Origin of the sequence: Aurantimonas sp. Leaf443, assembly GCF_001425575.1 — a bacterium.
Lineage (GTDB): Bacteria > Pseudomonadota > Alphaproteobacteria > Rhizobiales > Rhizobiaceae > Leaf443.
On sequence record NZ_LMRD01000006.1, the window covers coordinates 725734 to 776881 of the forward strand.

A 51148-nucleotide genomic window follows, 5' to 3' on the forward strand; every position below is an offset into this window, starting at 1 on the left:
ATCCAACAAGAAAAAGCCAAAATCAATTCCTGACGGGAAGGTAACCTTATGAACTTGAAGCTTCTGACCGCCGCCCTTGGGCTGTCGATCGCGGCCGGCGCCGTATCCACGGCCTCGGCGCAATCGACGCTCGACACGGTCAAGCAGCGCGGCACGCTGCGCTGCGGCGTCAACACGGGTCTACCGGGCTTTGCCTCGCAGAACGACCAGGGTGCCTGGCAGGGCCTCGACGTCGACTACTGCAAGGCCGTCGCGGCCGCCGTGTTCGGCGACGGGACCAAGGTTCAGTACGTGCCGCTCTCGGCCGTGCAGCGCTTCCCGGCCCTGCAGAACAACGAGATCGACCTCCTGGCCCGCAACACGACCTGGACGATGGACCGCGACACCACGCTCGGCCTCGATTTCAGCGTCGTGAACTACTACGACGGCCAGGGCTTCATGGTGAAGAAGGAGCTCAACGTGAACTCCGCCATGCAGCTGTCCGGCGCGACCGTCTGCGTGCAGAGCGGCACCACGACGGAGCTGAATCTGGCGGACTTCTTCCGGTCGAACAACCTGGAATACAACCCGGTCGTCATCGAATCGCAGTCGGACGTCAACACGGCCTATGACAGCGGCCGCTGCGACGTGCTGACCACCGACGCCTCGGGCCTCGCCGCCTCGCGCCTCGAGATGGGCCAGGCCGACGATCACGTGATCCTGCCCGAGATCATCTCCAAGGAGCCGCTCGGACCGGCCGTGCGCCAGGGCGATTCCGGCTGGGCCGACGTCGTGAAATGGACCCACTACCTCCTCCTCAACGCCGAGGAGGCCGGCATCACCCAGGCCAATGTCGAGGAGATGACCAAGTCCGAGAATCCGGACATCCGCCGCATGCTCGGCCAGGACGGCAAGTTCGGCGCCTCGCTCGGCCTGCCCGACACCTGGGCCGTGAACGTGATCAAGGCCGTCGGCAATTACGGCGAGATCTACGACCGCAATGTCGGTCCCTCGACCCCGCTCGCGCTGGCGCGCGGCCAGAACGCGCTGTGGACCAAGGGCGGCCTGCAGTACGGCATGCCCATCCGCTAAGCCGGCTCTTCGCGGCGCCATCCGGGAGGAGGCGCCGCGATCGCTTCGATCACGGCCCGTCGCGATCCTGCGGCGGGCCTCTCCGGAGACAGGCCGCAGGATATGACCGCGCAAACCCAACCGATTCCCCGTCCCTCCCGTGCCGGTTCGATGCTGAACGACCCCAAGGTCCGCGGCATCGTCGTGCAGGTCCTCATCGTGGCGCTGCTCGCCGGGTTCACCTGGTGGATCGTCGGCAACACTGCCCGGAACCTCCAGCAGGCCAATATCGCCTCCGGCTTCGGCTTTCTCGAGTCGCGCTCGGGCTTCGACATCGCCCAGACGGCGATCCCCTATTCCAGCAACGACACCTATGGGCGCGCGATCCTCGTCGGCATCGTGAACACGCTCATCATCGCCGGCTGCGGCGTGGTCGTGGCGACGATCGTCGGTTTCCTCGTCGGCATCGGCCGCCTGTCGCGCAATTTCCTCGTTCGCTCGCTGGCCACGCTCTACGTCGAGACGTTCCGCAACATCCCGCCGCTCCTGGTCATCCTGTTCTGGTATTTCGGCGTCCTGTCGGTCCTGTCCGGCCCGCGCGGGGTCGAGCCGAACCCGCTCGGCGTCTATCTCACCAATCGCGGCCTGCAGATCCCCGGCCTGATCTTCGACCCGATCGCCTGGACGACGCTCGCCGCCTTCGCCGTGGGCATCGTGGCGACGCTCGTCGTGGCGCGGCGCAACCGGGCGAGCCAGCTGAAGACCGGCGAGCGCAAGCCGCTCCTGTGGACGGCGCTCGGCCTTATCCTCGGCCTTCCCATCCTGGTCTTTCTCGTCACCGGAGTGCCGGCCACGCTGGAGTTTCCGGCGGCGACGCGCTTCAACCTCGTCGGCGGCCTGCAGATCAAGCCCGAATTCCTGGCGCTGCTCCTGGCGCTCGCGGTCTATACCGCGGCCTTCATTGCCGAGATCGTGCGCGCCGGCATCCTGTCGGTCTCCAAGGGACAGACCGAGGCGGCGTCCGCCGTCGGCCTCACGCGCAACCAGACGCTGCGCCTCGTCGTCGTGCCGCAGGCCTTCCGGGTCATCATCCCGCCACTGACGAGCCAGTATCTCAACCTGACCAAGAACTCCTCGCTGGGCCTTGCCATCGGCTATCCCGACCTCGTCGCCGTCGGCTCGACGGTGCTCAACCAGTCCGGCCAGTCCGTCGAGGTCGTGGCCATCTGGATGATCGTCTATCTCACCATCAGTCTCAGCGTCTCCATCCTGATGAACTGGTTCAATTCCAAGATGGCGCTGGTCGAGCGCTGAGGGGGACGCCGTCATGGAAGAACAAGTCGCACTCTACGTCGCCCGAGACCAGAAGCAGCCGCTGCCGCCGCCGCCCGGGGAGACGGGCCTCGTCGGACGCATGCGCCGCAATCTCTTCGCCACCCCGCTCGACACCGTCCTGACCATCGCGCTCGGCGCCGTTCTCGTCTGGGGCATCTGGAACCTCTTCCAGTGGGCGGTCGTCGACGCCGTCTTCGAAGGGTCCGACCGCACCGCCTGTCTCGTGGAAGGCGGCGGCCATGGCGGCGCCTGCTGGGCCTTCGTGAAGGCTAAGTTCGGGCAGTTCATCTACGGCATCTATCCGCTGGAGGAGCGCTGGCGCATCGATCTCGTGTTCCTTCTGCTGGCGGCCCTGGTCATCCCCATCGCCATGCCGACGGTGCCGGGCAAGAAGCTGAACGCCGTGCTTCTCTTCCTCGTCTTCCCGGTCGTCACGCTCGTCCTGCTCACGGGCGGCGAGTTCTCCGTGACCGGCGGCGAGGTCGCGATCCTGATCGTCTTCGCGGCGGGCCTCACCGTCAGCCGCGTCGCCTCGCGCCCCGACGTGTCGTCGCGCACGCCGCTTCTGAAGGCCGCCTACGCGCTGATGGCCGTCGCGGTCCTCGCGCTGATCTTCTCGGGCATCGTGACCGCGGCCCGCGTCGAGTTCCTCGACGTCCGCTTCACGCCGCTGACGCTTCTCGCCTTCGCCGCCGCGCTTGGCGCGACGGCGCTGTCCGTCTTCGCCGCCCTCGCGGCACGGTCGGGCGCCAGTGCCGTCCAGCTCCTGTCGCCGATCGTCGGCGCGGTGCTGTTCCTCTTCGTGGTCAGCCACGATTTCGGCCTCGAGCCGGTGCCGACGAACTTCTGGGGCGGCCTGATGCTGACGCTCGTCGTGGCGCTCACGGGCATCACGGCCTCGCTGCCGCTCGGGATCCTGCTGGCGCTGGGGCGGCGTTCGGACATGCCGGCGATCAAGCTGCTCTCGGTGATCTTCATCGAGTTCTGGCGCGGCGTGCCGCTCATCACCGTCCTGTTCATGGCCAATTTCATGCTGCCGCTCTTCGTGCCGGACGGCGTGACCTTCAACCAGCTGCTGCGCGCCCTCGTCGGCGTGGCGCTGTTCTCGGCGGCCTACATGGCCGAGGTCATCCGCGGCGGCCTGCAGGCCATTCCGAAGGGCCAGTACGAGGGCGCCGACGCGATGGCGCTGACCTACTGGCAGAAGATGCGGCTCGTGGTTCTGCCGCAGGCGCTCAAGCTCGTCATCCCCGGCATCGTGAACACGTTCATCGGCCTCTTCAAGGATACGAGCCTCGTCTACATCATCGGTCTCGCCGACCTTCTGGGCACGGTGCGGCGCGGCTTCGCCGACCCGGCCTGGATCACGCCCTCGACGCCGGCGACGGGTCTCGTCTTTGCCGGATTCCTCTTCTGGCTCTTCTGCTTCTCGATGTCGCGCTACTCCGTCTTCATGGAACGGCGTCTCGACACGGGCCACAAACGCTAAAGGATCGATTCGATGGCTTTCGAAACCGCCAATCCCTCCGCCGCGCCGGCCCATGCCGCCGTTTCCACCGCGCAGAACGCCGTCGAGCTCATCGGCGTCAACAAATGGTACGGCGAGTTCCATGTCCTGCGGGACGTCGACCTCAAGGTCCGCCGCGGCGAGAAGATCGTCATCTGCGGGCCGTCCGGCTCCGGCAAGTCCACGATGATCCGCTGCATCAACCGGCTGGAGGAGCACCAGAAGGGCACGATCATCGTCGACGGCATCGAGCTCACCAACGATCTCAAGAAGATCGACGAGGTGCGGCGCGAGGTCGGCATGGTGTTCCAGCACTTCAACCTCTTCCCGCATCTGACGATCCTGGAGAACTGCACGCTGGCGCCGATCTGGGTGCGCAAGATGCCGAAGAAGCAGGCGGACGAGCTCGCCATGCATTTCCTCACCCGCGTGCGCATTCCCGATCAGGCGCACAAGTATCCGGGCCAGCTGTCCGGCGGCCAGCAGCAGCGTGTGGCCATCGCCCGCTCGCTCTGCATGAAACCCAAGATCATGCTCTTCGACGAGCCGACCTCGGCGCTCGACCCGGAAATGGTCAAGGAAGTGCTGGACGTGATGGTGACGCTCGCCGAGGAGGGGATGACGATGCTCTGCGTCACCCACGAGATGGGCTTCGCGCGCCAGGTCGCCGACCGCGTCATCTTCATGGATGCCGGCCAGATCGTCGAGCAGAACGAGCCGAACGCCTTCTTCTCGAACCCCCAGCACGAGCGCACCAAGCTCTTCCTGTCGCAGATCCTGCATTGAGGCGGCGGGCGCCGACCCGGCGCCCGATCCAGGCCGGAGAATGCGAAAAGCCGGCGATCTCGCGATCGCCGGCTTTTCCATGCGGGGTTCGGCTTGCGGCCGGACCCTCAGGCGGTCAGTTCGCCTGCGAGGTCTCCACCGGCTTCACCAGCGGCGTGATGCGCCGCACGGTGACGCGGCGGTTGTCGCGGTTCTCGCCGCCCGTATCGACCTTGAGATATTGCTCGCCGTAGCCCTGGGTGACGAGATTCTCCGGCGGCACGTCGAAATACTCGCTGAGCGCGGAGGCGACCGACGCGGCGCGACGGTCCGACAAGGCGAGATTGGCCAGATCGCTGCCGACGGCGTCCGTATGGCCCTCGATCAGGAAGGTCTCGTCCGGATTCTGCTCGATCACCCGCGCGATCGCCTGGGCGAGCGCCTCGAGATTGCCGACCTGATCCTGCGGGATCTGGTCCGAGCCGAAGTCGAAGTTGATCGTGGCCAGGTCGATGCGGCGCACCTTGTCGCGGATGCGCTTGGAGCGCCGCACCTCGTCCACCGAATAGATCCGCTCGACGGTCTCGACGGGCGGCGCGACGATGGTGCGGTAGTAGAGCTCCTCGTCGGGCCGGTCGATGTCGACGACATATTCGTCCTCGGGGATGGCGAGCTGCAGCGGGGGCAGGTCGGCGCCCGCGTCGTAGTAGTAGTTGGCCTCCTCGGCGTCCCGCTCGTAGGGGTCGTAGAAGAGCACCGATTCCGGGCGGCCCGGCACGATGCGCGAGCGCTGGATCACGTCGCCGTAGCGGTTGGTGATCGTCACGATCTGCACCCCGTCGGGGCGCACGATCGTCTCGCGGATGCGCCCGCCCGAAAGCCGTTCGGCATAGCGCTCGCGCGCGTCGACGGCGATGCGCGCCTCGTCGTTCGGCCGGATGAAGTAGGCCGCCGCGCCGCCGACCACTGCCCCGGCGACACCGGCGCCGACGATCGACAGGATGTCGCGATTGCCGACGCGCTCGACGACTTCCACCCCGCGCGGCAGTTCCGGCTGCACGAACTGCTGCACGGTCGTGTTGTTGACCGTCGTGTTGTTCACGGTGGTGTTGTTGATCACCGTGTCGCCGCGCGCTGGCAGTTCGATGCGTTCGCCCTGTTCGGCCGTGACGGAGCGGATCTGCACCGGCTCCTGCAGGCGCTGCACGCGGGCGTCGCTGGCGTCGAGCCCGCCTTCGGGCACGGCCTGCGTCTGGATGTCGACCGGCACGGGCTGCGGGGCCTCGACCGGACGCCGACGCTCCCGGCGGGCATTGGCATCGCCCCCGCCACGATTGGCGCCGACCGAATTGGCGTCCGGCTCCGGAGCCGCACGGGCCGCGTCGGCCGGCGCGGCCGGCTGGGGCGCCGCACCCGGTGCAGGTGCCGCCGGGGGCTCGGATGCAGCGCCGCCCACGGCCGGAGCGGGATCGCCGGGCGTGCCGGCACGGGCCGGAGCGTCCGCGCCCGGCGCGCGCTCGCGGCCCGGCTGGTCTGCGTCACGCCGCTCGCCGCGCGGGCGCTCGCCGGCCGGGGGCGTTCCGCCCTCGAGAACCGTATCGTCGGCCGGCGCTTCGGGTGCTGCGGCCGGGGCCGCACGGTCGCGTCGCGGCGCATCGGCCGGCCGTTCCGCTGCGGGCTCGCTCGGCTGCTCGCGATTCTCCTCGCGCTGGCGACGCTGCGGGCGTTCCGCCGGCGCCTCGGCGCCGGGGGCTGCCCGTTCGGGCGCCGCGTCTGGCGCTGCGGGCGCGTCCGGCGCGGCAGGCGCAGGCGCCGCACGCTCCGCGGCCGGCTCACGGCGCTCCTCGGTCTCGCGGCGCTGCGGACGCTCCGCCGGTGCCTCCGGGGCAGGCCTTTCGGCGGCCGGCTGTTCGGCCGCGGGCTCCTCGCGCTGGCGACGCTGCGGGCGCTCGGCGGGCTGCTCTGCCGCAGGCCTCTCGGCAGCCGGCTCCTCGCGCTGTCGACGCTGGGGCCGCTCGGCGGGCGCCTCGGGGGCAGGGCGTTCGGCGGCCGGCCGCTCGGCGGCGGGTTCTTCGCGCTGACGGCGCTGCGGACGCTCGGCAGGGGCCTCGGCCTCGGGCGCGCGCTGCTCCTCGCGCTGTCGGCGCTGAGGCCGTTCGGCCGGCGCCTCCGGGGCGGGGCGTTCGGCGGCCGGCCGCTCGGCGGCGGGCTCCTCTCGCTGGCGGCGCTGCGGGCGCTCGGCGGGGGCCTCGCGGGCCGGCTGCGCATCGGGCGCGGGACGCTCCTCGCGCTGGCGCTTCGGCCGCTCCTCTTCCGGACCGCCCTTGCCCTGCGCCAGGACCGTCTCCGGTGCGGCGGGCGCTTCGCTGCGCTGGGGCTCGGGCGGCGTCTCCACGGGCTGCGGCGTCTCGACCGGCGGGGCCTCGACGGGCTGGGGCTCGGCCGGTGCGTCCGAGGCAGCGGGCGCCATCAGTTCGGCCGCGCCGTCGCCCGCCTGCGCGAGGCGCTGCGGAATGGGCTGCGCGTAGCTCGGCAATGTGCCGGTGAGCGCCGTCGAGGTGGCGAGCATTGCGACGCCGATGGCTCGGCCGGTCTTCCTGAAGTTCGGCATGAAAGTCCTTGGGTTCGACCTGTCCCTTACAGATCTGCTCTTTCGTCCCGCCTGCCTCGTGTCGCAGCACGGCAGAACAAAAGTCGGGCAGGACTTAGCGCCACAATGGAGGCGGCCCGGAGACGGTTCCCTGGCAGGATCGCGACAGGGCGAATCCAGTCTGGCACCCCATCAGCGGAGCGGCGGCGCCCAGTCGTAGAGCCAGGCGAGATCGGCCGCGAGAGAGGCCGGCGCACGCAGCGCGAGCGCGGCGTCGCGGGCGAGCGAAAGCGGCGCCGGCAGGTGATAGACCCGGCGGTGGAAGGCGACGCGCCGGCGAACGGCGTCGATGCGCGGGCGGCGGGCCGCCTCGTAGCGCGCGAGCGCTTCGGCCGGCGAAGCTTCGGAAACGAGGCAGTCCGCCAGCACCGCGGCATCCTCCAGCGCGAGCGCCGCGCCCTGCGCGGCGAAGGGCGCCATGGCATGGCCAGCGTCGCCGATCAGCACGGCACGGTCCTCGCACAGGCGATAGGGTCGCTGCGCGGGCGTTTGCAGGATGGGCCAGGGCGTCCAGCCATCCGCACGCGCGAGGAGGTCGGCCAGCCGCGGCGCCGTCTTCGACTTCGGAAATGCCGGGCCGCCGGATCGGTCCTCCCGCGCCGCCGAGGGCAGGATCGCCACGACATTCGTGCGCATCCCGCCCGAGACGGGATAGGCGACGACATGCCGATTGGCCGCGAGCCAGGCCGTGATGCCCGGCGCGCCGTCGCCCTGCGAGCGCGCCTCGACCATCGCGCGCCAGGCGGTGCGGCCCGTCGGTGCCGCATCTTGGAGGCCGGCGGCCGAGGCGAGGGCGGAATGGACGCCGTCCGCGCCCACCGCGAGGCCCGCCTCGACCGTCACGCGCGCATCGGTGCCGCAGGAAAAGGTGAGGGCGATGCCGTCCGGTCGCGGCCGCACGGCCTCCAGGCGATGGCCGAGATGAAGGTCGATCCGCGGCCGCCGTTCCACGGCGCGAAGGAGGACTCGCTGGAGATCGGCCCGGTGCAGCGAGAGATAGGGCGTGCCGTCGGTCGAGATCACGGGCACGCGCGCAATGGCGCGGTCGTCCGAGGCGCGGCGCAGCGTGACGGCGTGCGCCCGGCTCGCGAGCGCCTCGAGTTCGGGAAGGAGGCCGAGCGCGTCGACGACGCGCAGGGCGTTGGGCGAGAGCTGGAGCCCGGCGCCGAGGGCGGAGAGGGCGGGCGCTGCCTCGAACAGGCGCACCGCCCGGCCGCGCTTCTCGAGCGCGAGGGCGAGCGCGAGGCCCGCGATTCCCGCGCCGACGACGGCGATCGGCGTCTCGGGCGTCACCGCCCGGCGCGCCGCGTCAGGCCGCTTCGTAGAGGCAGCCGGCCGGGCGCGTCTCGTTGCTCTTCAGCGCGCCGTTGTAGCGGTAGAGCGTCGAACAGTAGCTGCAGACCTTCTCGTTCTCGTCGCCGAGATCGATGTAGATATGCGGGTGATCGTGCGGCGGGTTCGCCCCGACGCACATGAACTCGCGCGCCCCGATCTCGATCTGCTCGTGGCCCTCGTCGTTCTGGAAATGCGGAATCGTATGGCCGGCCATGTCGAGCGCCTCGTCTTTTCCTGTCGTGTGAAGCCGCGCGGACCATAGTCGCGCCGTTCGGGAAAGAACAGGGCTGGTCTGCGGCCGCCGGTCGTCCTACTGCGAGGCGAGACCGCACCCCTTTTCGCGGCCCGCGCGAGCGCGGCCGCCTTCGACAGCCACGAGGATCGCGATGCCGCGCTTCGCCAACGACGGATACGAGCTTGCCTATCTCGACGAGGGCGACCGGCAGGGCGCGCCGGTCCTTCTCGTCCACGGCTTCGCCTCCTCGATGCGGGTGAACTGGATCGATCCGGGCTGGGTGGAGACGCTGACGAAGGCCGGCTATCGCGTCATCGCCTACGATCACCGGGGCCATGGCGAGAGCGACAAGCCGCGCGAGGGTGCCGCCTACACGCCGCAGGCGATGGGCGGCGACGGGTTCGCGCTGCTCGATTCGCTGGGGCTTACGAGCGCGGTCTGGTTCGGCTACTCGATGGGCGCGCGCGTCAGCGCCTTCGCCGCGCTCGCCCGGCCGGACCGTGTGACGAGACTCGTCCTCGGCGGCCTCGGCCTCGGTCTCGTCGAAGGCGTCGGCGACTGGGACCCCATCGCCGCGGCGCTGCGCGCGCCTTCTCTCGACGACGTGATCCACGCGCGCGGGCGGATGTTCCGCGCCTTCGCCGACCGCACCCGCAGCGACCGCGCGGCGCTGGCCGCCTGCATCGAGACGTCGCGGGCGGAACTGGCGATGGACGAGGTGCGGCGCATCGCGCAGCCGACGCTCGTCGGCGTGGGCACCGAAGACGACATCGCCGGTTCGGCACAGGCGCTCGCCGATCTCCTGCCGAACGGGCGCGCCTTCGCCATCGAGCGGCGCGACCACATGCTGGCGGTGGGCGACCGCACCTTCAAGGCGGCGGTGCTGGATTTCCTGAAGGCCTGAGGCCGCAAGGCATCGTCTTCTTTCCTTCTTGTCATCGGCGCATTATCTCACTCTTCCGACGCCAGCGATGGACGTCCCGCCGAGGAGAAGGCCATGAGCGCCAGCAGTCGTCTGCCGCAGGAGCGGCTGTCCGCCGTGGATCCCATCTGGGCCCGGGTGCGCGACGAGGCCCAGGAGGCGGCGACGCGCGAGCCGGTCCTGTCCGGCTTCATCTTCTCCACCGTCCTCAACCATTCGACGCTGGAATCGGCGCTGATCCAGCGCGTCTCGCAGCGGCTCGACCATGCGGACGTGCCGGCCATCGTCATCGCGCAGACCTTCCACGAGATGGTGGCCGCGCAGGAAGGGTTCTGCGAGAGCCTGCGCAGCGACCTGCAGGCGGTGTTCGACCGCGATCCGGCCTGCGAGCGCTACCTGGAGCCGCTGCTCTACTTCAAGGGGTTCCACGCCATCCAGACCCATCGCCTGGCGCACTGGCTCCTCAACCGGGGCCGGCGCGACTTCGCCTTGTATCTGCAGTCGCGCTCCTCCGCCGTCTTCCAGACCGACATCAACCCCGCCGCCCGCATCGGGCGCGGCATCTTCTTCGACCACGCGACGGGCATCGTGATCGGCGAGACGGCGGAACTCGCCGACAATGTGTCGATCCTCCAGAACGTGACGCTCGGCGGCACGGGCAAGGAGCATGGCGACCGCCATCCCAAGATCGGGCGCGGCGTCCTCATCGGGGCCGGCGCCAAGGTGCTCGGCAATATCCGTGTGGGCGACTGCTCGAAGGTCGCCTCGGGATCGGTCGTCCTGAAGGAAGTGCCGCCGATGACGACGGTCGCCGGCGTGCCCGCCCGCGTGATCGGCTCGACGGGTGGATGCGACGAACCGGCCCGCGCGATGGACCAGTGTTTCGAGCGGGACGACTGAGCTTCGAGGATTGAATTCGTCGGCCCGATGCTAGCTATGGGCCGGAACAGTTCAGGAGACGAGCGTGAAACCCGACGAGATTCGCAAGCTGCAGGCCTATCTGAAGAAGACGCTGAAAGGGGCCGACGTCGAAGTGCGCGCCATGCCGCGCAAGAAGGATTCGGCCGAAGTCTACCTGAACGACGAATTCGTCGGCCTCATCGCCAAGGACGAGGACGAGGGCGAACTCTCCTACCACCTGACCATGACGATCCTGGAGATGGATCTCGACTAGGATCGCCTGTCGCGCCGAGACGGTGAACCATGCGAAAGGCCGGCCCCTGGGGAGCCGGCCTTTCGCATGTGTGGAATCGGGGCGCCGTCGAGAGGGGTTCGCGCCCTCAGCGCACCGAGCCGACCAGCAGGTCGCGATCGTCCGCGATCGCCACCCATTTGCCGGCATTGCCGACCGACTGGCGCTTGAGAAACTGGTAGGGCGTGTCCGTCCACAGGCGGACGGCGTCGTCCAGATTGTCGAGAACGAACTCGCCCCGGTCCGTCCGCACGGTGAGGACGGCGTGGCCGTCGCCGTTCGGCTGGCGCACGACGGTGATGAGAAGCGCCGAGGCCGGCACGCCGCCGCGCTCCAGCATATACTGCTTGAGGAGCACGAAGTCCTCGCAGTCGCCCTGGGTGGTCGGGTAGGACCAGACTTCCGGGACGCCGTACATCTCCTCGTCGGTGCGCGGGAAGATGCTCGCGTTGACGGCGTTGTTCACCTCGACCAGGCGATCCCAGAGCGTGACGTCGAGCTTCACGCCGGCGCCCGATGCATTGGCGCCGCACATGGCGGCATAGCGCTTGCAGAACTCGTAATGGCCGACCGGCTGCGACGTCGCGCCGGAGACCGGCATGTCGAATCCGCGCGGCGCGGCCTCGCCGGCATCCGCAAGGCAAAGGCCGGCAAGGGCGATGGCCGCGATCAGGAAGGATTTCATGGGGACTGCCTCTCCGTCTGTGGCGGGAGAGTGGCAGCGGCGCTTTACCTCGCGCCCAAACCGGAAGGCGCAAATTGCTTCAAATCGTCCGCGTTCCGTTGACGTGTCCGGCGCCGGATTCGCAAAGCGGAACGCGACGTTTCGAGCGGTCGCGGCAAGGTCGCGTCAAGCTTTGCCGGCCGCTCGGACGAAGCCGCGCGTTTGGGAGGGTCGAGTTGAAGTGGCGTCGTCGCAGAGTGCCGGGCCTGTCGGCCTCCGGGATGCACCGCGCTTCCATGTCGTCGGCCGGAGGGCCTGCGGTCTCGGATGCGACGGCGACAGGCAGGCGCGATGCGAAGCTTAACGGACGGACGGTCGAGGCAGTCCCGGCGTTAAGATTTGCGCCCGTCCCGACCCGGTTCCTCCTGAAATCTTGGGATCGGCGCGGGCACGGCTCGCCCGGGATGGTGAACGAAGCCTGTCCTGCCGTTCTCCGTCCGACAGCGGCGCGGCGTTCCGCCGGCGCTAGATGAACTCACGCTCGATCGTATCGAGGGACTGTACCTTCGAGAACTCGATGGCGAAGCCTTCCTCGAGATGGCGCACGATGCGGCCCTGCATCGTGCCGAGCGTGACGCGCTCGCCGATGGCGGGGCGGACGCCGGATTTCACGGCGGCGCCCGAAAGGGACAGGTCCATGATGCGCACCTGATAGCGGCGGCCGTCCTCGAGGACGATCTCGACGGCCTGCTTCTTCGGCTGGAGACGGGCGTGGCGCCGGTCCTCCGGCAGGTCGAGCTCGTGCCGGTTGGCGAGCCAGGTGAGCTGGGCGGCGAGCTTCTCGCGCTTGCGGTCCGTCGCCACGACGAGGGAGGCGAATCCGCCGTCGAACAGGCGCTGCACGGTGCCCTCGAGGCGCCCGACGTGATCGACATAGAGGACGACGCGCTCGCCCTGGCGCGGGGTGACAGGGGTCAGCACGGCGACACCGCCGGGCGACATATCTTCCACCCGGCACGGATATTCCGACTGATCCTCGAGCATGAAGCGGCCGAGAAGGTCGACCTTGACGCGCGCGAACCGGCGACGCTCGGCGAAGCGAGCGTTGGCGGCGGGGTCCTCCTCGGTCATCGCATGGGCCGTCATGGAAATCGCCGCTCGCGTCTCGTGGTTTCCCATTTCTTACCGCACGAAACTTAACGATCGATGGAAGCGGGCAAGCGACTGAAAGCAAGCGGGAAACGTCGGAAACGCTATGTTTTGCTTAGTGTTAACTCTCCTCCGCGAGGGGGATTGAAGCGCGGCCCGCCTCCGTTCTAGTGTCGCGCCACGACCGCAGGATCGTCCGCTTCGGACCGGATCTGCGGCGTCGCCTTGATCTCCAGTCGAGGGGCGACACCACCTTGGGCCGTTTCGCCTCGACCGCGGAACGGCCCTTTCTTTTACCGACCGATCGTCCAAGCTTTTGCCGGGCACCGCGCTAGGTAGCGCGTGAGTTTGCCGTGCGCGCGAGGACGTTCCGATGAGTTTTGCCGAAGACCGCGGGATCGCCCCGCCCAAGCGGCCCCCGGCCTTCAACGTGCCGACGATCGTGCTCGTCTCGATCGCCGCCTTCGCCATGGCGCATGCGCTGCGCACCATGATCCTCGGGCCGCTCGACGCCACCTGGATCCTGCTGAACTTCGCCTTCATTCCCGGCTGCTACACGATCGTCGACGAGGTCTGCGCCCTCCGCGAGCCCGGGGCGCTCCTCTGGTCGCCTTTCTCCCACGCGTTCCTGCACGGCGACTGGATGCATTTCGGCGCCAACGCCCTCTGGCTTCTCGCCTTCGGAACGCCGGTGGCGCGCAGGATCGGCAACGGGCGCTTCCTCCTGTTCTGCGCCGTGGGGGCCGCGGCGGGGGCGCTCGCCTTCCTCGTGATGAATCCCGACCTGATCGAGCCGGTCGTCGGTGCCTCGGGCGTCGTCTCCGCGCTGATGGGCGGCGCCTGCCGCTTCGCCTTTTCCGGGCCGCAGGGCCGGCCCTTCTCGGCCAACGGCGCCTGGCGCCCGCTCACCTCGGTGGGAGCGGCGCTCGCAGACCGAACGGTCCTCTTCTTCATCCTCGTCTTCTTCGCCACCAATCTCATCGTGGGAACCGGGCTCGGCGCGGCCTTCGCGGGCGGCCCCATCGCCTGGGAAGCCCATCTCGGCGGCTTCGTCTTCGGCTTTCTCGGTTTCCAGCTCTTCGACCGCCGGCGTCCCTGAGGCGCGAAGCCCGGCACCCTTGCGGTCCCGGCCCAAGTGTCGCACCATCCCGCTCAAAAAAGCAGTCACGAACGGGATGGAGATTACGACAATGACAGTGCGTCATATCCTCGACACCAAGGGTCGCGACGTCCTCACCGCGACGCAGACCGCCACCGTGCACGATGTGGCCCGCACGCTCGCCGAGAAGAAGGTCGGCGCGCTCGTGCTGCTCGGCCCGGACGGGCGGCTCGCCGGAATCGTCTCGGAACGCGACGTCGTGCGCGTCATCGCCCGGTCCGGCGTCGATTCCCTGTCTCAGACGATCGACGAGGTGATGACCCTGAAGGTCACGACCTGCACGCAGGACACCACGGTCGACGAGGCGATGGAACTGATGACCAACGGTCGCTTCCGCCATCTTCCCGTGATCGAGAACGAGCGGGTCGTGGGTGTCGTGTCGATCGGCGACGTCGTCAAGCAGCGCATCGAGACGGTGGAGCGCGAGGCGAGCGAGATGCGGGACTATATCTCCGCCGGCTGACGGCGGACCGCGCGGGCGGGTCTGCGTCTCACAGCGGCAGGGCGAGCTGCGACAGCGGCGCATCGTCAAGCCGCTCCAGAGCCGAGATCGTCACGCCCAGAAGGCGAACGCCCTTCTTCACCGGCAGCAGCGGTTCGAGAAGCGAGTGGACGACCGTCTCGACCGCGTCGGCTTCGACCAGCCTGCCGGGACAGGTGCGGCTGCGCGTGGCGATGCGGAAATCGGAGAACTTGACCTTCAGCGTCGCCGCGCGGCCCGCGATGCCCTGCGCCGCGCATTGGAGCGTCACCTTCTCGATCAGCGGACGCAGCGCCGCGCGCATCTCGTCGCCCTCGTGGAGGTCGGCGTTGAAGGTCGTCTCTGCGCCGAGCGACTTTCGGATGCGGTTGGCGCGCACGGGCCGCTCGTCGATGCCCCGGGCGATGCCGTAGTAATAGGCTCCGGCCTTGCCGAAGCGCTGGGTGAGCGCCTCCAGCGACAGCGCCCTCAGATCGCGGCCCCGGAAGATGCCGTGCTCGTTCATCCGCCGTTCCGTGGCGGGGCCGACGCCGTGGAATTTCCCGACGCCGAGATCCTCCACGAAGGTCGGGCCGAAGGAGGGGGCGATGACGAAGAGCCCGTCCGGCTTCTTCTGCTCGCAGGCGAGCTTGGCGAGGAACTTGTTGTAGGAGACGCCCGCCGAGGCGGTCAGCTCGGTCTCGGCCCGGATGTCGGCGCGGATCATCGCTGCGATCTCGGTGGCGGACGTGCAGCCGAGCTTGTTTTCGGTGACGTCGAGATAGGCCTCGTCGAGCGACAGGGGCTCGATGAGATCGGTATAGCGCGCGAAGATGCTGCGGATGTGCCGGGAGATCGCCTTGTAGACCTCAAAGCGCGGCTTGACGAAGACGAGGTCGGGGCAGCGGCGGCGGGCCGTGGAGGAGGGCATGGCGGAGCGGACCCCGAAGCGGCGCGCCTCGTAGCTCGCCGCGGCGACGACGCCCCGCTCGCTCGACCCGCCGACGGCAACGGGCACGCCGCGAAGGCTCGGATCGTCGCGCTGCTCCACCGAGGCGTAATAGGCGTCCATGTCGACATGGATGATCTTGCGCGGCGCGGCACTCATCCCGGCGACCTTTCGGCGCGCCGACGCATTCCGTGCAGGCCAGGCAGGGTTTCACGGCAGTCGGCCTGCGACACTCTCACGGCTCGGCTCGGCGATTCATCGGAACGGAGCGCGAACATAGAGCATGCGCGCAAGCCGGCCAAGCCGTTCGGCGCGCCGGCGGTCATGGGCGGCATCACGATCGCGTCGCCGCCCGACCGGCGGGCCGCCCTCCGTCAGACGGGCGCCGCCTCGGCCTCGCCCTCGGTGGCGATCGGGCGCGGCTTTCGGTCGGCGTCGATGGCGACGAAGGTGAAGAGCCCCCGCGTCACCTGCTCGGTCTCCTCGCTCTCGCGCGACCGCCGCCAGGCTTCCACCGCGATGCGCATGGAACTGCGGCCGACGGAGACGATCTCGGTATAGAGGCTGACCTCGTCGCCGACATAGACCGGGCGCAGGAACTGCATCGCGTCGATGGCGACCGTCGCGCAGCGGCCCTTGGCGCGGCGCGCGGCGGCCGCCCCGGCCGCGAAATCCATCTGCGCCAGAAGCCAGCCGCCGAATATGTCCCCGGCCGGGTTTGTGTCGGCCGGCATCGCGATCGTTCGGATCGTGGGTCCGGCGCCCTTGCGCCGGTCGAGATCCATCGCCTGTTCCATGCCCATCCCTCTCCGTTCGGCGCGCGGCCCGCCGTCGCGCCCATCCGTTCGTGCATGCGGCAGTTTCGGCCCCTGCGGGCGATCGGCCCACAGGGCGGCGCGCCAGATCCGTTGTCGTCGGCGCGCCTGCGGTCCCCCCTCAGGCGACGGCGAGCCGCTCGCGGATCAGCGCTTCGGCCTCGTCCCAGTCCGCCGCGGCGAGGGCGCCGGGCGGCAGGGGCGGAAGGTGAGGGCGGAACACGGTATTGGCCATGAGATGCACGAGATGGACCTCCGGCACCGAGCGGCGCACGGCTTCGAGATTGGGCGGCAGGTCGTCCACGAAGACGACGGGCCCGCCCCAGAGCGCGGCCAGTTCCGCCACGACGCCGCCCTTGGAGCGTTCGGTGGCGATCATCGGGTGCGTGAGGCCCAGCCCGTCGAGAAGGGTCCGGCGCCGGGCGTGATAGGAGGGCGTCATCGCGGTGAGGAAGACGATGTCGGCCAGGGACGAAAGGCTCTCCAGCGCTTTCAGGACGCCCGGCACGGCCGGCTGGCGTTCGATCTGCTCTTCGTAGAGACGCGCGGTGATGCCGTCGAGCTCGTGGCCGGTCAGCGCCGTGCCGGTTGAGATCGAGCGCACATTGCCCGTCAGCCGGAACCCGTCGACATGGAGGCGCGCGCCCATCTCCTCCAGAAGCCGTTCGAAGGGCGCGATGAACTCCAGCACGACCTCGTCGATGTCGAGGACGAGTAGGCCGGGCTTCGTGGGCTTCAGCGTTCCGATCGCCGGCCCTTCCGTATGACGCTCGCGGCTCAAAGGGCGTGCCCCGTCTGCGCCAGCCTGGCATGGGCGGCCGCCACGCGCGCGGGATCGGCGCCTTCGGCACTGCAGAAGGCGAGCAGCGTCGGCTCGTGCGAGAGAAGGAAGGCGAGGATTCCCGCCAGAAAGCCCGGCTCCGCGGCGGCCCGGCGCAGATCCGAGGCGTCGAGGCCTGTCAGCGCGAGGAAGCGCGGCAGGAGCGTCGCGTCGGCGGCGATAAAGCCGAGCGCGTCGATCGCCAGTCCCTCCGCCTCGGCGGTCGTCGGCCCGCCTTTCGTGGGTCGGCGGCTTCGATCTGCGTCGCTCAAGCGGAGATTCCCATTTGTTAAATCAAATCGCGCTAGACCTGTTCGGCATCGATACCGAAAGATCGCTCGCCGGTCGAGGCAAGGAGTATCGCCCATGGCAAAGACCGTGATGATCGTCGAGGACAACGAGCTCAACATGAAGCTCTTCCGCGACCTGATCGAAGCCCACGGCTACGCCACCGTCCAGACCCGCAGCGGGTTGACTGCGGTGGATCTCGCAAGACAGCACCGGCCGGATCTGATCCTGATGGACATCCAGCTGCCGGAAATCTCCGGCCTGGAGGTGACGAAGAACCTGAAGGCCGACCCCGAACTCTACAAGATCCCCGTCATCGCTGTCACCGCCTTCGCGATGAAGGGCGACGAGGAGCGCATTCGCCAGGGCGGCTGCGAGGCCTATATCTCCAAGCCCATCTCGGTCACCAAGTTCATCGAGACCATCAAGTCCTTCCTCGGCGACGCCTGAGCCCCACCATGACCGCGCGTATCCTCGTCGTCGACGATCTCGAAGTGAACGTGCGGCTTCTGGAGGTGCGGCTCGCCGCGGAATATTTCGAGGTCGTCACGGCCCATAGCGGGGCGCAGGCGCTCGCCGCGATGGAGCGGGACGATATCGACCTCGTCCTCCTCGACGTGATGATGCCGGACATGGACGGCTACGAGGTGTGCCGGCGGCTGAAGGCCAATCCGGCCACGCAGCACGTGCCGGTCGTGCTCATCACCGCGCTCGACCAGCCGGCCGACCGCGTGACGGGACTCGAGGCGGGGGCGGACGACTTCCTCACCAAGCCCGTGCGCGACCTCCAGCTCTTCAGCCGCGTGCGCAGCCTGACGCGGCTGAAGCTGATGACGGACGAGCTGCGCCGGCGCGCGGCGAGCGCGCTCAGCGTCGTCACAGAGGATGCCGGCGGCCTGGACGAGGACACGGCGCTGCCGGGACAGGCCGTCGCGTTCCTCGCGCCCGGCGATGCGGCCGAGCGCCACATCCGCTCCATGCGGCCCGAGATCGATCTCTCCGTCTTCGACGTGCCCGCGGCGTTCCTGGCACAGGCCGGCGCCGCCGCCATGGATCTGGCCATCGTCGACCTCGACGTGCAATCGGTCGATCCCCTGCGCCTCGTCTCGCAACTGCGTTCGGCCGAAGCCACGCGCCGCCTGCCGATTCTCGTCCTGACGCCGATGGGCGACGAGGCCCGGGCGGCCCGCGCGCTCGAGCTCGGCGCGACCGACTATATCCAGCGTCCGCTCGACCGCAACGAGCTGCTCGCCCGCATGCGCACGCAGGTCCGGCGCCGGCGCTACGACCGCCGGCTCAGCCGCTCTCTCGAGCAAACGATCGAGTTCGCCGTCACCGACCCGTTGACCGGCCTGCCGAACCGTCGCTTCCTCGACGCGCATCTGGCGCAGGCCGTCGCGCGTGCGCAACGCAATCAGGGCAGCTTCGCGCTCCTGATCGCCGATATCGACCATTTCAAGCGCATCAACGACGGGTTCGGCCACGATGCCGGCGACGCCGTGCTGCAGGAATTCGCCCGCCGGCTGCGCGCCAGCGTGCGGGCGAGCGACCTGCCGTGCCGCTATGGGGGCGAGGAATTCATGGTGCTCATGCCCGATGCCGACGGGGTCGCCGCCATGCGGGTCGCCGAGCGCCTGCGCCTCGCGGTCTCGCAGGAGGGCTTTCCGATCGCCGGCGAAGTCCTGGCGGTCACGGTGAGCGCTGGTCTTGCCGTGTTCGACCCCCAGACCGACGACGCGGCCTCGCTCGTCAAGCGCGCCGACGAGGGTCTCTACGAGGCCAAGCGCCACGGCCGCAATCGCGTCATGTCCCGCGCCGCCTGACCGGGCGGCATCCCTAACGATTCCTCTGTGCCAAAGCTCGCAAGCGAAGCAATCGCTTAACCATTCTTTCAAACGTCATCGGCCGGAGAGGCCGAAAACATTGCATTCCCGGACGATCTGCGCGAGGTTCCAGTCGGGTTCAGGAGGGAGTGCGCCAAGCCTCCCTTCCCGCAGAAACCCCATGGAATGCTCAGGTCCGCCGCATCTCCTGGGTCCGTGGGGCGGTCGGTCGGCAGCGTGCAGAATCGGTTTCCTCGTACCGTGGCGCGACTGCCGGCCGGCCAACCGGCCTTCCTCTTCTTCGATGCCTGCAAGCGCTCGCCGGTCGCCCGGCGGGCGCTTTTTCCATGCGCGACACGACCGCGAGCGGCGAGTCTCCCGCCGCGCAAGCAAAGGCCCGGCGGGCGAAACGCAGAACGCCGCCCCCGGGCGGGGGCGGCGTTCGACTGCGATCGGCTAGAAAGAAAGAAGCTTACTTGATCTTCGTTTCCTTGAACTCGACATGCTTGCGCACGATCGGGTCGTACTTGGTCTTGGACATCTTCTCGGTCATCGTGCGGCTGTTCTTCTTCGCGGTGTAGAAGAAGCCGGTGTCGGCGGTCGAGAGAAGCTTGATCTTGATCGTGGTCGCCTTGGCCATCGTACTGTCCGTTCGCCTCTGGGTGTTGCGTCGGCCAGGCCGTCCCGCGTCCCATATTCGGTTCGATTGAGTGGTGCGAGGATCCCGGCCGCTCGCCGGTGCCACGCAGGAAACACGCCCCTCGGCAGAGCGGCGGCTTTGCGGCGGACCATAGCCGCAAGTTCCGCGCTGTCAAGCCGCGCCCGGCCGGGCGAGGCGCGCGAGGGTGAGAAGGAGATAGGCCCCGAAGAAGACGGCGAGCGTCAGCGGATAGCCGGAAGGGCCGAAACCGTCCATCGCCCCACCCAGCGCCTGCGGCCCGGCCAGCATGCCGCCGGCATAGCAGAAGATGAAGGCGGCGTTGGCGGTGGCGAGATCGGCCCCCTTCAGCTTGGAGCCGAGATGGGCGAGGCCCACCGTGTAGAGCCCGGCGACGATGCCGCCCCACAGGAAGAGCAGGAACGCCGTCGGCCACCATGCCCCGGCCAGCGCCGGCAGCGCCAGCGTGCCCGCGAGACCGCAGGCCGCGAAGGCCGCGAGCAGCGGGCGTCGATCGGAGAAGCGGTCCGAGAGGAGGCCGATCGGCACCTGCAGGAGGACGTTGCCGAGACCGATGGCCGACAGGAGCAGGGCCGCGGCGGCCTGGTCGTATCCGATCGCTGCGCCATAGACGGGGAAGAGCGCGAAGCCGCCGCCCTCCACCGCGCCGAAGACGAAGACGGCGCCCGTCGCCGTCGGCACCGCCACGACATAGGCCCAGAAGTTCGACCGGCCGGGCGAGTCGCCGATCGTCGGCGCACGGCTCCAGGCGGCCGCGACGGGAAGGGCGGCGGCGAGGATGAGGACGGCGCCGATGGCGAAGGGCGCGATGCCCTTCGAGCCGACCGCCGCGAAGATCATCGGCCCGATGGCGAAGCCGAGCGACAGGACGGTGGCGTAGACGCCGAGCACCAGCCCCCGCCGGTGCGGCGGCGAGGCGGCGTTGATCCAGAACTCGGAGAGGATGAAGAGGACCGTTACCGCGAAATGGAAGACGACGCGCAGCGCGAACCAGGCGGGAAGGCTCTCGAAGAGGTAGAAGCCGATCGCCGCCGCAGCCGATGCCAGGATCGAGACGAGCATCGCCCGCGCCACGCCGACGCGCCGGGCGATGGGCGTCACGAGGGGCGCGGCGACGAGCGAGGCGATGCCGGCCGTCGCGCCGTTCGCCCCGATCATCGTGCTGGAGACGCCACGCTCGGCGAGGACGGTGGAGAGGAGCGGCAGGCCGAGCCCGAGCGCCAGCCCCACCGCGCTGATCGCGGCCACGGCGGCCCCGATGCCGAGCCAGTCGATCGGCGCGTCCGCGGCGCCAGCCTCCATCGTATCGTGGACGAGCATTGGTGGCCCTCAGATGCGTTCGCAGACATGGCGGCCCTGCCGCGTCCGCCAGAAGGGAATCGAGAGCGACGGGTCCTGCCAGCTGCCGTCTCTGACACGTGTCTCGATCTCGGAGATGACGAGCCGCGTGATGCGCGCGCAGTCAAGCCCTGCGATCTCCTCGAAGGTGAACCAGCCGAGCGCGTCGAATTCGTCGGTCGGCGGGGCCGGAAGGCTGAGGGCCGGGCTGACATGCCGGGCGGAGACGGCGAAGAACCGCGTGTCGAAGCGCCGTGACAGGCCGGTCGGCGTGATGGCGCGGGCGACCGGCACGAGATGGCGCGGCTCGAAGGCGATGGCGCCGGCCGCGTGTGGAGCCGGGGCAGATGCAGGCGCCTCGGCCGGGGCGCAGAGGACGAGGCCGGTCTCCTCGAAGGTCTCGCGCAGGGCCGCGATGGCCAGCGCCGCGCCATGGTGCGGGCGGTGGCGGGCGGTGGTGCGCGCGGCGAGGCGCTCGAGCGCGGCCTCGGCCAGAGGCAGGGACCGGGCCCGGCGAAGATCGTCCGGCTCCACGCGGCCGCCGGGAAAGACGTAGCGGCCGGGCATGAAGACGTGGCTCATCGCCCGCCGGCCCATGAGGATCCTCGGTTCGGCGTCGAGATCGAGGACGATCAGCGTCGCGGCGTCGCGCGGGCGGATTCTGGCGGCAGGCGCCATGGACGCCGGCCCCTTCACGCCACGCCTTCTTCGCCCCGCGCCTCGCCGTTGAAGCCGCCCATGCGCAGCGCCCATTGCAGCGCGATCGTGGCGCCCTTCAGCGGCCGCAGGAGGAAGAGCGACATGACGAGCGTCACCGGCACCCAGATCGCCAGATGCACCCACATGCTCAGGTCCGCCATCTGCTCCAGCCCCATGAACAGGGCGACGACGACGTGGCCGACGATGAAGACCGTGAGATAGGGCGGCAGGTCGTCGGCGCGGTGATGGTGGAACTCCTCGTGGCAGACCGCGCATTCCTGTACGCTCGTGAGGTAGCCGGCGAAGAGCTTGCCTTCGCCGCAATTGGGGCAGCGGCAGCGAAGGCCGCGCAGCATGGCGGGCCAGAGCACCCTGGCCGGAGCCGGGGCCTGCGTCGTCGTCTCGGGATAGGCTGCCATCGTCATCACCTCGCTAGTGCCTGCGCCGTCCGCGCGCCGGCTTGTCCGTCCTGCGCAGGCGCCCGCCCTTGCCCGTGCGGCTCTTGTGGAAGGACGCGGTGGAGGCGGGGAGCTTGCGCGCCTCGCTCTGCATCTCGAACACCATCGAGCCGGCGAGCGGGATCGCCTCCTTCAGCTTCACTTCCACCCGGTCGCCGAGCCGGTAGCCGAGCCCGCTGCGCTCGCCGATCACGGCGTGGCCAGCCTCGTCGTAGTGGAAATACTCGGCGCCGAGCGTGGAGATGGGGATGAATCCGTCGGCCCCATAGGCCGGCAGGGCGACGAAGAGACCGGCCTTGGTGACTCCGGCGATGCGGGCGTCGAACGCGTCGCCGATGCGGTCTGTGAGGTGATGGGCGATCAGCCGGTCCACCGTGTCGCGCTCGGCCGCCATGGCGCGGCGCTCGGCGCGGCTGATGGCCTCGGCCGTCGCCTCCAGCCGCTCCTCGTCCTCGGCGCTGAGGCCCCCTTCGCCGAGGCCGAGCGCGGTCACGAGCGCGCGGTGCACGACGAGATCGGCATAGCGGCGGATCGGCGAGGTGAAATGCGCGTAGCGGGCGAGGTTCAGGCCGAAATGGCCGATATTCTCCGGCGTGTAGATCGCCTGGCTCTGGGACCGCAGGACGACCTCGTTGACGAGATTCTCGTGCTCGCCGCCGCGCACCAGCGAGAGGATGCCGTTGAAATGCGAGGGGCGCAGCGAGCCGGCCTGCGCCAGCGGGATCTCCAGCGTGCGCAGGAAGTCGCGCAGGGCTTCCAGCTTCGCGAGCGAAGGCGCGTCATGAGCGCGGTAGATCAGCGCCTGGCGTGCCGCTTCCAGCGCCTCCGCGGCGGCGACATTCGCCAGGATCATGAATTCCTCGATCAGCCGGTGCGCATCCAGCCGTTCGGGCACGTAGACGGACGCGACGCGGCCCATCTCGTCGAGGCGGATCTTGCGCTCGGGCAGGTCGAGATCGAGAGGCTGGCGCTTGTCGCGGCCGCGCCGGGCGAGCGCATAGGCCTTCCAGAGGGGGGCGAGGACGTCGCGCGTGATCGCCTCGGGCACCTCGTTCGGCGCGCCGTCATGGGCGGCCTGGGCCGCCTCGTAGGCGAGCTTGGCATGGCTGCGCATCATGATGCGGTGGAAGCGGTGGGAGCGCTTCTGACCGTCGCCGCCCAGCACCATGCGCACGGCGAGCGCCGGCCGGTCGACGCCTTCGCGCAGCGAGCAGAGATCGTTGGAGATGCGCTCGGGCAGCATGGGCACGACGCGGTCGGGGAAATAGACCGAGTTGCCGCGCAGCAGCGCTTCCGCGTCGAGCCGCGAGCCGGGGCGCACGTACCAGGAGACGTCGGCGATGGCGACGGTGACGATCATGCCGCCGGGATTGGCGGGATCGGGATCGTCGGCGGCGTGGACCGCGTCGTCGTGATCCTTGGCGTCGGCGGGATCGATCGTGACGAGGGGGAGGGCGCGCCAGTCCTCCCGTGCGTCGAGCGTCGCGGGCCCCGCGCGCTCGGCTTCCTCCAGGACGACCTTCGGGAAGACATGCGGGATCGAATGGGCATGGAGGGCGATGGTCGAGATCGCCCGTTCCGATTTCATCGAGCCCACGACGGAGAGGACGCTCGCCGAGGGCAGGCCGAAGCGCTGGCGGGCGCCCGGCTCGATCTCGACGAGATCGCCGTCCGTCGCGCCCTTCTCGTCGCCGGGCGCGATGGCGTATTCGAGCTGCTTGCGCTCGACGGGCTCAACCCGCCCGCCGCCGCCTGGCCTTGCGCGGAAGACGCCGATCTCGACGGTGCGCCGCTTCTCCAGAACGCGGATGACGCGGGCGAAACGCTCGCCCGCCTCGTCCGTCTCGACCTTGGCGACGATGCGCTCGCCGATGCCGGCGGCCGGCCCTCGCCCGGACTCCTGACGAACGGGCACGCGCGGGCGCTCCCCGAGTCTCGCCTCGTCCCAGCCGACGGGCTCCGCCAGAAGACCGCCGTCCTCGTCGCGGCCCCGGATCTCCAGGACGCCGACATCGGGCAGGGCGCCCGGCCGCTGGAAGCTGCGGCGGTTGCCGGCGATGGCGCCCTCGGCGGCGAGATCGCCGAGAATGTCCTTCAGATGGATGCGCTCCGACCCCTTGATGCCGATCGCCTTGGCGATGTCCCGCTTGGAGGCCTGATCGGGATTCTCGGCGATGAAGCGCAGCACGGCTTCGCGCGTCACGCGGGTCGGGAGGTCGGGACCTTTCGCGCGCTTGGCCATGATCTCAGTCGGACTCCCAGGGCACGTCCGCGCCGCCGGCGGCCGGCGCCTTGGCCTTGGCGGGCCCCTTGATGAGCGTGGTGGCCGGGCTCACGCCCTTGCGCTCGGCCGGGCCGCGCGCGGCCTCGTCGCGCGCTTCCGCCGCCGCCTTGCTCGGTGCCTTCGGCTTGGCCGCCGCCTTCGGCTTGGCTGCGGCCTTCGCCTTGGGCTCGCCCGTCGCCTTCTCCTTGGCGCCCGCCTTCTCCTTAGCGGCGGCCTTCGGCTTGGCCGCGCTCTTGGCCTTGGCCTTTCCCTTGCCGCCATCGGCCGAGGTCACGCCCGTTTTCTCGGCGCGGTCGTTGATGATGGCGATCGCCTCATCGAGCGTCACGCTCGCGGGATCCTTGCCCTTGGGCAGGGTGGCGTTGATCTTGCCGACATTGACGTAGGGGCCGAAACGCCCGTCGCGCACGGTGATCTCGCCGCCGAAGGTCGGATGCTCGCCGAGCGTCGCCAGCGCGCTCGGCTTGCCGCCGGTGCGCCCGCCCTTTTCCTTCTTCTCCGCGATCACCGTGACGGCGCGGTTGAGCCCCACCGTGAACACGTCCTCGATCGTCTCGAGATTGGCGTATTTGCCGTCGTGCTGCAGGAAGGGCCCGTAGCGGCCGAGGCCGGCCAGGATCGGCTTGCCGCTTTCGGGATGCAGGCCCACCTCGCGCGGCAGGTTCAGGAGCATGAGCGCCTTTTCGAGATCCATCTCCGAGGCCTGCCAGCCCTTGGGCAGCGAGGATCGTTTGGCCTCCTTGCCGTCGCCGCGCTGCACATAGGGGCCGAACCGGCCCGAGCGCAGCGACACCATCTCGCCGGTGATCGGGTCGGCGCCGTATTCGGTCGGGCCGTCGTTCGCCGCGTCTCCCGCCGCGTCCGCCGAGAGGTTCGTCCCGAGCTGGCGCGTGAACCCGCATTCGGGATAGTTCGAGCAGCCGACAAAGGCGCCGAACTTGCCGAGCTTCAAGGACAGGCGCCCCTCGTTGCAGCGCGGGCAGGCGCGCGGGTCGGTGCCGTCGCCCTTGTCGGGGAAGACGAGCGGGCCGAGCTCGATGTTCAGCGCGTCGAGCACTTCGGAGACGCGCAGCTCCTTCGTGCCGTCGACCTGCGCCGAGAAGTCCTTCCAGAAGTCGCGCAGAACGTCCTTCCAGGAGAGCTCGCCCGCCGAGATCTGGTCGAGCTTGGCCTCGAGGTCGGCCGTGAAGTCGTATTCGACGTAGCGTTCGAAGAAATTGTGCAGGAAGGCCGTCACCAGCCGGCCCTTGGCCTCCGGCAGGAGCTTGCGCTTGTCCTGGACGATATATTCGCGGTCCTGCAGCGTCTGGAGCGTCGCGGCATAGGTGGAAGGCCGGCCGATGCCGAGCTCCTCCAGCTTCTTGATGAGCGAGGCTTCGGAGTAGCGCGGCGGCGGCTCGGTGAAATGCTGCGAGGCCTCGATGGCGCGCTTGGCGAGATCGTCCTTGGCGCGGATCTCCGGCAGGCGCGCGCCCTCGTCGTCGTCCTCGGCCGCGTCGGGAGCCGTGCTGTCGTCGCGATGGTCGACATAGGCGCCGAGGAAGCCCTCGAACTTGACGACCGAGCCGGTGGTGCGCAGCCCGGCGACCTTCGCGCCGTTGCGCGCGGTGATCTCCACCGTCGTGCGCTCGATCTCGGCGGAGGCCATCTGGCTGGCGATGCCGCGCTTCCACACGAGCTCGTAGAGACGCGCCTGGTCGCGGTCGAGGAAGCGCTCCACGTCCTTCGGCTGGCGGTCGAAGCTCGTCGGGCGGATGGCCTCGTGGGCCTCCTGCGCGTTCTTCGCCTTGGTGGCGTAGACGCGCGGCTTCTCCGGCAGGTAGCGCTCGCCGAAGCTCTTGGCGATGGCGCCGCGCGCGTCGGTGATGGCCTCGGGGGCCATCTGCACGCCGTCGGTTCGCATATAGGTGATGAGACCGACCGTCTCGCCGCCGATGTCGATGCCCTCGTAGAGCCGCTGCGCGACCTGCATGGTGCGCGAGGCGGAGAAGCCGAGCTTGGCGGAGGCGGCTTGCTGCAGCGTGGAGGTGGTGAAGGGCGGGCCGGGATTGCGGCGCGTGGGCTTGGCCTCGACGCTGTCGACCGAGAAGGTCGAGCCCTCGAGCATGGCGCGGATCTCGTCGGCGCGCTCCTTGCCCGCGATCGACAGGCGCTGGAGACGCTTGCCGTCGTATTCGGTCAGGCGGGCGACGAACTCGTCCTGGCGGGGGGTCGTGAGCTGGGCGCCGATCTGCCAGTATTCCTCGGCGCGGAAGCGCTCGATCTCGGCCTCCCGGTCGCAGACGAGGCGCAGCGCGACGGACTGCACGCGGCCCGCCGAGCGGGCGCCCGGCAGCTTGCGCCAGAGCACCGGCGAGAGGGTGAAGCCGACGAGATAGTCGAGCGCGCGGCGGGCGAGATAGGCGTCGACCAGCGGCTCGTCGATCTGGCGCGGATTGGCCATCGCGTCGAGCACCGCCTTCTTGGTGATCGCGTTGAAGACGACGCGGCTCACGGGCTTGGAACCGATCACCTTCTTCTGGCGCAGCACTTCCAGCACGTGCCACGAGATCGCCTCGCCCTCGCGGTCCGGGTCGGTCGCCAGGATCAGGCCATCGGCTCCCTTCACCGCCTGGGCGATCTCGCTCAGGCGTTTCTGGGAGGGCTTGTCGACTTCCCAGTCCATCTCGAAATCGGCATCGGGGCGCACCGATCCGTCCTTGGCCGGCAGGTCGCGCACATGGCCGAAGGAGGCCAGGACCTTATAGTCCGAGCCGAGATACTTGTTGATCGTCTTCGCTTTGGCCGGCGATTCGACGATGACGACATCCATAGGTGGGTCCTGACGGCTGGAACGCGTCGCGCCGGAGGCGCGCCGAAACTCGGCCGCGAACGGGCGCTGGCCACCCGTTCACATGGACAGTGTCGCGAAGGCGGTCAACCCCGGGCGCGATCGATGCGGCCCGGCGTTGCAACTTCCAGAAGTATGCTCGATTATGGCGCAACCAGGGGAGCGGAGCTTCGGATCGGCCGGCGACGCCCTTGGAACCGTAGACAGCCCGTTGAAAGACCTCGCCATGGACCTGGACCGCGGCCAGCCGCCCGCCCATCTCATCTATGTCCGCGATATGCTGGAACAACTTAAGGTCGTATCCCGCGCCGAGCCAGGCTCTGTCCTGCGCTACCTTCTGGACATGACGCATCTGGAAGTCGTCAACCAGATCGCCGACCGCCCCGCCGACCGCCCCGCGGATCGCTCCGAGGCCGGCGACGAGGGGCGGCCGGAGGCCTCGTCCCCGGCGAAGGCGCGATAGGCGGCCGCCTCAGTAGCCGTCCACCATCAGAAGCACGTCCGCCAGCGGGCGCGAGGTCATGCCCCAGCGCTCGAACTGCACGACGTCGATCGTCTCGCGCTGCAGTTCGACGACACCGTGATGGCGGTCGTCCATCCGGATCCGTTCGTAGAGCGCGAGCACCTCGCGCTCCGGGCCCTCCAGAATCTGCATGATCCGGCCATCGTGGAAGGCGAGCACGCCCGTGATTCCCCGGCGCTGGTTGGCGGGGCGCGACTGTTCCACGATCGCCTCTATATCGCTTCGGTCGCGATCGGCGGCGATCTGGCTCGCATAGGTCAGGCGGATCAGCATTCCATCGATACCGTAGACTGGGCGTTCTGCACGTTGCGCTAGATAGGCAGCGCGCCTGCGGGTTGAAAGTCCACGGCGGCGGCGGACGTCGTTTTTCGGTGCCGGTTTCGTAGACGCCCAACCGCTCCTCAGTAGGCGCTTTCGGTACGAAGGAGGCTGATCGGGGTCATGGCCAGGATGTAGATGTCGAGGAGCAGCGACCAGTTCTCGATATAGTAGAGGTCGTGCTCGCAGCGCTGGCGCAGCTTCTCCGGCTGATCGATCTCGCCGCGCCAGCCGTTGATCTGCGCCCATCCGGTGATGCCGGGCTTCACCTTGTGGCGGCCGAAATAGCCGTCGACGATCTCGGTGAAGGTCTCGTTCATCGAGGAGACGGCGTGAACGGCATGCGGCCTCGGGCCGACGAGCGAGAGTTCGCCCTTCACCACGTTGATGAGCTGCGGCAGCTCGTCGATCGAGGTCTTGCGGATGAAGCGGCCGACGCGGGTGACGCGGCTGTCGTTCTTGGTCACGAGGCGGCGGGCGAGGGGATCGCACATCTCGTGATAGAGCGAGCGGAACTTGTAGACGTCGACGATCTGGTTGTTGAAGCCGTGGCGCTTCTGCCGGAAGAAGACCGGGCCTCTGGAGTCGAGCTTGATGGCGATGGCCGCCGCCGCCAGGATCGGCGACAGGACCACGATCGCCGCGCTCGCCACGACCAGATCGAAGGCGCGCTTGGCGATTCCGTCCCAATCCGCCAGCGGCCGGTCGAAGACGTCGAGCATCGGCACCTGGCCGACGAAGGAATAGGAGCGCGGGCGAAAGCGCAGCGAGGCCGACAGCGCGGACATGCGGATGTCGAGCGGCAGGACCCAGAGCTCCTTCAGAAGCGCCAGGACGCGTGTCTCGGCGGAGAGCGGCAGGGTGACGATCAGCATGTCGATGCGCGCGAGACGCGCGAACTCGACGAGCTCGCGGATCGTGCCGAGCTTGGGATAGCCGGCGACGAGGGGCGGCGAGCGGCGGTCGTCGCGATCGTCGAAGATGCCGCAGATGCGGATGTCGCTGCCGGGCTGCATTTCGAGATTGCGGATGAGCGACTCGGCCGCCTTGCCGCCGCCCACGATCACCGCGCGCCGCTCCATCACGCCGTTGCGCGCCCAGCGCGCGATGAAACTGCGCAGCGTCAGCCGCGCCAGCGCCAGGAGGGCGATGCCGCCCAGGAGCCAGGCGCCCAGCCAGACGCGCGAATAGGTGGAGTTGTTGTAGAGAAAGAAGAGGACGAAGCTGACCATGCTGAGCGCGCCGGCCCAGGCGACGGCCATGCGCCACAGCTGCGGCAGGCGGCTTCGCAGGAGACGCATCTCGTAACAGTCGGACAGGCCGAGCGCGACGACGCCGAGGACCGAGCCGAGCAGGATGATCGTGAGATAGCTGGCGTCGAGCGGCCCGCCGTCGCCGACATAGCCGAGGAAGAGCCCGTAGCCGAGCGCGGCAAGGAGCACGAACTCGGCGAGGCGCCAGGTGCCGGTCAGCATGCGCGGCGTGATGAAGTCGTTGCGGTATTGCAGCGCCATGCGCGTGGCGAAATCGTTGAGCTGCGCGGGCGCCTGGGGGGAGGGTTCGGGCTTGGCAGCCTGGATGGCGCTGCGCGTGAAGGGCAGCGCCTCCTCGAACCTCTTCATCGATCTCGCTCCATCTGCCGGCCGCGCGCCCCGACGTCCATCGACGGGGCACGGCGCGCCGCGGGTCTTCCCAGGGACCCATCAGACAGGACGGCGCCTAAGATCCCGCCCCGCGGATCGTTCAATTTTTAGCGAAGGGATCTGCGGGTCGGGGCAGGCCGCTCAGAAGAGGCGTTCGCGGATATAGAGCGTGTCGCCGGGCAGCACGAGATCGGAGGCGAGGACCCGGCCCGTAAGGATGCGCCCGCCGACAGACCGGGTGATGTCGACGGTCTTCTGCTGGGCGCGCGGCGTGTAGCCGCCGGCGATGGCCACGGCGTTCTGCACCGTCATGCCCGGCACGTAGGTGTACTGGCCGCCGGCGGCGACCTCGCCCATGATGTAGAACGGGCGATACTGCTCCACCTGCACGCTGACGTCCGGATCGTTCAGATAGCCGCCGCGCAGCTTGGCCGCGATGGCGGCTTCCAGCTCGCGCGGCGTGCGGCCGCGGGCCGGCACGGGCCCGACGAGAGGAAAGGCGACGTAGCCGGCCTTGTCCACCGCGTAGACATTCGACAGCCCGTCCTCGCCGAAGACGGTGACGCGCACGCGGTCGCCCGACCCGAGATTGTAGGGCGCGTCGATGGACTGCTGGAAGGCCGGCGAGACGGGCGCGTAGCTCGCGCAGCCGGCCATGCCGAGAGGGGCCGTCAGCAAGACCGCAAGAGCCGTTCTGCGCATCGATCGTATCCTGTCACCGGCGGCACGCGGGCCCGCGATTGGTCCGGTCGCGTTATAGGCTTGTTAAGGTTAACCGCCGGTAAAGCCGGTGCGGCGCGCGTGGCGGTGCTAGGTCTTCGGCCGATCCGACGTGGAGCCCTTCGTGACGCTCGACCGCCGCCTGCCGCAACGTCCGCTTCTCACCGACCTGTGCCGCCGCAGGACCCATCCGGCGCGGCGTCGCGACGACGTCCGCCCGCCGGCCGCGCCGGCAAGTCCCGGCGAGGTGGCGATCGGCATCGCGGCCAGCGGGCTGCGGCGCGTCGTCGTCGTCTCGGCGGCACCGGACGAGGCCTTTCACGGCGGCGGCGTGTTGGCCCGGGCGCTCCTGGAGACGGGGGTGCGGCCCGTCCTCGTGGATCTCCTGGCGGACGGTCGGGCCGGGCGGGAGCTCGGCCTTGCGGAAACCCTCGTCGGCCTTTCGGCGGTCGCGGACGGCACGGCCGGCATCGCGGATGCGATCCACCGCGATCCGTTCACCGCCGTCCATGTCGTCCCGTCCGGCGGCTACGACGCCGCCTCGGCCGGCGCGGCGGAGGCGGCGCGCATCGCCTTCGCGCTCTCGGCGCTCGAACAGGGCTACGGCGTCAGCGTCGTCGAATGTTCGCTCACCGCGCTCCTCCAGACGCCCGGGCTCCTCGACGCCGAGAGCGGGCTGATCGTTTCGGGCTCGGCCGCCGCCATGACGCGCGTGTCGTCCATCCTCGCCCTTCTGGACGGCAAGGGCCTGCGGGACGGCGTCGCGATGCGCGTCGCGCGAAGCGCCGACGCCGTCTGACGGGCGGGCGCCGTCAGGCGCGGGGACCCGATTCCATCCACTTGATGACGAGCATGGCCGGCAGGACCCAGAGGAGTCCGGTGAAGAAGAAATAGGCCAGATGCACCCAGCCGCTGGACTGGCCGAGATAGAGCGTCGCCACCGCCGTCGCGATGACGGCGTAGACGCAGACGAGGACGATGAGGATGATCGTTCCGATGAACTTCTTCAGCCTGACCGGCATCGCCTCGCATTCCTTCTCGCACATCGGCCTCCGCTGCGGCGGGAGCCTTCGCCGTCTATGGCCGCGCCGCGCGCGATTGGCCAGAGCCGCCGCGACGCTGCGCCGGCTTGATCGCGCCTCCCACATGCGTCACAGGACCGCCCCATGACCACGCTCGATCTCGCCCCCGCCCTGTCCCGACCCTTGCCGAAGGAGGCGCGGCATCGCCGCGCGATCCGCCTCTGGCTGTTCTGCGTCGCCGCCCTCATCGTCGCGCTCGTTGTCGTGGGCGGCGCGACGCGGCTCACCGAATCGGGCCTCTCCATCACCGAGTGGAAACCGATCCACGGGGTCGTGCCGCCGCTGAGCCAGGCCGAGTGGCAGGAGGAGTTCGAGCTATACAAGGCGATCCCGCAATATCGCGAGCTCAATGCCGACATGGACCTGTCGGGCTTCAAGACGATCTACTGGTGGGAATGGGCGCACCGATTCCTGGCCCGCACGGTCGGCGTCGTCTTCGCCGTGCCGCTCGCCTTCTTCTGGCTGACCGGGCACATCGAGCCGTTCCTGAAGCCGCGCCTCCTCGCCATTCTGGCGCTCGGGGGCCTGCAGGGCTTCATCGGCTGGTGGATGGTCGCCTCGGGCCTGTCGGTGCGCACCGATGTCAGCCAGTACCGGCTGGCGACGCATCTCACCATGGCCTGCATCATCCTGGCCTCGATCGTCTGGGTGGCGCGGGGTCTGGGCGAGCGTCGCCATGTCGCGCCGCCGACGCGCGGCTCCATCGTCGTGGGCATCGGTCTCGTCGGCCTATCGCTCGCCCAGATCTATCTCGGCGGCCTCGTCGCCGGGCTCAATGCCGGTCTCACCTACAACACCTGGCCGCTGATGGACGGACGCCTCGTGCCAGAGGGGCTCCTTCAGATGGAGCCGCTCTGGCGCAATCTCTTCGAGAACGTGACGACCGTGCAGTTCGATCACCGCATGGGCGCCTATCTCCTCCTCGCCGTCGCCGCGCTCCACGCGCTCGTGTGCTGGCGTGACGACCGGCGCAGCCACCATACCCATTCGGCCGCGATGCTGGTGGCCGCGATCCTCGTGCAGGCCGCCATCGGCGTCACGACGCTCCTCCTCGTCGTGCCGATCGGCTGGGCGCTGCTGCATCAGGCGGGCGGGGTCGCGGTGCTCGTCGTCGCCGTCCTCCACGCGCGCGGCCTTCGCGGCGAGTATCCGGTGGCCGCAGCCGCTCGCTGACCGTCCCGGTTCGAGGCGTGCGAACGAGAAAGGCCGGCGGTCCTGCGACCGCCGGCCTTCGTGTCTGCGCCCTGCGCGTCGCCGCTCAGGGGAAGAGCGGCAGCTGCTCGATGCCGAGCGTCTCTTCCAGGCCGTAGGCCACGTTGAAGTTCTGGACAGCCTGTCCCGCCGAGCCCTTCACGAGATTGTCGAGCGTCGAGATGACGATCGCGCGGCCGGGAATGCGATCCTCGACGACATTGACGACGACGTAGTTCGAGCCGCGCACCATCTGGGTCTGCGGCAGGACGCCGGGATCGGCGACGGTGACGAAGGGCTCGCTCGCGTAGGTCTCCACCAGCGCCTGGCGCAGGTCCGAAGCGGTGTTGCCACCCTGCAGCCGGACGTAGCTCGTGCACAATTCGCCGCGGCTCATCGGGATGAGATGCGGCGTGAAGTTCACGCGCAGATCCGCGACGCCCGCCGCCACGCCGATCTCCTGCTCGATCTCGGCCATGTGGCGATGCTTGCCGACGGCATAGGGGCTGAGACCCTCGCCGGCCTCGCAGAAAAGGACGTTCTCCTTCAGCCCGCGTCCGGCGCCCGAAACGCCGGACTTGGCATCGATGACGATGTCGGAGACGTCAATCAGACCCGCCTTCGCGAGCGGGATCAGCGCGAGGAGGACGGCGGTCGGGTAGCAGCCGGGGCAGGCGACGAGGCGGGCGCCGGCGATGGCGTCGCGATAGACTTCGGTGAGGCCGTAGACGGCCTCCGGCTGGATGTCCGTCGCGACATGGTCGAGCCCGTACCATTCCTTGTAGGTCGCGGGATCGCGCAGCCGGAAGTCGGCGGACATGTCGAGGATCTTCACATGCGGATGCTCGGAGAAGATCCGCCGCGTGATCGCCTGCGTCGTGCCGTGCGGCAGGCCACAGAAGACCGCGTCCACCGAACCCCAGTCGGCATCCTCGATCTTCACGAGGTCGGGGAGGTCGATATGGGCGAAGTGCCGGAACACGGCCTTCATCGGCTTGCCGGCATGGCTGTTGGCCGTCAGCACCGCGATCTCGATGCCGGGATGGCGCGCCGCGAGGCGCACGAGGTCCGACCCCGTGTAGCCGCTGGCGCCCAGCACGCCGATCCTGATCTTCTCGCTCATGGCAGGCTCCTTCGAACGCGATCGCCGCCGACCCCGAAAGGCGGCGGCGATCGCGTCATAGCCGATTTTCGTGACGGTTCCAGCGCCGCGCGGATGCCAACCCGCGTCAGGCGTTGATTGCGTCCCGCACCGCCTCGACGATGCGATCCTGCGTCGGCTCGTCGAGATAGGGATGCATGGGCAGGCTGACGACGTCGGCCGCCAGCGCGTCGGAGACGGGCAGGGCGCCGCCGACGACGGGAAAGGTCCGATAGGCCGTCTGCCGGTGCAGCGGCTTGGGATAGTAGATCGCCGTCGGGATGCCGCGCTCGCGCAGATAGGCCACGACATGGTCGCGCTGGCTGCCGGGAATGCGCAGCGTGTATTGCGCCCAGCTCGACGTCGAGTCGCGAAGGAGCGCCTGGGGCGTGGCCACCGTCTCGAAGGCGGCATGGTAGCGGGCGGCGATGCGCGCGCGGGCGGCGAGCTCGTCCTCGAAGATCGCGAGCTTCTCGAGAAGGATCGCGGCCTGCAGCGTGTCCATGCGCCCGTTCATGCCGATGCGTACGTTGTCGTACTTGTCAGTGCCTTGGCCGTGGATGCGGATCGAGGCCATGACGGCGGCGAGCTCGCCGTCATTGGTCTGCACCGAGCCGCCGTCGCCGTAGCAGCCGAGCGGCTTGGCCGGGAAGAAGCTCGTCGCCACCACGTCGGCCCACTTGGACGACATCGCCCCGTCGATCGTGGCGCCATAGCCTTGCGCTGCGTCCGAGATGAGGAGGAGGCCGTGGCGGTCGCAGATCGCGCGGATCGCCGGATAGTCGGCGGGCTGGCCGAAGAGGTCGACGGCGATGACGACGCGCGGGCGAAGGTCGGAACGGCCGGCGCATTCGGCGATGGCGGCCTCGAGGCTCGCCGGGTCCATGTTGAAGGTCTTCTCGTCGACATCGACGAAATAGGGCGTCGCGCCGAGCCAGGCGACGACCTCGGCGGTCGCGGCGAAGGTGAAGCTCGGGCAGAAGACGACGTCGCCCGGCCGGATGCCCCAGGCCATGAGCGGCAGGGCGAGGGCATCCGTGCCGGAGGCGCAGGAGAGCGTGTGCTCCATGCCCGCGAAGGCCGAGAGCGCCGTTTCCAACTCGCGGATCTCCGGCCCCATGATGAAGGCGCCATGGTCGAGGACGGCCGCCATGCGCGCATCGACCTTGGCGCGGATGCGGTCGCGCTGCGAGGCGAGGTCGATGAACGGGATGGTCGGCGCGCTCTGAGCGGTCATGGCTGGTCCTTTCCGGGGGGCGGCCGCCGGCCGCGCCTTCGCTGGTGCGGCAATCGAGGGGCGAACGCCACTCAAAATTCGTTTCACCGCCTTAACGCGCAAGGTTCACGCCGCCTTCTTCTCCGCGAGGATGCCCGTCACGTACATGGCGACGCTGGCGCCGGCGATGGCGGTGATCTCGGCATGGTCGTAGGCCGGGGCCACTTCCACGACGTCGGCGCCGACGAGCTGCAGGTTCTTCAGGTGGCGCAGCACCGCCAGGATCTTGGCGCTCGACGGGCCGCCGGCGACCGGCGTTCCGGTGCCCGGCGCGAAGGCGGGGTCGAGGCAGTCGATGTCGAAGGACAGGTAGACGTTGGTGCCGCCGGTGCGTTCGTAGATGCGCTTGGCGATGGCGACGCTCGTCATGTCCTCAACTTCGTCGCCGTGCAGGATCTCGATGCCGCAATCCTGCGGCGCATGCGTGCGGATGCCGACCTGGATGGAGGTCGCGGGATCGATCAGGCCGGCCTCGACGGCGGCCAGAACGAAGGAGCCGTGATCGACGCGCGGCGTGCCGTCGGCGGCCGTCGCCAGCGGCCATGTGTCCTGATGCGCGTCGAACTGGACGAGCGACATGCGCCCGTGGCGCTCGGCATGGGCCTGGAGCAGCGGGAAGGTGATGGAATGGTCGCCGCCGAGCGTCAGGAGGAAGCCGGTCCGATCGAGGAGGCCCGAAGCCTCGCGGCGGATCGTCTCGTGGGCCGTCTCGGGCAGGCGGTAGTCGAGGAGGCAGTCGCCGTAGTCGACGACCGACAGCGCCTCGAAGAGGTCGCGGCGGAACGGATATTGCGGGTCGTTGTCGAAGATGGCGGAGGCGCGGCGGATCGCGGCGGCGCCGAAGCGGGCGCCCGGGCGGTTGGAGACCGCGCTGTCGAAGGGCACGCTCCAGACGGTGAGGTCCGCCCCGTCCGCGTCCTTGGCATAGCGGCGGCGCATGAAGGAATGGGCGCCCGCATAGGTCGGATCGCTGCCGGCGCCGAGAATGGCGGGCGCGGTGAAGGCGTGGTCGATGGACTGGCCGGCCATGGTGGTTCCTTTTCTGTCGCTCGCGCGCCGAACTAGCGCACGGCGCCCAAGGCGTGAACCAGCAGCGCGTGAGATGGAAGAGGAGCGGGGCGAAGACGGTCGCCGAATCCAGCCGGTCGCGCACGCCGCCCTGGCGCTTGATCGGCCGGCCCCAGTCCTTGACCGCGAGATCGCGCTCGACCGCCAAGAGCACGCGGCCGTCGAAGAAACCGGGGGGCACGCCGACGAGCGACAGGCCGGTCGCCGGCCGGGACCGGAAAAAGCCGCCCGGAAACGAAGAAGGCCGCGAGACGTGTCCCGCGGCCTTCCTGTCGTCGATGAGGTTCGTCCGGAGCTTAGCGCTTGGAGAACTGGAACGAGCGGCGGGCCTTCGCCTTGCCGTACTTCTTGCGCTCGACGGTACGCGAATCGCGCGTCAGGAAGCCGCCCTTCTTGAGAACGGCGCGCAGGCCGGGCTCGTAATAGGTGAGGGCGCGCGAGATGCCGTGACGGACCGCACCGGCCTGGCCGGAGAGACCGCCGCCGGCGACCGTCGCCACGATGTCGAACTGGCCGTCGCGGTTGGCGGCGACGATCGGCTGGCGGAGCACCATCTGCAGGACGGGACGGGCGAAATACGCCTCGAATTCCTTGTCGTTGACGATGATCTTGCCGGTGCCGGGCTTCACCCAGACGCGGGCGACCGCGTCCTTGCGCTTGCCGGTGGCATAGGCGCGGCCGTACTGGTCCAGCTTCTGGACGTGGACGGGCGCTTCGGCCTGGGCGGCCGGCGAGGAGCCGAGCTGGTCGAGAGAGGAGAGCTGGGACATCAGGCGGCCCTCTTGTTCTTCGTGTTCATCGACCCGACGTCGAGCGTCTCGGGCGTCTGCGCCTCATGGGGATGCTCGGCACCGGCGTAGACGCGCAGGTTCTTGAGCTGGCGACGACCGAGCGGACCGCGCGGCAGCATGCGCTCGACGGCCTTCTCGACGACGCGCTCGGGGAAGCGGCCCTCGAGGATCTGGCGCGCCTTGCGCTCCTTGATGCCGCCGGCATAGCCGGTATGCCAGTAGTAGGTCTTGTCTTCGTATTTCTTGCCGGTGAACACGACCTTGTCGGCGTTGACGATGATGATGTTGTCACCGTCGTCGACATGCGGCGTGAAGGTCGGCTTGTGCTTGCCGCGGAGGCGAAGCGCAACGATGGAAGCGAGGCGGCCGACGACGAGCCCTTCGGCGTCGATCAGAATCCACTTCTTCTCCACCGTCTCGGTCTTCTGCGAGAAGGTTTTCATGGGTTGCCCCTGGGGTGCGTTTGAACTGTCCGGCCAACCCGTCGAGGTCGCCATATGAAAAGGGCGACCCAAGGGGCCGCTCTCATGGCGCTGCGTTACGCCAGGGCGACGGGGCTTGTCAACAATTGCGAGTCTCGGCTCGGGGGCGTCAACCGCCTGCGGCACAGGGCTTTGAGCCTATGCGGTATCAGGGTACCGTAAAATAGACGGGGCTCAGCGCGGTGGAATCGAATAGGTCGCCACCGCATGGGCGGCCAGTTCGCCGTCCGGTCCCTCGATCGCGATTTCCAGGACGGCGAGCCGTTTTCCGAGCTTCATGATGGTCGCCTGGGCGGTGACGAGGCCGGGATCGGCCTTGCGCAGGAAGTTGATCGACAGGTTCGTCGTCACCGCCAGCGCGACCGGCCCGATATGGGCGAGGATGGCGACATAGGCGGCGACGTCGGCGAGCGCGAAGAGCGTCGGCCCGGAGACGGTGCCGCCGGGGCGAAGGTGGGGCGTGCCCGTCAGCAGCTGCAGCGTCGCGCGGCCGGGTTCCAGCGCCGTCACCGTCATCGCGTGGCTGGAGCCTGCGAGCTGCGGGAAGTCGTTCTCCAGGAAGCGGTGGAGTTCGGCGATGCTCATGACCGGCTGCATTCCGTCGTCTCCTCCAGCGCGAATCGTCGCCCGGCCTGCCGGCGCGTCCTTTCTTCCGTAGCCTGCCGGGCCGCCGCGCGCGAAGCGCCTCGAAAGTCGAAGGCGGGCGCATGGCTGGGCGATTGGGGTTGGCGAAGGCGGTGCCGGAGCCGTAAGGAGGAGGAAGGATCGGGGAGGAAACCGGATGGCAGAGATCGTCGAGATGGCAGGCGTCGGAACGCATCCCGTGGAGGTGCAGGCGGCCGAGGGCATGCGCCGCATCGTCCTGTCGAGCCCGCCCGCGAACGCGCTCTCGCTCGCCACGATGGACGCGCTGATCGCGGCGCTGGAGGAGGCGAAGGCCGACCGGAGCTGCCGCGTCGTGGTGCTGGCGGCGAAGGGCCGGATCTTCTCGGCCGGCCACGATCTCAAGGAGATCTCGGCCCATCGCGGCGATGCCGACCGCGGGCGCGCCTTCTTCGAGGAGACGATGCGGCGCTGCTCGCAGCTGATGCAGACGATCGTGCGCCTGCCGCAGCCGGTGATCGCGGAGGTGAATGGCCTCGCCACCGCGGCGGGGTGCCAGCTCGTCGCCAGCTGCGATCTCGCCATCGCCTCGGAGGAGGCGCAGTTCTGCACGCCGGGCGTCAATATCGGCCTGTTCTGCTCGACGCCGATGGTCGCGCTGTCGCGCAACCTCTCCAACAAGCACGCGATGGAGATGCTTCTGACCGGCGAGACGATCGACGCGCGCTCGGCACGCGACTTCGGCCTCGTCAACCGCGTCGTGCCGCCGGAATATCTCGGCACGGTCGTCGGCAAATACGCGACGACGATCGCCTCCAAGTCGGCGCTCACCGTCCGCACCGGCAAGGAAGCCTTCTACGCCCAGGCCGAGATGGGCCTTTCCGACGCCTACGACTATGCCGCCAGGGTGATGGTCGACAACATGATGGCGCGCGACGCCGAGGAGGGCATCGGCGCCTTCCTGGAGAAGCGCAAGCCGAACTGGACGGGCGAATGAGCGCCGCCCCGCTCGTCTACGCGGACGACACGATCCGAACGATCCTCTCGGATTGCAAGCGCATCGCGATCGTCGGGGCCAGCCCGAAGGAGATCCGGCCCTCGTTCTTCGTCCTGAAATACCTGACGCTGAAGGGGTTCAAGGTCTTCCCGGTCAATCCCGGCTCGGCCGGCACCGAGATCTTCGGGCAGACCTGCTACGCGCGGCTCGCCGATATTCCCGAGCCCGTCGACATGGTCGATATCTTCCGCGGCAGCGACGCTGTTCCGGGCGTTCTCGACGAGATCCTCGCACTCAGGCCGCTGCCGAAGGTCGTGTGGATGCAGCTCGGCGTGCGCCACCAAGAGGCGGCGCGGCGGGCGGAAGAGGCGGGCCTGACGGTCGTCATGGATCGCTGCCCGAAGATCGAATATGCGCGCCTTTCCGGCGAGATCGGCTGGAACGGCGTCAATTCGCGCATTCTCTCCTCGAAGAAGCCGACGATGCGGGCCGGCTTCCAGAGTTTCGGGATCGTCGCCAGGCCCAAGCCTTGAGGCACGGGGGGCGGCACGATCGTGACCGCCCCTCGCGACGCTGACGGTCAGTCCATCGGGACTTCGGTGTTGACGAAGTCCGGCACCTCGGCGAGCGGGAACTCGCGCTTCTCGCCAGCCTCGATGCGCCGGCTGCGCGTGCGCGGCTCCAGCATCTGCGTCTGCCCGGTCTCCAGCGCGCGTTCGATGGCCGCCAGCACGATCATGTCGAGAAGACCCTCCTCGCCGTTCGGCTCGGGCTCGCGGTCGTTCAGGATGCAGTCGGCGAAATAGGCGGTCTCGCCGGAGAACTGGTCGACGACGGGTGCCGTGCGCGTCTCGCTCGCATCGCCCTTGGTGATCTCGCAGGTGATCGCGACGTCCTCGCCGAAGCCGAAGGCCGGCGAGACGATCATCGAGCCGTCCGTGCCGATGACGGTGAACGTGTCGACGTCGGCGCTCGAATAGCTGCAGGTGAAGCTCGCGCTGCGTCCGTCCGCGAAGGTCAGGACGACCGAGACGACGTCGTCGCATTCGAGCCGGCCGGTGCGCGCGGCGACGGCCGAAACGGCGATGGGCTCGGCGGCGAAGGCGTTGCGCACCGCGTTGATCGGATAGGTGCCCATGTCGGGAATCGGCCCGGCCCAATAGCCGCTGTGAGAGCGATGGTTCGTCGGCTTCACCGTCTGCGAGAAGCTCGCGGTGAAGACGCGCGGCTCGCCGATCTCGCCGTCCTTCAGCGCCAGCATGGTCGCGACGGTGCCCGGCTCGCAATGGAGGCGATAGGCGACCATCAGCTTGGCGGTGGAGGCCTCCGCCGCGCGCGTGATCGCCTCGGCATCCGCAAGGCTCGCCTCCATCGGCTTTTCCAGGAGGACGTGGATGCCCGCCTTCAGCGCGGGTTCGGCGAATTCGCGGTGCCGGAAGTTCGGCGTCGCGATGTAGACGGCGTCGATCTCTCCGCTCTTCAGCAGCGTGTCGTAGTCCTCGTAGCGGTAGGACTTGAGCCCGTAGAGCTTGGCCAACCCGTCGGCCTTCACCGGGTCGCCGGTGACGAGCGCCGTCATCACGGCGTTTCCGGTCTGGGCGACGCCGGGCATGAAGGCCCCTTGCGAGATCCAGCCTCCGCCAACGACCGCGAAGCGGACCTTACCCTCTGCATTCGGCATGAAACACGTCCCTTTCTGGTTTTCTGCCGGGGAAAGCCGCCTGAGCGGCTGTCGGTTGCGAAAAGATTCCGTCGCCGGGGCCGGAAAATGCGCATGGGCTTTCCTCGCCCGCCTCCCGCCGCGGTGCTATGGCGGGATATGTCGATCTCGCGCCCGGCACCAGAACCGGGATGGCGATGGAGGGAGAGAGAAGATGGACGGACCTCGTTTCGAGACGCTCGCGGTACATGCGGGCGCCCAGCCGGACCCGGCGACCGGCGCCCGCGCGACGCCGATCTACCAGACGACCGCCTTCGTCTTCGACGACGTGGACCATGCGGCCTCGCTGTTCGGCCTCCAGCAGTTCGGCAATATCTACACCCGCATCATGAACCCGACACAGGCCGTGCTCGAGGAGCGCGTGGCCGCCCTCGAAGGCGGAACGGCCGCGCTGGCGGTGGCGAGCGGCCATGCGGCGCAGATGATCGTCTTCCAGGCGATCATGCGGCCCGGTGACGAATTCGTCGCGTCAAGAAAGCTTTACGGCGGTTCGATCAACCAGTTCGGCAACGCCTTCAAGTCCTTCGACTGGCATGTGCGCTGGGCCGACCCGGACGACATTTCGAGCTTCGAGGCGGCGATCACGCCGAAGACGCAGGCGATCTTCATCGAGTCGATCGCCAATCCCGGCGGCGTCGTCGTCGACATCGCGCCGATCGCCGAGATCGCCCGTCGTCACGGCATTCCGCTGATCGTCGACAACACGATGGCCAGCCCCTATCTCTGCCGGCCGATCGAGCACGGCGCCGACATCGTGGTGGAATCGCTGACGAAGTTCCTCGGCGGCCATGGCAACTCGATGGGCGGCATCATCGTCGACGGCGGCACGTTCGACTGGTCGGCGAGCGACCGCTACCCGATGCTCTCGACGCCGCGGCCCGAATACAATGGCATCGTCCTGCACGAGACCTTCGGCAACTTCGCCTTCGCCATCGCGTGCCGGGTCCTCGGCCTGCGCGATCTGGGGCCCGCGATCTCGCCCTTCAACGCCTTCCTCATCCTCACCGGCATCGAGACCCTGCCGCTGCGCATGGAGCGCCACTGCGCCAACGCGCTGGAGGTCGCGACCTATCTTCAGGGCCACGAGAAAGTGTCCTGGGTCTCCTATGCGGGCCTCGAAGGCGATCCTTCGCACGAGCGCATGAAGCGCTACTGCCCGAAGGGCGCGGGCGCCGTCTTCACCTTCGGCCTGAAGGGCGGCTACGACGCGGGCGTGACCTTCGTGCAGGGCCTGGAGCTGATCTCGCATCTCGCCAATATCGGCGACACGCGCTCTCTGGTGATTCATCCGGCCTCCACGACGCATCGCCAGCTCGCCGACGCGCAGCGCGTCGCGGCGGGCGCCGGTCCCGATGTGGTGCGCCTGTCGGTCGGCATCGAGAACGCCGCCGACATCATCGCCGACATCGAACAGGCGCTGGCGAAGATCTGAACCGTTCCCCCGGCGGCGGGCCGCAGCACCGCGGTCCGCCCCGCAAATCCCGTCGAAGGCAAGCCCGTGAGCGCCCATCTCCTGAAGTTCGACACCGCCGGCCAGGCGCCCGAGATCGGCGGCCCGGCGCCCGAGAAACGCGTTTCCGGGACGCCGCAGCACCGGACCTGGAACGTCGAGGACGACGGAGAGGGTCTCTATTCGGGCATCTGGGAAAGCGATGTCGGCGAATGGGCCGCGACCTATTCGGAATGGGAGTTCTGCCACATCCTCGCCGGCGTCGCGGTGCTGACCGAGGAGGGCGGCGAGGGCGTGACGGTGAAGGCCGGCGACAGCATCGTCATTCGCCGCGGCTTCAAGGGCACGTGGCGGATCGTCGAGCCGCTGCGCAAGGCCTATGTCATCAAGGACTGACGCGCCGTCCGGCCTCTTAGAGAGAGCCCGGCTCGCGCCACGGTCGTCCTGACCGCGGGAGCGCCGTCGTCAGGCCGACACGACGAGCTTTTCCAGACCCCGGAAATGCCAGCTGTTGCGCACGCGCGGCTCCTCGACGACGCGCAGCCGCGGCAGGCGCTCGAACAGGACGCGCAGCGCGACCGCCAGTTCAAGCCGCGCGAGCGGCGCGCCGAGGCAGAAATGGATACCGCCGCCGAAGGCGAGATGCGGCGGCCCAAGACGGTCCGGGCGGAAGCGATGCGGCTCGTCATAGGCGGCGGGGTCGCGGTTGGCGGCGCCCAGCAGCAGCCCGACCGTCTCGCCGCGCGCCAAGCGCCAGCCGGGCGCGATCTCGGCCGGCTCCAGCGCCGTGCGCGTGAAGAGATGGAGCGGCGTGTCGAAGCGCAGCATCTCTTCCACGGTGGCGTCCGCCGCCTGCGATGCGGTGAAGAGGCCGGCCGGTTCGCGGCCCGATTCGAGGAGCGCGCGCACGCCGTTGCCGATCTGGTGGACGGTCGCCTCGTGCCCGGCATTCAGGAGCAGGACGAGCGTGGAGATCATCTCCGCCTCGTCGAGCCTGCCTTCGCCGTCCTGCGCCGCGATGAGATGAGAGACGAGGTCGCCGCGCGGCGCGCGGCGGCGCTCGGCGATGGTCCGCCGCAAGAGGTCCGCAAAACGGCGCGACGCCTCGTTCGCCGCCGCCTGGACGGCAGGATCGGGCCTCGGCCGGTACATGCCGACCATCGCGTGGGACCAGGCGAGCAGAGACGGAATCGCTTCGTCCGCGACGCCGATGAGTTCGGCGATGACCGCGACCGGCAGAGGCGTCGCGAAGCGCTCCACGAGATCGACGGGTTCACCCGCGGGAAAGGCGTCGATCAGCGCGTGGGCCAGCGCTTCGATGCGCGGCGCCAGACGCTCGATGGCACGCGAGACGAAAGCACGCGTGACGAGGCCGCGCAGGCGCGCATGCGTCGGCGGTTCCAGTTCCAAAAGCGAATGGGCTTCGAGCGCGTCGAAATCGGCGAGGTGCGCCGGCACTCCCGAGCGGTCCGGCCGGCCGGTCGTATCCGCCGGCACCACGCGGCCGAAGCGGCGATCGCGCAGGAGCGCTGCGACGAGCGCGTGGGAGGCGACGAGCACCATCCCACCGTCTTCCCAGCGGGCGAGCCCGCCGGCCTCCTGCAGACGGGCATAGGACGGGTAGGGATCGCGGTAGAAACCGGGATCCTCGGGATCGAAGCGAAGGGTCGTGCCAGAGAGGACGAAGGCGGACGGGTCTGGGCGCATGGCGGCCTTCTAGCCTTCTCGCCTCCGAGCGCCAATCGCGCGCTTCCTCAGCAACCGGGCGTCCGGATGCGCCGGAGGCCGGGCCCCGCCGGCCGGGTGACGACCCGCCGCTCGACGATGCCGTAATCCGGTTCGGCGGTGGCGACGACCGCGCCGGGCGGAGCGATCTCCACGACGCGGCCGGCGGAGCGGTATTGCGGCGGGGCCGACCGGGTGACGTAGCCGCCGGGCGCGACCGGAACGCTCTCCATCCGCAGCTGCGTGACGGCCGGCACGAGTTCCGTCCAGCGACGCTCCGGCTCCACGATCACGGTGCGCAGGCGCGTTGCCGTGCGCGCCGGCACGAGAATGCGGCAGCGCACCTTGCGCCCGTCGATGATGCGCCATTCCCACGTCTCGCGCGCAGGCGAGAGGACGACGGTCTCTCGGATCTCCCGCGTCACCGCCGGCACGATGCGGGTCACGGTGCGTGCCGGCTGGAGCACATGCGTGCGGGCGACGGTCCCATAGGTCGGCGGGACGCGGCGATGCTCGACGAAACCGGACGCGACGGGAACATTGTCGACGACCAGCGCATATTGGCCGTCGACCGGGACGACCTGACGGCGCGCGGGCCCGAGCGGAGTGACTTCGCGCACCGTCCCGTAACTGGTGGGCCGCTGCACCGGTTCGTAGCAGGCGACCCCGCCCGCCGAGGCCGGCGCCGTGGAGGCGAATGAGCCGGCGACGAGAAGTCCGAGCAGGCGTCGCATGGGCAGGGCTCCGGCGAAGAGAGGCGTCGTCGGAGAATGAAGGGCGATCCGCGCCGAGCGCCAGAGGCCCGACCGTCCGCTCTGCAGACGGCCTTAACGCCGGCCTTCCTTGCGAATGCTTCACCACGCACCGGCGTCACGTCCAGGGTTGCAGCAGAAGCGCGGCGAGGGCGAGGAGAAGGGCCGGCGGCATGACGAGGACGCCGAGCTTCAGGAAGCGCCACGCGCCGAAGTCGAGCCCCTCCCGGCGCAGGGCCGTCAGCCAGAGGATCGTCGCGAGGGACCCCGTGACCGAGAGATTGGGCCCGAGGTCGATCCCGATCAGGATGGCGTCCGTCACCTTTTCGGGCACGTCCACCGCGGCCATCGTGGCGCCCGCAAGGAGGCCGAGCGGCAGGTTGTTGGTGACGTTCGTGCCGAAGGCGAGAGCGATGCCGCTGACCGCCGCCGCCAGTTCCGTGCCCTCTGCGACGAGCGAGCGCAGGAGTCCGGCGAGCACGGTGCTGACGCCGGCCTTCTCCAGCGCCCGCACGATGACGAAGAGACCGGCGACGAGGACGAGCGTGTCCCAGGAGATTCCCTTCAGAACGGCGCGGGGATCGGAGCGCTCGGCGACCAGCACGGCGAGGAGCGTCGCAAGACCGCAGAGCAGCGTCGGAAGGCCGAGCTCGGCGCCGGTCCAGGACGCGACGAGGAGAATCGCCGCGCCGATGCAGATGCCGAGGGCCGCGAGCCGCCCGCCGCGCGACAGGACGGGAATCGGAATGTCGCGTGCCGTCTCGCCCCTCAGGTCCGCGCCCTGCGTCCAGCGCAGCACCGCGTAGGTCGCGACGATGGCCACGAGCGAGGGAAGGGCGAAGCGCGAGAGCCATTCGGCGAGCGGGGGCAGTTCCTCGCCGAAGATGACGAGATTGGCCGGGTTCGAGATCGGCAGGACGAAGGAGGCCGCGTTGGCGACGAAAGCGCAAACGAGGAGATAGGGAATCGCAGAGGGCGCTTTGGCCGCGCGCGCGACGGCGGCGACCGCCGGCGTGAGGACGACGGCCGTCGCGTCGTTCGACAGGAAGACCGTGACGAGCGTGCCGACGGCGTAGACGAGAAGGAACAGCCGCTGCGCGGACCCGGCGGCGGCGCGGGCGGCCCGGGCGGCCAGCCAGTCGAACAGCCCTTCGCGACGGGCGACTTCCGCCAGCATCATCATCCCCGCCAGGAAGAGATAGACATCCGTGCCCGCCGCCACCCCGGCGAGGACGTCGCCCGTGCCGATCAGGCCGAGGCCGACCAGCAGGGCGACGCCGGCGACGGCGAAAACCCATTCGGACCAGCCGAAAGGCCGCGTGATGACGCCGGCGACGGCCGCGAAGGACACGCCCCAGGTGAGAAGCTGTGCGGTTGCGAACATGGACGGTCACTCGCGGGAGGGCGTAGAGAAGGGGCGGTCGGGCAGGCGGACTGAGGGCGCCGCACGTCCCGAACCGGTCGTACCGGACCGGTTCGGGACGTGCGGCGCCCGCCAGCGGGAATTGGTCCCCTTCACGGAAAATCAATGGTTGCAGAGGCTGCGAACCCAGGCCGGCCGGGGTTGACGGGGGGTGAGTCTGCCTTTATGGAACGCGTCAACAGAGCCGATGTGAAGCAGACTCGTTCCCAGGACGCCACGTCCGGAACACAAGGCGCTTCAAACAAGGCTTCGTTCAACGAGACGACACATCGCTGGCCGCATGACCGTGAGAACGGTCCTCTGCACTGTTCCGGGCAGTCCGCAATCGAAGCGGATCGAATGCCCGGTTTCGCGCATGACGGGCTTCCCGACATGCGCGGGCGGGGCCGTCCGTTTCGAACCTTGAATTGGAAGAAGAGGGAAGGTTGGAATGCCGACCATCAACCAGCTGATCCGGAAGCCGCGCGTGCGCCCCAGCGAACGCAACACGGTTCCGGCGCTCGAAGCGAACCCCCAGAAGCGCGGCGTCTGCACGCGCGTCTACACGACGACGCCGAAGAAGCCGAACTCGGCTCTGCGCAAGGTCGCCAAGGTCCGCCTCGTCAATGGCTACGAAGTCATCGGCTACATCCCGGGTGAGGGTCACAACCTTCAGGAGCACTCCGTGGTCATGATCCGCGGCGGCCGCGTGAAGGATCTTCCGGGCGTGCGCTACCACATCATCCGCGGCGTGCTCGACACGCAGGGCGTCAAGAACCGGAAGCAGCGTCGTTCGAAGTACGGCGCGAAGCGTCCGAAGTAAGCCTGAACGCCGGTAAGATAGAGAGACGAACCTATGTCCCGTCGCCACAAGGCTGAAAAGCGCGAGATCAACCCGGACCCGAAGTTCGGCGACCTCATCGTTTCGAAGTTCATGAACGCCGTCATGTACGACGGCAAGAAGTCGGTCGCTGAAGGCATCGTCTACGGTGCCTTCGACCTCGTCGCCCAGAAGACCCGTCAGGACTCGGTGGTTCTCTTCCACCAGGCCCTCGACAACATCGCCCCGCATGTCGAGGTCCGTTCGCGCCGCGTCGGCGGTGCGACCTACCAGGTGCCGGTCGACGTCCGCCCGGAGCGCCGCCAGGCGCTCGCCATCCGCTGGCTCATCTCGGCCGCCCGCAACCGCAACGAGACGACCATGGTCGACCGTCTGTCGGGCGAGCTGATGGATGCCGCCAACAACCGCGGTTCCGCGGTGAAGAAGCGCGAAGACACGCACCGCATGGCGGAAGCGAACCGCGCCTTCTCGCACTACCGCTGGTAACCCGAGACCCGAGACTGGAAGGCGACGCCAATGGCCCGCGAATATAAGATCGAGGACTACCGCAACTTCGGCATCATGGCCCACATCGACGCGGGCAAGACGACGACGACCGAGCGGATTCTGTTCTACACCGGCAAGTCCCACAAGATCGGCGAAGTCCATGACGGCGCCGCGACGATGGACTGGATGGAGCAGGAGCAGGAGCGGGGCATCACCATCACCTCCGCCGCGACGACGACCTTCTGGAAGGGTCGCGACGAGAAGATGCGCCGCTTCAACATTATCGACACGCCGGGCCACGTCGACTTCACCATCGAAGTCGAGCGTTCTCTGCGCGTTCTCGACGGCGCCATCGCGCTGCTCGACGCCAATGCCGGCGTGGAGCCGCAGACGGAGACCGTCTGGCGCCAGGCCGACAAGTACCACGTGCCGCGCATGATCTTCGTCAACAAGATGGACAAGATCGGCGCCGACTTCTTCCGCTGCGTGGAGATGATCAAGTCGCGCCTCGGCGCCCGTCCGATCGTCGTTCAGCTGCCCGTCGGCGCCGAAAGCGACTTCAAGGGCCTGATCGATCTGATCGAGATGAAGGCCCTCATCTGGCGCGACGAGACCCTCGGCGCCCAGTGGGACGTCGTGGAGATCCCGGCCGACCTGCAGGCGCAGGCCGAGGAATACCGCGAAGCCATGGTGGAAGCCGCCGTCGAGATCGACGAGGCCGCGACCGAGCGCTATCTCGAGGGCGAGATGCCGTCGAACGAGGAGCTGCGCGTGCTGATCCGCAAGGGCACCTGCGACGTGTACTTCACGCCGGTCCTGTGCGGTTCGGCCTTCAAGAACAAGGGCGTCCAGCCTCTGCTCGACGCCGTCGTCGATTTCCTGCCGTCGCCGGTCGAAGTCCCGGCCATCAAGGGCATCGATCCGAAGACGGAGACGGACACGGTCCGCCATTCGTCGGACGAAGAGCCGCTCTCGATGCTGGCCTTCAAGATCATGAACGATCCGTTCGTCGGCTCGCTCACCTTCTGCCGCATCTACTCGGGCAAGCTCACCAAGGGCACCTCGCTGCAGAACACGGTGAAGGAGAAGAAGGAGCGCATCGGGCGTATGCTGCAGATGCATTCCAACTCCCGCGAGGACATCGAAGAGGCCTTCGCCGGCGACATCGTCGCGCTGGCCGGCCTCAAGGAGACCACCACGGGCGACACGCTCTGCGATCCGCTGAAGCCGGTCATCCTGGAGCGCATGGAATTCCCCGAGCCGGTCATCGAGATCGCGATCGAGCCGAAGACCAAGGGCGACCAAGAGAAGATGGGCCTCGCGCTCAACCGTCTCGCCGCCGAGGACCCGTCCTTCCGCGTGAAGACGGACGAGGAATCCGGCCAGACGATCATCGCCGGGATGGGTGAGCTTCATCTCGACATCCTCGTCGACCGCATGCGTCGCGAGTTCAAGGTCGAGGCCAATATCGGCGCCCCGCAGGTCGCCTATCGCGAGACGATCACGCGCCGGGTGGAGCACGACTACACCCACAAGAAGCAGACGGGCGGCACGGGCCAGTTCGCTCGCGTCAAGATGATCTTCGAGCCGGCCGAGATCGGCGGGGGTTCGGTGTTCGAGTCCAAGATCATCGGCGGCGCGGTGCCGAAGGAATACGTGCCGGGCGTCGAGAAGGGCGTGAAGTCGGTCATGGGTGCGGGTCCGCTCGCGGGCTTCCCGATGGTCGACATCAAGTCGGAGCTGATCGACGGCGCCTATCACGACGTCGACTCCTCGGTCCTCGCATTCGAGATCGCCTCGCGGGCCTGTTTCCGCGAAGCCATCCAGAAGGCCGGTCCGAAGCTCCTCGAGCCGATCATGAAGGTCGAGGTCGTGACGCCGGAAGACTATGTCGGCGACGTCATCGGCGACCTCAACTCCCGCCGCGGTCAGATCCAGGGCACCGAGCCGCGCGGCATCGCGCAGGTCGTGAACGCCATGGTTCCGCTGGCGAACATGTTCGGCTATGTGAACACGCTGCGTTCGATGTCCCAGGGCCGCGCCCAGTACACGATGCTGTTCGATCACTACGAGCAGGTTCCGAACCAGGTCGCTGAAGAGATTCAGAAGAAGTACGCCTGATCTCTCGCCAAGCGAATTCAAATTGGGCTCTGTGAGCCAAGACTAGATGATGGAGGTCCGTTATGGGCAAGGGTAAGTTCGAGCGTAACAAGCCGCACGTGAACATCGGCACGATCGGGCATGTCGACCACGGCAAGACGAGCCTGACGGCGGCGATCNTTATGGGCAAGGGTAAGTTCGAGCGTAACAAGCCGCACGTGAACATCGGCACGATCGGGCATGTCGACCACGGCAAGACGAGCCTGACGGCGGCGATCACGAAGTATTTCGGCGAGTTCAAGGCGTACGACCAGATCGACGCGGCGCCGGAGGAGAAGGCGCGCGGCATCACGATCTCGACGGCGCATGTCGARTACGAGACGGCGGCACGCCACTACGCCCATGTCGACTGCCCCGGCCATGCCGACTACGTGAAGAACATGATCACGGGCGCGGCGCAGATGGACGGCGCGATCCTGGTGTGCTCGGCYGCCGACGGYCCGATGCCSCAGACGCGCGAGCACATCCTGCTCGCCCGCCAGGTCGGCGTGCCGGCGATCGTGGTGTTCCTGAACAAGGTCGACCAGGTGGACGACGCCGAGCTGCTCGAGCTCGTCGAGCTCGAGGTTCGCGAGCTCCTGTCGATGTACGAGTTCCCCGGCGACGATATCCCGATCGTCAAGGGCTCGGCTCTGGCSGCTYTGGAAGACTCGGACAAGACGATCGGCGAGGACGCCGTGCGCGAGCTGATGGCCCGCGTCGACGAGTACATCCCGACSCCGGAGCGTCCGATCAACCTGCCCTTCCTGATGCCGATCGAGGACGTGTTCTCGATCTCGGGCCGCGGCACGGTCGTGACCGGCCGCGTCGAGCGCGGCATCGTGAAGGTGGGCGAGGAAGTCGAGATCGTCGGCATCCGCGACACCAAGAAGACGACGGTGACGGGCGTCGAGATGTTCCGCAAGCTGCTCGACCAGGGCCAGGCGGGCGACAATATCGGCGCGCTGATCCGCGGCGTGGACCGCGAGGGCGTGGAGCGCGGGCAGGTCCTGTGCAAGCCCGGCACGGTGAAGCCGCACACGCGCTTCATGGCCGAGGCCTACATCCTGACCAAGGAAGAAGGCGGCCGCCACACGCCGTTCTTCACSAACTACCGCCCGCAGTTCTACTTCCGCACGACGGACGTGACGGGCGTGTGCACGCTGCCCGAGGGCACCGAGATGGTGATGCCCGGCGACAACGTGACGATGGACGTGACGCTGATCGTGCCGATCGCGATGGAAGAGAAGCTGCGCTTCGCCATCCGCGAGGGCGGCCGCACCGTCGGCGCCGGCATCGTGGCCTCCATCGTCGCCTGACGACAGGCGACCGGCGCGCGGCTTAGCCCGGCTGGTTGTTGTCGGCGACGACCTCGATGCCGGTAAGGCCCTC

At 68.7% G+C, this 51148-nt stretch carries 50 protein-coding genes and 2 pseudogenes; 22 read left to right on the top strand and 30 right to left on the bottom strand.

Annotation, left to right across the window (positions count from 1 at the left end):
• Positions 1-48: 48 nt before the first annotated feature.
• The 4 genes from ASG48_RS08090 to ASG48_RS08105 all read left to right on the top strand — a co-directional run bounded on the left by ASG48_RS08090 (position 49) and on the right by ASG48_RS08105 (position 4678).
• A complete protein-coding gene (locus ASG48_RS08090) occupies positions 49-1071 on the top strand; it encodes an amino acid ABC transporter substrate-binding protein (protein WP_055847691.1) in 1023 nt (340 codons plus the stop codon).
• A 150-nt stretch (positions 1072-1221) separates the two neighbouring features.
• Positions 1222-2364 carry an amino acid ABC transporter permease gene (locus ASG48_RS08095; protein WP_348271123.1) on the top strand — a complete coding sequence of 381 codons (1143 nt, stop codon included), beginning with the start codon at positions 1222-1224 and terminating at the stop codon, positions 2362-2364.
• 13 nt (positions 2365-2377) lie between these two features.
• The gene (locus ASG48_RS08100) at positions 2378-3874 is read left to right on the top strand and encodes an amino acid ABC transporter permease (RefSeq protein WP_055847697.1); all 1497 of its coding nucleotides are present in this window, start codon (positions 2378-2380) and stop codon (positions 3872-3874) included.
• Positions 3875-3886: 12 nt separating this feature from the next.
• Complete coding sequence (locus ASG48_RS08105) at positions 3887-4678, top strand: amino acid ABC transporter ATP-binding protein (protein WP_055847700.1); 792 nt, start codon at positions 3887-3889, stop codon at positions 4676-4678.
• Between the two features lie 115 nt (positions 4679-4793).
• On the opposite strand, the gene ASG48_RS18760 is transcribed toward ASG48_RS08105, so the two are convergent.
• The 3 genes from ASG48_RS18760 to ASG48_RS08120 all read right to left on the bottom strand — a co-directional run bounded on the left by ASG48_RS18760 (position 4794) and on the right by ASG48_RS08120 (position 8856).
• Positions 4794-7268: an OmpA family protein gene (locus ASG48_RS18760; RefSeq protein WP_244486819.1), complete on the bottom strand. Its 2475-nt coding sequence runs from the start codon at positions 7266-7268 to the stop codon at positions 4794-4796.
• A gap of 171 nt (positions 7269-7439) precedes the next feature.
• Positions 7440-8600 (bottom strand): FAD-dependent monooxygenase, encoded by a 1161-nt coding sequence (locus tag ASG48_RS08115; protein ID WP_055847703.1) that lies wholly within the window; start codon positions 8598-8600, stop codon positions 7440-7442.
• A gap of 16 nt (positions 8601-8616) precedes the next feature.
• Positions 8617-8856: a zinc-finger domain-containing protein gene (locus tag ASG48_RS08120; RefSeq protein WP_055847707.1), complete on the bottom strand. Its 240-nt coding sequence runs from the start codon at positions 8854-8856 to the stop codon at positions 8617-8619.
• Positions 8857-9028: 172 nt separating this feature from the next.
• Here ASG48_RS08120 and ASG48_RS08125 point away from each other — a divergent pair, with 172 nt between their 5' ends.
• The 3 genes from ASG48_RS08125 to ASG48_RS08135 all read left to right on the top strand — a co-directional run bounded on the left by ASG48_RS08125 (position 9029) and on the right by ASG48_RS08135 (position 10973).
• On the top strand, positions 9029-9781 hold the full coding sequence (locus tag ASG48_RS08125) for an alpha/beta hydrolase (protein ID WP_055847709.1): 753 nt from the start codon (positions 9029-9031) through the stop codon (positions 9779-9781).
• Between the two features lie 93 nt (positions 9782-9874).
• On the top strand, positions 9875-10699 hold the full coding sequence (gene cysE, locus ASG48_RS08130) for a serine O-acetyltransferase (RefSeq protein ID WP_055847712.1): 825 nt from the start codon (positions 9875-9877) through the stop codon (positions 10697-10699).
• A 64-nt stretch (positions 10700-10763) separates the two neighbouring features.
• Positions 10764-10973: a DUF3126 family protein gene (locus ASG48_RS08135; protein ID WP_055847715.1), complete on the top strand. Its 210-nt coding sequence runs from the start codon at positions 10764-10766 to the stop codon at positions 10971-10973.
• A 106-nt stretch (positions 10974-11079) separates the two neighbouring features.
• On the opposite strand, the gene ASG48_RS08140 is transcribed toward ASG48_RS08135, so the two are convergent.
• Together ASG48_RS08140 and ASG48_RS08145 are read right to left on the bottom strand one after the other, a co-directional pair.
• Positions 11080-11676 (bottom strand): transglutaminase-like cysteine peptidase, encoded by a 597-nt coding sequence (locus ASG48_RS08140; protein ID WP_055847718.1) that lies wholly within the window; start codon positions 11674-11676, stop codon positions 11080-11082.
• Positions 11677-12180: 504 nt separating this feature from the next.
• Complete coding sequence (locus ASG48_RS08145) at positions 12181-12801, bottom strand: PilZ domain-containing protein (protein WP_082529339.1); 621 nt, start codon at positions 12799-12801, stop codon at positions 12181-12183.
• A gap of 376 nt (positions 12802-13177) precedes the next feature.
• Between ASG48_RS08145 and ASG48_RS08150 the strand changes: the two genes are divergently transcribed.
• Complete coding sequence (locus ASG48_RS08150) at positions 13178-13903, top strand: rhomboid family intramembrane serine protease (protein ID WP_055847721.1); 726 nt, start codon at positions 13178-13180, stop codon at positions 13901-13903.
• A gap of 91 nt (positions 13904-13994) precedes the next feature.
• On the top strand, positions 13995-14426 hold the full coding sequence (locus ASG48_RS08155) for a CBS domain-containing protein (protein ID WP_055847725.1): 432 nt from the start codon (positions 13995-13997) through the stop codon (positions 14424-14426).
• Positions 14427-14454: 28 nt separating this feature from the next.
• On the opposite strand, the gene dinB is transcribed toward ASG48_RS08155, so the two are convergent.
• From dinB to ASG48_RS08175, 4 genes are all read right to left on the bottom strand, one after another.
• Positions 14455-15531, bottom strand: a complete 1077-nt coding sequence (dinB, locus tag ASG48_RS08160) for a DNA polymerase IV (protein WP_055847728.1) — start codon at positions 15529-15531, stop codon at positions 14455-14457.
• Positions 15532-15746: 215 nt separating this feature from the next.
• Complete coding sequence (locus ASG48_RS08165) at positions 15747-16169, bottom strand: acyl-CoA thioesterase (RefSeq protein ID WP_055848070.1); 423 nt, start codon at positions 16167-16169, stop codon at positions 15747-15749.
• Positions 16170-16308: 139 nt separating this feature from the next.
• Positions 16309-16968, bottom strand: a complete 660-nt coding sequence (locus ASG48_RS08170) for a hypothetical protein (protein WP_244486820.1) — start codon at positions 16966-16968, stop codon at positions 16309-16311.
• Positions 16965-17279 carry a DUF3572 domain-containing protein gene (locus tag ASG48_RS08175; RefSeq protein ID WP_055847730.1) on the bottom strand — a complete coding sequence of 105 codons (315 nt, stop codon included), beginning with the start codon at positions 17277-17279 and terminating at the stop codon, positions 16965-16967. The genes ASG48_RS08170 and ASG48_RS08175 overlap by 4 nt, the downstream gene beginning before the upstream one ends.
• Before the next feature lie 94 nt (positions 17280-17373).
• Here ASG48_RS08175 and ASG48_RS08180 point away from each other — a divergent pair, with 94 nt between their 5' ends.
• Together ASG48_RS08180 and ASG48_RS08185 are read left to right on the top strand one after the other, a co-directional pair.
• Positions 17374-17745 carry a response regulator gene (locus tag ASG48_RS08180; protein ID WP_055847735.1) on the top strand — a complete coding sequence of 124 codons (372 nt, stop codon included), beginning with the start codon at positions 17374-17376 and terminating at the stop codon, positions 17743-17745.
• Between the two features lie 8 nt (positions 17746-17753).
• On the top strand, positions 17754-19118 hold the full coding sequence (locus ASG48_RS08185; RefSeq protein WP_055847738.1) for a PleD family two-component system response regulator: 1365 nt from the start codon (positions 17754-17756) through the stop codon (positions 19116-19118).
• A gap of 472 nt (positions 19119-19590) precedes the next feature.
• Here the strand turns inward: ASG48_RS08185 and rpmG are convergent, their stop codons facing one another.
• The 6 genes from rpmG to topA all read right to left on the bottom strand — a co-directional run bounded on the left by rpmG (position 19591) and on the right by topA (position 27388).
• Positions 19591-19758 carry a 50S ribosomal protein L33 gene (gene rpmG, locus ASG48_RS08190; protein WP_055847740.1) on the bottom strand — a complete coding sequence of 56 codons (168 nt, stop codon included), beginning with the start codon at positions 19756-19758 and terminating at the stop codon, positions 19591-19593.
• Positions 19759-19929: 171 nt separating this feature from the next.
• Positions 19930-21072 (bottom strand): MFS transporter, encoded by a 1143-nt coding sequence (locus tag ASG48_RS08195; protein WP_055848075.1) that lies wholly within the window; start codon positions 21070-21072, stop codon positions 19930-19932.
• Between the two features lie 54 nt (positions 21073-21126).
• Positions 21127-21813: an NUDIX domain-containing protein gene (locus ASG48_RS08200; protein WP_055847743.1), complete on the bottom strand. Its 687-nt coding sequence runs from the start codon at positions 21811-21813 to the stop codon at positions 21127-21129.
• Positions 21814-21827: 14 nt separating this feature from the next.
• Positions 21828-22253, bottom strand: coding sequence for a DUF983 domain-containing protein (locus ASG48_RS08205; protein WP_200939573.1), 426 nt, complete (start codon positions 22251-22253; stop codon positions 21828-21830).
• Between the two features lie 13 nt (positions 22254-22266).
• The gene (rnr, locus tag ASG48_RS08210; protein WP_055847749.1) at positions 22267-24534 is read right to left on the bottom strand and encodes a ribonuclease R; all 2268 of its coding nucleotides are present in this window, start codon (positions 24532-24534) and stop codon (positions 22267-22269) included.
• A 4-nt stretch (positions 24535-24538) separates the two neighbouring features.
• Positions 24539-27388, bottom strand: a complete 2850-nt coding sequence (topA, locus tag ASG48_RS08215) for a type I DNA topoisomerase (protein WP_055847753.1) — start codon at positions 27386-27388, stop codon at positions 24539-24541.
• Between the two features lie 244 nt (positions 27389-27632).
• Between topA and ASG48_RS08220 the strand changes: the two genes are divergently transcribed.
• Positions 27633-27869 (top strand): hypothetical protein, encoded by a 237-nt coding sequence (locus ASG48_RS08220; RefSeq protein WP_055847757.1) that lies wholly within the window; start codon positions 27633-27635, stop codon positions 27867-27869.
• 9 nt (positions 27870-27878) lie between these two features.
• Here the strand turns inward: ASG48_RS08220 and ASG48_RS08225 are convergent, their stop codons facing one another.
• From ASG48_RS08225 to ASG48_RS08235, 3 genes are all read right to left on the bottom strand, one after another.
• Positions 27879-28202: a BLUF domain-containing protein gene (locus tag ASG48_RS08225; protein ID WP_055847760.1), complete on the bottom strand. Its 324-nt coding sequence runs from the start codon at positions 28200-28202 to the stop codon at positions 27879-27881.
• Positions 28203-28330: 128 nt separating this feature from the next.
• Complete coding sequence (locus ASG48_RS08230) at positions 28331-29869, bottom strand: undecaprenyl-phosphate glucose phosphotransferase (RefSeq protein ID WP_055847763.1); 1539 nt, start codon at positions 29867-29869, stop codon at positions 28331-28333.
• Between the two features lie 162 nt (positions 29870-30031).
• Positions 30032-30592 carry a polysaccharide biosynthesis/export family protein gene (locus ASG48_RS08235; protein ID WP_055847766.1) on the bottom strand — a complete coding sequence of 187 codons (561 nt, stop codon included), beginning with the start codon at positions 30590-30592 and terminating at the stop codon, positions 30032-30034.
• Positions 30593-30734: 142 nt separating this feature from the next.
• Between ASG48_RS08235 and ASG48_RS08240 the strand changes: the two genes are divergently transcribed.
• Positions 30735-31409: a hypothetical protein gene (locus ASG48_RS08240; RefSeq protein WP_156381502.1), complete on the top strand. Its 675-nt coding sequence runs from the start codon at positions 30735-30737 to the stop codon at positions 31407-31409.
• A 13-nt stretch (positions 31410-31422) separates the two neighbouring features.
• Here the strand turns inward: ASG48_RS08240 and ASG48_RS08245 are convergent, their stop codons facing one another.
• Complete coding sequence (locus ASG48_RS08245) at positions 31423-31632, bottom strand: DUF2842 domain-containing protein (protein WP_055848078.1); 210 nt, start codon at positions 31630-31632, stop codon at positions 31423-31425.
• A 144-nt stretch (positions 31633-31776) separates the two neighbouring features.
• Here ASG48_RS08245 and ASG48_RS08250 point away from each other — a divergent pair, with 144 nt between their 5' ends.
• Entirely contained in the window at positions 31777-32865 is a 1089-nt protein-coding gene (locus tag ASG48_RS08250; RefSeq protein WP_055847771.1) for a COX15/CtaA family protein, read from the top strand.
• Positions 32866-32950: 85 nt separating this feature from the next.
• Here ASG48_RS08250 and argC read toward each other — a convergent pair whose 3' ends face one another.
• The 7 genes and pseudogenes from argC to ASG48_RS08280 form a co-directional block, all read right to left on the bottom strand.
• A complete protein-coding gene (argC, locus tag ASG48_RS08255) occupies positions 32951-34006 on the bottom strand; it encodes an N-acetyl-gamma-glutamyl-phosphate reductase (RefSeq protein ID WP_055847774.1) in 1056 nt (351 codons plus the stop codon).
• Positions 34007-34112: 106 nt separating this feature from the next.
• A complete protein-coding gene (locus tag ASG48_RS08260; RefSeq protein ID WP_055847777.1) occupies positions 34113-35261 on the bottom strand; it encodes a DegT/DnrJ/EryC1/StrS aminotransferase family protein in 1149 nt (382 codons plus the stop codon).
• Between the two features lie 105 nt (positions 35262-35366).
• Entirely contained in the window at positions 35367-36329 is a 963-nt protein-coding gene (speB, locus tag ASG48_RS08265) for an agmatinase (protein WP_055847778.1), read from the bottom strand.
• A gap of 73 nt (positions 36330-36402) precedes the next feature.
• A pseudogene (locus tag ASG48_RS18925) lies at positions 36403-36549 on the bottom strand (phosphatidate cytidylyltransferase); the annotation flags it as partial.
• Positions 36550-36664: 115 nt separating this feature from the next.
• The gene (rpsI, locus tag ASG48_RS08270; protein WP_200939586.1) at positions 36665-37141 is read right to left on the bottom strand and encodes a 30S ribosomal protein S9; all 477 of its coding nucleotides are present in this window, start codon (positions 37139-37141) and stop codon (positions 36665-36667) included.
• Entirely contained in the window at positions 37138-37602 is a 465-nt protein-coding gene (gene rplM, locus ASG48_RS08275; RefSeq protein ID WP_055847784.1) for a 50S ribosomal protein L13, read from the bottom strand. The genes rpsI and rplM overlap by 4 nt, the downstream gene beginning before the upstream one ends.
• A gap of 213 nt (positions 37603-37815) precedes the next feature.
• On the bottom strand, positions 37816-38238 hold the full coding sequence (locus ASG48_RS08280; RefSeq protein WP_055847787.1) for a PaaI family thioesterase: 423 nt from the start codon (positions 38236-38238) through the stop codon (positions 37816-37818).
• A 184-nt stretch (positions 38239-38422) separates the two neighbouring features.
• On the opposite strand from ASG48_RS08280, the gene ASG48_RS08285 reads away from it, so the two are divergent.
• Both ASG48_RS08285 and ASG48_RS08290 read left to right on the top strand, forming a co-directional pair.
• On the top strand, positions 38423-39241 hold the full coding sequence (locus tag ASG48_RS08285; protein WP_055847790.1) for an enoyl-CoA hydratase: 819 nt from the start codon (positions 38423-38425) through the stop codon (positions 39239-39241).
• Positions 39238-39774: a CoA-binding protein gene (locus ASG48_RS08290; RefSeq protein WP_055847793.1), complete on the top strand. Its 537-nt coding sequence runs from the start codon at positions 39238-39240 to the stop codon at positions 39772-39774. The genes ASG48_RS08285 and ASG48_RS08290 overlap by 4 nt, the downstream gene beginning before the upstream one ends.
• 47 nt (positions 39775-39821) lie before the next feature.
• Here ASG48_RS08290 and ASG48_RS08295 read toward each other — a convergent pair whose 3' ends face one another.
• The gene (locus tag ASG48_RS08295; protein WP_055847796.1) at positions 39822-40922 is read right to left on the bottom strand and encodes a Gfo/Idh/MocA family oxidoreductase; all 1101 of its coding nucleotides are present in this window, start codon (positions 40920-40922) and stop codon (positions 39822-39824) included.
• Between the two features lie 193 nt (positions 40923-41115).
• Here ASG48_RS08295 and ASG48_RS08300 point away from each other — a divergent pair, with 193 nt between their 5' ends.
• Both ASG48_RS08300 and ASG48_RS08305 read left to right on the top strand, forming a co-directional pair.
• Entirely contained in the window at positions 41116-42393 is a 1278-nt protein-coding gene (locus tag ASG48_RS08300; RefSeq protein ID WP_055847799.1) for an O-acetylhomoserine aminocarboxypropyltransferase, read from the top strand.
• A 66-nt stretch (positions 42394-42459) separates the two neighbouring features.
• Positions 42460-42807, top strand: a complete 348-nt coding sequence (locus ASG48_RS08305; protein ID WP_055847801.1) for a cupin domain-containing protein — start codon at positions 42460-42462, stop codon at positions 42805-42807.
• A gap of 69 nt (positions 42808-42876) precedes the next feature.
• Here the strand turns inward: ASG48_RS08305 and ASG48_RS08310 are convergent, their stop codons facing one another.
• The 3 genes from ASG48_RS08310 to ASG48_RS08320 form a co-directional block, all read right to left on the bottom strand.
• The gene (locus tag ASG48_RS08310; protein WP_055847804.1) at positions 42877-44118 is read right to left on the bottom strand and encodes a cytochrome P450; all 1242 of its coding nucleotides are present in this window, start codon (positions 44116-44118) and stop codon (positions 42877-42879) included.
• A gap of 47 nt (positions 44119-44165) precedes the next feature.
• A complete protein-coding gene (locus ASG48_RS08315) occupies positions 44166-44870 on the bottom strand; it encodes a hypothetical protein (protein ID WP_055847807.1) in 705 nt (234 codons plus the stop codon).
• A 136-nt stretch (positions 44871-45006) separates the two neighbouring features.
• Positions 45007-46272, bottom strand: a complete 1266-nt coding sequence (locus ASG48_RS08320) for an arsenic transporter (protein WP_055847810.1) — start codon at positions 46270-46272, stop codon at positions 45007-45009.
• 469 nt (positions 46273-46741) lie between these two features.
• Between ASG48_RS08320 and rpsL the strand changes: the two genes are divergently transcribed.
• From rpsL to tuf, 4 genes and pseudogenes are all read left to right on the top strand, one after another.
• Positions 46742-47113, top strand: a complete 372-nt coding sequence (gene rpsL, locus ASG48_RS08325) for a 30S ribosomal protein S12 (RefSeq protein ID WP_055847812.1) — start codon at positions 46742-46744, stop codon at positions 47111-47113.
• A gap of 33 nt (positions 47114-47146) precedes the next feature.
• Positions 47147-47617, top strand: a complete 471-nt coding sequence (gene rpsG, locus ASG48_RS08330; protein WP_055847815.1) for a 30S ribosomal protein S7 — start codon at positions 47147-47149, stop codon at positions 47615-47617.
• 30 nt (positions 47618-47647) lie between these two features.
• Positions 47648-49738, top strand: coding sequence for an elongation factor G (gene fusA, locus ASG48_RS08335; RefSeq protein ID WP_055847818.1), 2091 nt, complete (start codon positions 47648-47650; stop codon positions 49736-49738).
• A 159-nt stretch (positions 49739-49897) separates the two neighbouring features.
• Positions 49898-51075 (top strand): annotated as a pseudogene (gene tuf, locus ASG48_RS08340) (elongation factor Tu); the annotation flags it as partial.
• Positions 51076-51148: the final 73 nt, after the last annotated feature.

What these genes read in the sequence shown, in the direction of transcription:
- ASG48_RS08090 (WP_055847691.1), top strand. Translation starts at nt 49, where the DNA reads ATGAACTTGAAGCTTCTGACCGCCGCCCTTGGGCTGTCGATCGCGGCC.
- ASG48_RS08095 (WP_348271123.1), top strand. Translation starts at nt 1,222, where the DNA reads ATGCTGAACGACCCCAAGGTCCGCGGCATCGTCGTGCAGGTCCTCATC.
- ASG48_RS08100 (WP_055847697.1), top strand. Translation starts at nt 2,378, where the DNA reads ATGGAAGAACAAGTCGCACTCTACGTCGCCCGAGACCAGAAGCAGCCG.
- ASG48_RS08105 (WP_055847700.1), top strand. Translation starts at nt 3,887, where the DNA reads ATGGCTTTCGAAACCGCCAATCCCTCCGCCGCGCCGGCCCATGCCGCC.
- ASG48_RS18760 (WP_244486819.1), bottom strand. Translation starts at nt 7,268, where the DNA reads ATGCCGAACTTCAGGAAGACCGGCCGAGCCATCGGCGTCGCAATGCTC.
- ASG48_RS08120 (WP_055847707.1), bottom strand. Translation starts at nt 8,856, where the DNA reads ATGGCCGGCCATACGATTCCGCATTTCCAGAACGACGAGGGCCACGAG.
- ASG48_RS08125 (WP_055847709.1), top strand. Translation starts at nt 9,029, where the DNA reads ATGCCGCGCTTCGCCAACGACGGATACGAGCTTGCCTATCTCGACGAG.
- cysE (WP_055847712.1), top strand. Translation starts at nt 9,875, where the DNA reads ATGAGCGCCAGCAGTCGTCTGCCGCAGGAGCGGCTGTCCGCCGTGGAT.
- ASG48_RS08140 (WP_055847718.1), bottom strand. Translation starts at nt 11,676, where the DNA reads ATGAAATCCTTCCTGATCGCGGCCATCGCCCTTGCCGGCCTTTGCCTT.
- ASG48_RS08145 (WP_082529339.1), bottom strand. Translation starts at nt 12,801, where the DNA reads ATGACGGCCCATGCGATGACCGAGGAGGACCCCGCCGCCAACGCTCGC.
- ASG48_RS08150 (WP_055847721.1), top strand. Translation starts at nt 13,178, where the DNA reads ATGAGTTTTGCCGAAGACCGCGGGATCGCCCCGCCCAAGCGGCCCCCG.
- ASG48_RS08155 (WP_055847725.1), top strand. Translation starts at nt 13,995, where the DNA reads ATGACAGTGCGTCATATCCTCGACACCAAGGGTCGCGACGTCCTCACC.
- dinB (WP_055847728.1), bottom strand. Translation starts at nt 15,531, where the DNA reads ATGAGTGCCGCGCCGCGCAAGATCATCCATGTCGACATGGACGCCTAT.
- ASG48_RS08165 (WP_055848070.1), bottom strand. Translation starts at nt 16,169, where the DNA reads ATGGAACAGGCGATGGATCTCGACCGGCGCAAGGGCGCCGGACCCACG.
- ASG48_RS08180 (WP_055847735.1), top strand. Translation starts at nt 17,374, where the DNA reads ATGGCAAAGACCGTGATGATCGTCGAGGACAACGAGCTCAACATGAAG.
- ASG48_RS08185 (WP_055847738.1), top strand. Translation starts at nt 17,754, where the DNA reads ATGACCGCGCGTATCCTCGTCGTCGACGATCTCGAAGTGAACGTGCGG.
- rpmG (WP_055847740.1), bottom strand. Translation starts at nt 19,758, where the DNA reads ATGGCCAAGGCGACCACGATCAAGATCAAGCTTCTCTCGACCGCCGAC.
- ASG48_RS08200 (WP_055847743.1), bottom strand. Translation starts at nt 21,813, where the DNA reads ATGGCGCCTGCCGCCAGAATCCGCCCGCGCGACGCCGCGACGCTGATC.
- ASG48_RS08205 (WP_200939573.1), bottom strand. Translation starts at nt 22,253, where the DNA reads ATGGCAGCCTATCCCGAGACGACGACGCAGGCCCCGGCTCCGGCCAGG.
- rnr (WP_055847749.1), bottom strand. Translation starts at nt 24,534, where the DNA reads ATGGCCAAGCGCGCGAAAGGTCCCGACCTCCCGACCCGCGTGACGCGC.
- topA (WP_055847753.1), bottom strand. Translation starts at nt 27,388, where the DNA reads ATGGATGTCGTCATCGTCGAATCGCCGGCCAAAGCGAAGACGATCAAC.
- ASG48_RS08220 (WP_055847757.1), top strand. Translation starts at nt 27,633, where the DNA reads ATGGACCTGGACCGCGGCCAGCCGCCCGCCCATCTCATCTATGTCCGC.
- ASG48_RS08225 (WP_055847760.1), bottom strand. Translation starts at nt 28,202, where the DNA reads ATGCTGATCCGCCTGACCTATGCGAGCCAGATCGCCGCCGATCGCGAC.
- ASG48_RS08230 (WP_055847763.1), bottom strand. Translation starts at nt 29,869, where the DNA reads ATGAAGAGGTTCGAGGAGGCGCTGCCCTTCACGCGCAGCGCCATCCAG.
- ASG48_RS08235 (WP_055847766.1), bottom strand. Translation starts at nt 30,592, where the DNA reads ATGCGCAGAACGGCTCTTGCGGTCTTGCTGACGGCCCCTCTCGGCATG.
- ASG48_RS08245 (WP_055848078.1), bottom strand. Translation starts at nt 31,632, where the DNA reads ATGCCGGTCAGGCTGAAGAAGTTCATCGGAACGATCATCCTCATCGTC.
- ASG48_RS08250 (WP_055847771.1), top strand. Translation starts at nt 31,777, where the DNA reads ATGACCACGCTCGATCTCGCCCCCGCCCTGTCCCGACCCTTGCCGAAG.
- argC (WP_055847774.1), bottom strand. Translation starts at nt 34,006, where the DNA reads ATGAGCGAGAAGATCAGGATCGGCGTGCTGGGCGCCAGCGGCTACACG.
- ASG48_RS08260 (WP_055847777.1), bottom strand. Translation starts at nt 35,261, where the DNA reads ATGACCGCTCAGAGCGCGCCGACCATCCCGTTCATCGACCTCGCCTCG.
- speB (WP_055847778.1), bottom strand. Translation starts at nt 36,329, where the DNA reads ATGGCCGGCCAGTCCATCGACCACGCCTTCACCGCGCCCGCCATTCTC.
- rplM (WP_055847784.1), bottom strand. Translation starts at nt 37,602, where the DNA reads ATGAAAACCTTCTCGCAGAAGACCGAGACGGTGGAGAAGAAGTGGATT.
- ASG48_RS08280 (WP_055847787.1), bottom strand. Translation starts at nt 38,238, where the DNA reads ATGCAGCCGGTCATGAGCATCGCCGAACTCCACCGCTTCCTGGAGAAC.
- ASG48_RS08285 (WP_055847790.1), top strand. Translation starts at nt 38,423, where the DNA reads ATGGCAGAGATCGTCGAGATGGCAGGCGTCGGAACGCATCCCGTGGAG.
- ASG48_RS08290 (WP_055847793.1), top strand. Translation starts at nt 39,238, where the DNA reads ATGAGCGCCGCCCCGCTCGTCTACGCGGACGACACGATCCGAACGATC.
- ASG48_RS08295 (WP_055847796.1), bottom strand. Translation starts at nt 40,922, where the DNA reads ATGCCGAATGCAGAGGGTAAGGTCCGCTTCGCGGTCGTTGGCGGAGGC.
- ASG48_RS08300 (WP_055847799.1), top strand. Translation starts at nt 41,116, where the DNA reads ATGGACGGACCTCGTTTCGAGACGCTCGCGGTACATGCGGGCGCCCAG.
- ASG48_RS08310 (WP_055847804.1), bottom strand. Translation starts at nt 44,118, where the DNA reads ATGCGCCCAGACCCGTCCGCCTTCGTCCTCTCTGGCACGACCCTTCGC.
- ASG48_RS08315 (WP_055847807.1), bottom strand. Translation starts at nt 44,870, where the DNA reads ATGCGACGCCTGCTCGGACTTCTCGTCGCCGGCTCATTCGCCTCCACG.
- ASG48_RS08320 (WP_055847810.1), bottom strand. Translation starts at nt 46,272, where the DNA reads ATGTTCGCAACCGCACAGCTTCTCACCTGGGGCGTGTCCTTCGCGGCC.
- rpsL (WP_055847812.1), top strand. Translation starts at nt 46,742, where the DNA reads ATGCCGACCATCAACCAGCTGATCCGGAAGCCGCGCGTGCGCCCCAGC.
- rpsG (WP_055847815.1), top strand. Translation starts at nt 47,147, where the DNA reads ATGTCCCGTCGCCACAAGGCTGAAAAGCGCGAGATCAACCCGGACCCG.
- fusA (WP_055847818.1), top strand. Translation starts at nt 47,648, where the DNA reads ATGGCCCGCGAATATAAGATCGAGGACTACCGCAACTTCGGCATCATG.